The organism is Streptantibioticus rubrisoli, assembly GCF_024436055.1.
Lineage (GTDB): Bacteria > Actinomycetota > Actinomycetes > Streptomycetales > Streptomycetaceae > Streptantibioticus_A > Streptantibioticus_A rubrisoli.
Genome location: NZ_JANFNH010000007.1, coordinates 1 through 56,507, shown reverse-complemented (window position 1 = coordinate 56,507; position 56,507 = coordinate 1). Strand labels below are relative to the sequence as shown.

General features: G+C 69.9%; 55 protein-coding genes, 2 tRNA genes and 4 pseudogenes (1 of these 61 running past the window's edge). 38 read left to right on the top strand and 23 right to left on the bottom strand.

Annotation, left to right across the window (positions count from 1 at the left end):
- On the bottom strand, positions 1-354 hold the 5' end (the start) of the coding sequence (locus tag NON19_RS10500) for a helix-turn-helix domain-containing protein (protein ID WP_255926623.1). The gene continues 471 nt to the left of window position 1, outside the view; the window shows 354 of its 825 coding nt (coding positions 1-354); its start codon is at positions 352-354; the stop codon falls past the left edge of the window.
- A gap of 322 nt (positions 355-676) precedes the next feature.
- Between NON19_RS10500 and NON19_RS10495 the strand changes: the two genes are divergently transcribed.
- The 3 genes from NON19_RS10495 to NON19_RS10485 all read left to right on the top strand — a co-directional run bounded on the left by NON19_RS10495 (position 677) and on the right by NON19_RS10485 (position 3,806).
- A complete protein-coding gene (locus tag NON19_RS10495; protein ID WP_255926621.1) occupies positions 677-838 on the top strand; it encodes a hypothetical protein in 162 nt (53 codons plus the stop codon).
- Positions 839-1,691: 853 nt separating this feature from the next.
- On the top strand, positions 1,692-2,660 hold the full coding sequence (locus NON19_RS10490) for a radical SAM/SPASM domain-containing protein (RefSeq protein ID WP_255926619.1): 969 nt from the start codon (positions 1,692-1,694) through the stop codon (positions 2,658-2,660).
- A 9-nt stretch (positions 2,661-2,669) separates the two neighbouring features.
- Positions 2,670-3,806 (top strand): methyltransferase domain-containing protein, encoded by a 1,137-nt coding sequence (locus NON19_RS10485; RefSeq protein WP_255926617.1) that lies wholly within the window; start codon positions 2,670-2,672, stop codon positions 3,804-3,806.
- A gap of 99 nt (positions 3,807-3,905) precedes the next feature.
- Here NON19_RS10485 and NON19_RS10480 read toward each other — a convergent pair whose 3' ends face one another.
- Both NON19_RS10480 and NON19_RS10475 read right to left on the bottom strand, forming a co-directional pair.
- The gene (locus tag NON19_RS10480; protein ID WP_255926615.1) at positions 3,906-4,676 is read right to left on the bottom strand and encodes a transposase; all 771 of its coding nucleotides are present in this window, start codon (positions 4,674-4,676) and stop codon (positions 3,906-3,908) included.
- A 32-nt stretch (positions 4,677-4,708) separates the two neighbouring features.
- The gene (locus NON19_RS10475; protein WP_255926614.1) at positions 4,709-5,428 is read right to left on the bottom strand and encodes a DUF6082 family protein; all 720 of its coding nucleotides are present in this window, start codon (positions 5,426-5,428) and stop codon (positions 4,709-4,711) included.
- Positions 5,429-5,683: 255 nt separating this feature from the next.
- Here NON19_RS10475 and NON19_RS33625 point away from each other — a divergent pair, with 255 nt between their 5' ends.
- On the top strand, positions 5,684-5,911 hold the full coding sequence (locus NON19_RS33625; protein WP_372514072.1) for a transposase: 228 nt from the start codon (positions 5,684-5,686) through the stop codon (positions 5,909-5,911).
- A 145-nt stretch (positions 5,912-6,056) separates the two neighbouring features.
- Here NON19_RS33625 and NON19_RS10470 read toward each other — a convergent pair whose 3' ends face one another.
- Positions 6,057-7,355: a right-handed parallel beta-helix repeat-containing protein gene (locus NON19_RS10470; RefSeq protein ID WP_255926613.1), complete on the bottom strand. Its 1,299-nt coding sequence runs from the start codon at positions 7,353-7,355 to the stop codon at positions 6,057-6,059.
- A 496-nt stretch (positions 7,356-7,851) separates the two neighbouring features.
- Here NON19_RS10470 and NON19_RS10465 point away from each other — a divergent pair, with 496 nt between their 5' ends.
- The 4 genes and pseudogenes from NON19_RS10465 to NON19_RS10450 all read left to right on the top strand — a co-directional run bounded on the left by NON19_RS10465 (position 7,852) and on the right by NON19_RS10450 (position 11,345).
- Positions 7,852-9,165 (top strand): hypothetical protein, encoded by a 1,314-nt coding sequence (locus NON19_RS10465; RefSeq protein ID WP_255926612.1) that lies wholly within the window; start codon positions 7,852-7,854, stop codon positions 9,163-9,165.
- A 386-nt stretch (positions 9,166-9,551) separates the two neighbouring features.
- A pseudogene (locus NON19_RS10460) lies at positions 9,552-9,763 on the top strand (helix-turn-helix domain-containing protein); the annotation flags it as partial.
- 361 nt (positions 9,764-10,124) lie between these two features.
- A pseudogene (locus NON19_RS10455) lies at positions 10,125-10,376 on the top strand (ABC-2 family transporter protein); the annotation flags it as partial.
- Positions 10,377-10,379: 3 nt separating this feature from the next.
- Positions 10,380-11,345 carry an ABC transporter ATP-binding protein gene (locus tag NON19_RS10450; RefSeq protein WP_255926611.1) on the top strand — a complete coding sequence of 322 codons (966 nt, stop codon included), beginning with the start codon at positions 10,380-10,382 and terminating at the stop codon, positions 11,343-11,345.
- A 105-nt stretch (positions 11,346-11,450) separates the two neighbouring features.
- On the opposite strand, the gene NON19_RS10445 is transcribed toward NON19_RS10450, so the two are convergent.
- Entirely contained in the window at positions 11,451-12,764 is a 1,314-nt protein-coding gene (locus tag NON19_RS10445; RefSeq protein WP_255926803.1) for an SGNH/GDSL hydrolase family protein, read from the bottom strand.
- Between the two features lie 172 nt (positions 12,765-12,936).
- Between NON19_RS10445 and NON19_RS10440 the strand changes: the two genes are divergently transcribed.
- From NON19_RS10440 to NON19_RS10425, 4 genes are all read left to right on the top strand, one after another.
- Positions 12,937-14,241, top strand: a complete 1,305-nt coding sequence (locus tag NON19_RS10440) for a DUF445 domain-containing protein (protein ID WP_255926801.1) — start codon at positions 12,937-12,939, stop codon at positions 14,239-14,241.
- A 189-nt stretch (positions 14,242-14,430) separates the two neighbouring features.
- On the top strand, positions 14,431-14,736 hold the full coding sequence (locus tag NON19_RS10435; RefSeq protein WP_255926609.1) for a DUF6412 domain-containing protein: 306 nt from the start codon (positions 14,431-14,433) through the stop codon (positions 14,734-14,736).
- 183 nt (positions 14,737-14,919) lie between these two features.
- Entirely contained in the window at positions 14,920-15,666 is a 747-nt protein-coding gene (locus tag NON19_RS10430) for a YidC/Oxa1 family membrane protein insertase (RefSeq protein WP_255926607.1), read from the top strand.
- A 136-nt stretch (positions 15,667-15,802) separates the two neighbouring features.
- Positions 15,803-16,660 carry a fumarylacetoacetate hydrolase family protein gene (locus NON19_RS10425; protein ID WP_255926605.1) on the top strand — a complete coding sequence of 286 codons (858 nt, stop codon included), beginning with the start codon at positions 15,803-15,805 and terminating at the stop codon, positions 16,658-16,660.
- Positions 16,661-16,942: 282 nt separating this feature from the next.
- Here the strand turns inward: NON19_RS10425 and NON19_RS10420 are convergent, their stop codons facing one another.
- Together NON19_RS10420 and NON19_RS10415 are read right to left on the bottom strand one after the other, a co-directional pair.
- Complete coding sequence (locus NON19_RS10420) at positions 16,943-17,416, bottom strand: heme-degrading domain-containing protein (protein ID WP_255926603.1); 474 nt, start codon at positions 17,414-17,416, stop codon at positions 16,943-16,945.
- A complete protein-coding gene (locus NON19_RS10415) occupies positions 17,416-18,498 on the bottom strand; it encodes a Gfo/Idh/MocA family oxidoreductase (RefSeq protein WP_255926601.1) in 1,083 nt (360 codons plus the stop codon). Before NON19_RS10415 ends, NON19_RS10420 begins: the two co-directional genes overlap by 1 nt.
- Positions 18,499-18,553: 55 nt before the next feature.
- On the opposite strand from NON19_RS10415, the gene NON19_RS10410 reads away from it, so the two are divergent.
- The 10 genes and pseudogenes from NON19_RS10410 to NON19_RS10365 all read left to right on the top strand — a co-directional run bounded on the left by NON19_RS10410 (position 18,554) and on the right by NON19_RS10365 (position 25,507).
- Entirely contained in the window at positions 18,554-19,993 is a 1,440-nt protein-coding gene (locus NON19_RS10410; protein WP_255926599.1) for an ROK family transcriptional regulator, read from the top strand.
- A 284-nt stretch (positions 19,994-20,277) separates the two neighbouring features.
- Positions 20,278-20,580 carry a hypothetical protein gene (locus NON19_RS10405; protein ID WP_255926597.1) on the top strand — a complete coding sequence of 101 codons (303 nt, stop codon included), beginning with the start codon at positions 20,278-20,280 and terminating at the stop codon, positions 20,578-20,580.
- 23 nt (positions 20,581-20,603) lie between these two features.
- On the top strand, positions 20,604-21,380 hold the full coding sequence (locus NON19_RS10400; RefSeq protein WP_255926595.1) for a GntR family transcriptional regulator: 777 nt from the start codon (positions 20,604-20,606) through the stop codon (positions 21,378-21,380).
- Positions 21,381-21,518: 138 nt separating this feature from the next.
- Entirely contained in the window at positions 21,519-22,637 is a 1,119-nt protein-coding gene (locus NON19_RS10395; RefSeq protein ID WP_255926593.1) for a TIGR03364 family FAD-dependent oxidoreductase, read from the top strand.
- Positions 22,638-22,654: 17 nt separating this feature from the next.
- Positions 22,655-23,326 carry a phosphonatase-like hydrolase gene (locus tag NON19_RS10390; protein WP_255926591.1) on the top strand — a complete coding sequence of 224 codons (672 nt, stop codon included), beginning with the start codon at positions 22,655-22,657 and terminating at the stop codon, positions 23,324-23,326.
- Position 23,327: 1 nt separating this feature from the next.
- Positions 23,328-23,570: pseudogene (locus tag NON19_RS10385) on the top strand (ATP-binding cassette domain-containing protein); the annotation flags it as partial.
- Between the two features lie 167 nt (positions 23,571-23,737).
- A complete protein-coding gene (locus tag NON19_RS10380) occupies positions 23,738-24,517 on the top strand; it encodes an HAD-IIA family hydrolase (protein WP_255926589.1) in 780 nt (259 codons plus the stop codon).
- Positions 24,518-24,629: 112 nt separating this feature from the next.
- Positions 24,630-24,932 (top strand): hypothetical protein, encoded by a 303-nt coding sequence (locus NON19_RS10375; RefSeq protein WP_372514069.1) that lies wholly within the window; start codon positions 24,630-24,632, stop codon positions 24,930-24,932.
- Positions 24,933-24,966: 34 nt separating this feature from the next.
- Positions 24,967-25,176, top strand: coding sequence for a hypothetical protein (locus NON19_RS10370; RefSeq protein WP_255926587.1), 210 nt, complete (start codon positions 24,967-24,969; stop codon positions 25,174-25,176).
- 4 nt (positions 25,177-25,180) lie between these two features.
- Positions 25,181-25,507: a hypothetical protein gene (locus tag NON19_RS10365; protein ID WP_255926585.1), complete on the top strand. Its 327-nt coding sequence runs from the start codon at positions 25,181-25,183 to the stop codon at positions 25,505-25,507.
- 84 nt (positions 25,508-25,591) lie between these two features.
- On the opposite strand, the gene NON19_RS10360 is transcribed toward NON19_RS10365, so the two are convergent.
- Together NON19_RS10360 and NON19_RS10355 are read right to left on the bottom strand one after the other, a co-directional pair.
- Positions 25,592-26,125 carry a hypothetical protein gene (locus NON19_RS10360; RefSeq protein ID WP_255926583.1) on the bottom strand — a complete coding sequence of 178 codons (534 nt, stop codon included), beginning with the start codon at positions 26,123-26,125 and terminating at the stop codon, positions 25,592-25,594.
- A gap of 275 nt (positions 26,126-26,400) precedes the next feature.
- Complete coding sequence (locus NON19_RS10355; RefSeq protein WP_255926581.1) at positions 26,401-27,078, bottom strand: GAF and ANTAR domain-containing protein; 678 nt, start codon at positions 27,076-27,078, stop codon at positions 26,401-26,403.
- Between the two features lie 253 nt (positions 27,079-27,331).
- On the opposite strand from NON19_RS10355, the gene NON19_RS10350 reads away from it, so the two are divergent.
- The 3 genes from NON19_RS10350 to NON19_RS10340 all read left to right on the top strand — a co-directional run bounded on the left by NON19_RS10350 (position 27,332) and on the right by NON19_RS10340 (position 31,737).
- Complete coding sequence (locus NON19_RS10350; RefSeq protein WP_255926579.1) at positions 27,332-28,789, top strand: peptidoglycan D,D-transpeptidase FtsI family protein; 1,458 nt, start codon at positions 27,332-27,334, stop codon at positions 28,787-28,789.
- A 128-nt stretch (positions 28,790-28,917) separates the two neighbouring features.
- On the top strand, positions 28,918-30,426 hold the full coding sequence (locus tag NON19_RS10345) for a M1 family metallopeptidase (protein ID WP_255926577.1): 1,509 nt from the start codon (positions 28,918-28,920) through the stop codon (positions 30,424-30,426).
- Positions 30,427-30,615: 189 nt separating this feature from the next.
- A complete protein-coding gene (locus NON19_RS10340; RefSeq protein WP_255926575.1) occupies positions 30,616-31,737 on the top strand; it encodes a PLP-dependent cysteine synthase family protein in 1,122 nt (373 codons plus the stop codon).
- A gap of 27 nt (positions 31,738-31,764) precedes the next feature.
- Here the strand turns inward: NON19_RS10340 and NON19_RS10335 are convergent, their stop codons facing one another.
- The 3 genes from NON19_RS10335 to NON19_RS10325 are packed head-to-tail and all read right to left on the bottom strand — an operon-like array spanning position 31,765 to position 33,643.
- Positions 31,765-32,505 (bottom strand): sulfite exporter TauE/SafE family protein, encoded by a 741-nt coding sequence (locus NON19_RS10335; RefSeq protein ID WP_255926573.1) that lies wholly within the window; start codon positions 32,503-32,505, stop codon positions 31,765-31,767.
- The gene (locus NON19_RS10330) at positions 32,502-32,858 is read right to left on the bottom strand and encodes a rhodanese-like domain-containing protein (RefSeq protein ID WP_255926571.1); all 357 of its coding nucleotides are present in this window, start codon (positions 32,856-32,858) and stop codon (positions 32,502-32,504) included. Before NON19_RS10330 ends, NON19_RS10335 begins: the two co-directional genes overlap by 4 nt.
- Positions 32,855-33,643, bottom strand: a complete 789-nt coding sequence (locus NON19_RS10325; RefSeq protein ID WP_255926570.1) for a GntR family transcriptional regulator — start codon at positions 33,641-33,643, stop codon at positions 32,855-32,857. The genes NON19_RS10330 and NON19_RS10325 overlap by 4 nt, the downstream gene beginning before the upstream one ends.
- Before the next feature lie 46 nt (positions 33,644-33,689).
- On the opposite strand from NON19_RS10325, the gene NON19_RS10320 reads away from it, so the two are divergent.
- The 6 genes and pseudogenes from NON19_RS10320 to NON19_RS10295 all read left to right on the top strand — a co-directional run bounded on the left by NON19_RS10320 (position 33,690) and on the right by NON19_RS10295 (position 38,957).
- Positions 33,690-35,012 carry a rhodanese-like domain-containing protein gene (locus tag NON19_RS10320; protein WP_255926568.1) on the top strand — a complete coding sequence of 441 codons (1,323 nt, stop codon included), beginning with the start codon at positions 33,690-33,692 and terminating at the stop codon, positions 35,010-35,012.
- Positions 35,013-35,025: 13 nt separating this feature from the next.
- Entirely contained in the window at positions 35,026-36,222 is a 1,197-nt protein-coding gene (locus NON19_RS10315; RefSeq protein ID WP_255926566.1) for an NAD(P)/FAD-dependent oxidoreductase, read from the top strand.
- A 194-nt stretch (positions 36,223-36,416) separates the two neighbouring features.
- Positions 36,417-36,794: pseudogene (locus NON19_RS10310) on the top strand (low temperature requirement protein A); the annotation flags it as partial.
- Positions 36,795-36,854: 60 nt separating this feature from the next.
- Positions 36,855-37,304 (top strand): MarR family winged helix-turn-helix transcriptional regulator, encoded by a 450-nt coding sequence (locus tag NON19_RS10305; RefSeq protein WP_255926564.1) that lies wholly within the window; start codon positions 36,855-36,857, stop codon positions 37,302-37,304.
- Entirely contained in the window at positions 37,304-38,140 is an 837-nt protein-coding gene (locus NON19_RS10300) for an ABC transporter ATP-binding protein (RefSeq protein WP_372514068.1), read from the top strand. The genes NON19_RS10305 and NON19_RS10300 overlap by 1 nt, the downstream gene beginning before the upstream one ends.
- On the top strand, positions 38,100-38,957 hold the full coding sequence (locus NON19_RS10295) for an ABC transporter permease (RefSeq protein ID WP_255926562.1): 858 nt from the start codon (positions 38,100-38,102) through the stop codon (positions 38,955-38,957). The genes NON19_RS10300 and NON19_RS10295 overlap by 41 nt, the downstream gene beginning before the upstream one ends.
- 51 nt (positions 38,958-39,008) lie before the next feature.
- On the opposite strand, the gene NON19_RS10290 is transcribed toward NON19_RS10295, so the two are convergent.
- Positions 39,009-39,084, bottom strand: a tRNA-Lys gene (locus tag NON19_RS10290).
- Between the two features lie 145 nt (positions 39,085-39,229).
- Positions 39,230-39,302, bottom strand: a tRNA-Lys gene (locus NON19_RS10285).
- 192 nt (positions 39,303-39,494) lie between these two features.
- Here NON19_RS10285 and NON19_RS10280 point away from each other — a divergent pair.
- Positions 39,495-40,643, top strand: coding sequence for a chitinase (locus NON19_RS10280; protein ID WP_372514081.1), 1,149 nt, complete (start codon positions 39,495-39,497; stop codon positions 40,641-40,643).
- 146 nt (positions 40,644-40,789) lie between these two features.
- Here the strand turns inward: NON19_RS10280 and NON19_RS10275 are convergent, their stop codons facing one another.
- The 6 genes from NON19_RS10275 to NON19_RS10250 form a co-directional block, all read right to left on the bottom strand.
- Positions 40,790-41,548, bottom strand: coding sequence for an IclR family transcriptional regulator (locus tag NON19_RS10275; protein ID WP_255926560.1), 759 nt, complete (start codon positions 41,546-41,548; stop codon positions 40,790-40,792).
- A 284-nt stretch (positions 41,549-41,832) separates the two neighbouring features.
- On the bottom strand, positions 41,833-42,582 hold the full coding sequence (locus NON19_RS10270) for an amino acid ABC transporter ATP-binding protein (protein WP_303653559.1): 750 nt from the start codon (positions 42,580-42,582) through the stop codon (positions 41,833-41,835).
- Positions 42,572-43,225, bottom strand: a complete 654-nt coding sequence (gene ehuD / locus NON19_RS10265) for an ectoine/hydroxyectoine ABC transporter permease subunit EhuD (protein ID WP_255926558.1) — start codon at positions 43,223-43,225, stop codon at positions 42,572-42,574. Before ehuD ends, NON19_RS10270 begins: the two co-directional genes overlap by 11 nt.
- Positions 43,222-43,953 (bottom strand): ectoine/hydroxyectoine ABC transporter permease subunit EhuC, encoded by a 732-nt coding sequence (gene ehuC, locus NON19_RS10260; RefSeq protein ID WP_255926556.1) that lies wholly within the window; start codon positions 43,951-43,953, stop codon positions 43,222-43,224. The genes ehuD and ehuC overlap by 4 nt, the downstream gene beginning before the upstream one ends.
- Entirely contained in the window at positions 43,953-44,858 is a 906-nt protein-coding gene (ehuB, locus tag NON19_RS10255) for an ectoine/hydroxyectoine ABC transporter substrate-binding protein EhuB (RefSeq protein WP_255926554.1), read from the bottom strand. Before ehuB ends, ehuC begins: the two co-directional genes overlap by 1 nt.
- Before the next feature lie 144 nt (positions 44,859-45,002).
- Positions 45,003-45,836 (bottom strand): DsbA family protein, encoded by an 834-nt coding sequence (locus tag NON19_RS10250; protein WP_255926552.1) that lies wholly within the window; start codon positions 45,834-45,836, stop codon positions 45,003-45,005.
- Positions 45,837-45,983: 147 nt separating this feature from the next.
- On the opposite strand from NON19_RS10250, the gene NON19_RS10245 reads away from it, so the two are divergent.
- Positions 45,984-46,517 (top strand): DUF3830 family protein, encoded by a 534-nt coding sequence (locus NON19_RS10245; protein WP_372514066.1) that lies wholly within the window; start codon positions 45,984-45,986, stop codon positions 46,515-46,517.
- On the opposite strand, the gene NON19_RS10240 is transcribed toward NON19_RS10245, so the two are convergent.
- Both NON19_RS10240 and NON19_RS10235 read right to left on the bottom strand, forming a co-directional pair.
- Complete coding sequence (locus NON19_RS10240) at positions 46,498-47,877, bottom strand: amidase (protein ID WP_255926550.1); 1,380 nt, start codon at positions 47,875-47,877, stop codon at positions 46,498-46,500. The genes NON19_RS10245 and NON19_RS10240 overlap by 20 nt on opposite strands.
- 17 nt (positions 47,878-47,894) lie before the next feature.
- Positions 47,895-48,860: a D-2-hydroxyacid dehydrogenase gene (locus NON19_RS10235; RefSeq protein WP_255926548.1), complete on the bottom strand. Its 966-nt coding sequence runs from the start codon at positions 48,858-48,860 to the stop codon at positions 47,895-47,897.
- A gap of 150 nt (positions 48,861-49,010) precedes the next feature.
- Between NON19_RS10235 and NON19_RS10230 the strand changes: the two genes are divergently transcribed.
- From NON19_RS10230 to NON19_RS10215, 4 genes are all read left to right on the top strand, one after another.
- Complete coding sequence (locus NON19_RS10230) at positions 49,011-49,907, top strand: maleate cis-trans isomerase family protein (RefSeq protein ID WP_255926546.1); 897 nt, start codon at positions 49,011-49,013, stop codon at positions 49,905-49,907.
- A 33-nt stretch (positions 49,908-49,940) separates the two neighbouring features.
- Positions 49,941-50,690: a maleate cis-trans isomerase family protein gene (locus NON19_RS10225; RefSeq protein WP_255926544.1), complete on the top strand. Its 750-nt coding sequence runs from the start codon at positions 49,941-49,943 to the stop codon at positions 50,688-50,690.
- Between the two features lie 136 nt (positions 50,691-50,826).
- A complete protein-coding gene (locus tag NON19_RS10220; RefSeq protein WP_255926542.1) occupies positions 50,827-51,936 on the top strand; it encodes an LLM class flavin-dependent oxidoreductase in 1,110 nt (369 codons plus the stop codon).
- A gap of 204 nt (positions 51,937-52,140) precedes the next feature.
- On the top strand, positions 52,141-53,895 hold the full coding sequence (locus NON19_RS10215) for a glycosyl hydrolase family 18 protein (protein WP_255926540.1): 1,755 nt from the start codon (positions 52,141-52,143) through the stop codon (positions 53,893-53,895).
- Between the two features lie 154 nt (positions 53,896-54,049).
- Here NON19_RS10215 and NON19_RS10210 read toward each other — a convergent pair whose 3' ends face one another.
- Complete coding sequence (locus NON19_RS10210) at positions 54,050-55,843, bottom strand: putative bifunctional diguanylate cyclase/phosphodiesterase (protein ID WP_255926538.1); 1,794 nt, start codon at positions 55,841-55,843, stop codon at positions 54,050-54,052.
- Positions 55,844-56,151: 308 nt separating this feature from the next.
- Between NON19_RS10210 and NON19_RS10205 the strand changes: the two genes are divergently transcribed.
- Positions 56,152-56,507: hypothetical protein (locus NON19_RS10205; protein ID WP_255926536.1), on the top strand; the 356-nt coding region annotated here is incomplete at its 3' end.

Sequence of the window (56,507 nt, the reverse complement as noted above, 5' to 3'; positions counted from 1 at the left end):
ATCTTCCGTTTGCAGCATGCCCATAATCTGCGTCGCTGAAAAGTCCAGGACGCGCAAGGCTTTTCGTTCCAGCTCTAGATACGAAACAAACCATGTGGGACTGTCTCCCTCCTGGATATGGTTCCGTAAGCGCCTAAATAGACCGTTCGTTCCAAACGCCAAGTCGCAGGCATCGGCGAACTTTTGAGAAGGCATGATCGTGCCGGACTCAACCTTGCTCACGTACCCCTCGGAGTACCCGGCAATAGTGGCTAAGTGCTTCTGCGTGATCTTCCGCCCCCGGCGGACCTCCCTGACCTCAACTCCGAACCGCTCCAGCGGAGTCAAGTTTTCGGGCCGACCCTCCCCAGCCATCCCCTGACCTCCCCTTACGGCGCCCTAGACAGGCACGAATCCCTGCCAGGACTTGAACGATGGGATTCAAGTCTTCCTAGGCTACTGCGCCTGTGGTGAGTTGGTGACCCTCAGCTACAAGAAGGACCCCGGCGACCGTGCGACCGGTCCCGGGGCGTGGCCAACGCTAGCTAGGAGCGTCAACATGCGTGAGTTTATCGCTTGTTGGTTTGGGCGGGTCAGGGCTTGGTCCGCTCCCCGCCCGCCAGGCCGTCACGCCCGTGCGCACCAGCGTTCCGCCGAACCCGTGAAGCCGTCTCAGGTAACACGGGTACCACGTCGAATGGCAACGCTGCTGGACGGGGAAGCGCTGCCCATCGTCCGCCCGTACGTGCTCGCTCACGAGCAACGGCAGCAGCGGCAACGGCGACGTGCCCTGATGCTGGCAACGATGGGCGTAGACGTAGGCCCGCACACCATTCTCGGCGTGGAGGTGGCGCGGTGAGCACTCCGGCGCGGACGGAACCACCCCTTGAACCCGTGCCGGTAGAGGGGTGCGACGTGTGCGGCGCACTGGCCCGGCAACGAGAAGCAGCTCGGACTGCGGGGAGCCCGATCACCGTCCGGCAGTGCAGCCAGGAGCTTGCCAATCACCCGCACAAAACCGCGAACCGCTGATGAGTATGGATGACCGCATGCCCACGCATGACGTCTTCGCAGACGCCGTGTACGAAGGGTCTCCCCAGGGGTGGTGGACGGAATACGGAGGAGCCCTGGACGTGCGTTCCGGTGTCGTCTCCCTACCCGGTCCCTACCACCCGCCGTGCCTGCGCGGCTGTGAGAGGTGCAGACCACACAGCGATAACCAAGGCCATACCGCCCACCGTTGACCCCCCGTCTCTGCCGGATGGACCCGAAACCCCCGGTGCCCCCCGGGGGATCCGGCAGAGATGGGGCACCAGGAAGGAACGACATGTCAGTTCAGGAACTTCTGAACTTGACTGCTCCCCGTGCCGGGCAGGTAGACCCCGGCGCTTGTGTCCAGTGCGCGAAGCTTTGCAAACAGATTCGGAAGCTAACCAAAGCCCGTGACGCGGATGGAGTCGCAGCGACCACCGAGGCCATGCGCTTGCACAAGCAATACGGGCACCCCGAGGACCTCCGCCGGATTGCCAGCGATCTTCCCGGACCGGACCCCAAGATCACACGGAGCTGATCGGGAGCAAGACGCCCGTCCGGCCATTCCTCGGTCGAGTGAGGACGGGCGCAGTACCCGCCCCGGTCGTCGGTCTGGATTCACGGGCCGGGGCGGGTCAGTAAGTGCAGTGCACCACTCCAACAGGGAGGGATCACGCACCATGACAGGAACGACAGCGATCGACCTGCGGACCGGCAAGTCCCTGGTCAGTGACGAACTGTTCGACAGCACCGCCAGGCCCGTGACGTTCCTCGAACTGGAGATCACCGGGAACTGCCAACTCACTTGCCCCTCGCACTGCTATGCCCAGGCAGGCCCGACGCAGGGGCACGGCACCATGACTGACGAGGACTGGAAGAAGGTGATCCACGATGCCGCTACCTTCGGCGTGAACCATGTCCAGTTCATCGGTGGTGAGCCCACCCGGCGCCCCGGCTGGGAACACCTGCTGCGCTTCGCCCTCGACTTGGGGTTGACCGTGCAGCTCTACAGCAACCTGTACCGGATCAAAGAGGAGTGGTGGGAGCTGCTGACGCATCCCAAGGTCACGCTGGCTACCTCGTATTACTCCGACCAGGCCGAGGAGCACGACCGCGTGACCGGTCGGACGGGCAGCCACGCGAAAACCCGTGCGAACATCACCGAAGCCGTCCGGCGCCACATCCCGATCAAAGTGGGGATCGTTGACATCCTCGACGGGCAGCGTATCGACGCCGCACGGGCCGACTTGGAATCCCTCGGCGTCACCGAGATCCAAACCGACCGCGTACGCGGCGTGGGAAACGCGACGAAGGTTCTCCCGTCCGTCAGCGAGTTATGTGGGAACTGCGCGAACGGCCGCGCCGCCGTCATGCCCGACGGTACGGTGACGCCGTGCGTACTCGGACGCTTCCTCCCGGCTGGATCGGTGAAAACCGAGAGCCTGGCCGGGGTGCTGTCTGGCTCACAATGGGCGAAGGTCGCCGCGTCCATCCCTCGCCGCACCCCAGCGTGTGCACCGGATTCGTGCACGCCCAAGGAAGACTCCTGCCAGCCGTCACCGGGGATGACCGGCGCCTGCACTCCTGCGGACTCTAACGACTGTGATCCGTCCCGTACTCCCGCGTGCAACCCCAAGTACGACAGCTAGGAACTGCTAATGGACTGGGAACCACGAGCGCGGCAACTCGCCTCCGAGACCGTTCACTCCTGCTCGCGCTGGTCCGGGCCGATCGTCACTACCCCGCGTCATGTGTTCGTGCCCCGGTGGTGGGAACGCCACGGCGACGATATGGCCTTGCGCATCGGTGAGGATGATCCCGAAGCGTGGATGGCGAGGGTCTACGCCAACGAGACGATCGTGACCAGGATCGGCCCGCACCACGCCGACCACGCAAACCCCGAAGATCACCCCGTAGGGCTGCCCACCTCGTCATCCACCCTGCCAGGTCTGCTGGTGCAGATGTACCGGCACGCCATGCTCACCGAGGGAGTGAAGGTTCTCGACGTGGGCACCGGCACCGGATACGGAACGGCCCTACTGGCGCGCCGGTTCGGTGCGGAGCACGTTACGGCCGTGGATGTCGACCCCTACCTGACCGAGGCCGCGTCGAAGCGCCTCGACTCGATCGGCCTCTATCCGACTGTGCGCACGGTGGACGCTACTGGCGACCTCCCCGGTACGTATGACCGAATCATCGCGACCGTCTCTGTACGCCGCATTCCCGCCTCCTGGCTTGCCGCGCTACGGCCCGGCGGTCGGTTAGTGACGACGATCGCCGGTACTGGCGTAATCGTCGTGGCCGATAAGACGGAAGACGGCGGCGCGTTCGGCCACACCGCCCCAGAGGGCGCCGGGTTCATGGCCACTCGCCACGGCGACGACTACGACGACCACCTCAGCAAGGTATGGGACAAGGCCAAGGACACCGACACGGCCGGAGAGGAGATCACCACTAGCCGGTACCCGCTACTGTTCCCGCCGGACGATTGGGCCGTGTTCTCCATGCTCCAACTCACCGTTCCCGGGATCGACTTCTGCAAGGCTGAGGAAGACGACACGCGCACGGTGTGGCTGCTGCACGAGGACGGCTCATGGGCACGCGCCACGGCCACCGGGTTCCTCGACTCCCCCAAGGTGCACCAGACGGGACCACGACGCCTGTGGGATGAGTTCGAGCGCATCCGCCACCGCCTCAACCGGGAAGGCACCCTGCCCGTCTACGGGGCCACAGTGCGGATCACCCCGGACGGACAGACCACACTTGCCCGAGGCGGCTGGAGCGTGACCCTGTAACCGGCGACGGGACACGTATCGCGGTTCGCCTAAGGGTTGCCCCGCAAACGATCTTCTACGGGTTGAGGGGTGCGGTGGGCCGACCGGTGGGATCTGTTCCTACCCCGTGAGGACGAGGTTGTGCAGGCGGGCGATGCCGCGCATGGCGTGGTGGACTCCGTCGCCTTTCAGGCGGCAGTCGCGGAGGATTTTCCAGCCCTTCATGCGGGCAAAGGCATGCTCGACACGGGCGCGGACCTTGCGGTGGGAGGCGTTGTGTTCCTCTTTCCACGCCGGCAGTTCGGTCTGACCGCGCTCGCGGCGATGCGGAATCACCAGTCCGGTGCCCCGGTAGCCGCCGTCTGCGATCACCGTGGTCTTGCCGACGGCGTCCTTGACTCCGGACAGCTGCCACGCCTTGCAGTCGTTGCGGTTGCCGGGTAGCGGTCGACCGACCACGACGACGAGTCGGCTGTCGGCGTCGATCACGACCTGGTGGTTGGTGGAGTACCGATAGTTCTTGGACTGCTCGGCTACCTCGTGGTCACGCGTGGGCACGAGGTAGCCGTCCACTATCAGCACGGTGTCTTTGGAGAACCGGCGCCGCGGCTGCAGGGACATCAGCGGGCCGAGGTGGTCGATGATCCGGTCTGCCGCCGACTTCGAGATGCCGAACAGCAGGGCCAGCTGGCGCATTGTCAGGTTCGTGCGCCAGTAGGCCGCGACCAGCAGCACTCGGTCCTCAAGGGACAGGCTCCAGGGCCGTCCCCTGCCAACCGCGTAGGCCCCCTCGCTCCGTAGCGCGGTCACCAACTTCCCGAAGCAGCGCGGGCTCAGACCCGAGAACGGGGCTATCCAAGACGGCTCCGACGCTGTAATCACACCAGTCACACCGTGATCATCCAACCCGTGGATGACAGCCTTTAGCGTCGGCTGCGCAGGAGGGATCCGAGCGCCAGGCCAGCGCCCAGGCCGATCAGGGCGCCGACTGACGTCCGCCATGCGGGCGCTGCTCCGGCGACGGGCACGTCAGGTGGACGAGGTGCGACGGCCGACGGCGTTGGTGGTCCGGCAGCGACAGCGCGAGCGTGCTCCTCGTCCACGATGGCCAGGAATCGACGACCGATACGGCTTCCGGACGAGCTGGCGGTCCATGAGATCTGGGCCCTGCTCCAGTAGTGCCGCCCAGCCTCTCCGGTGAACATCCCGGCCAGCATGTCCCGCAGGAGAGGCTCGCGAATGGTCCCTATTTCGAAGCCCATCCACGCGTAGTTCATCATCAGATCGGCATAGACATGCCGCTTGCGGTCATGGGGATCGGCAATGTCCGTGGCGCCCCAAACAGGCTGGTAGAGCGCCATGTCATCAAGTTCCAGGCGGACCAGCTCAAGGTAGTAACTGCGGATTCCCTGGACCTGCTCCGCCCTGGCCTGGCGGTTCTGAACAACCAGCGAAGCAGCGACGCCGGCCAACGCGAGGGCCGAGACGATCGCCGACGTGAAGCCGTACGCCGCGCCGACCTGACTCAACCTGTTCCAGTCCACCCCCTTGGAGCCGGAGATGTCCTCCAGTACGAATGGCGACAACAGCAGCGCCGCCAGCACGGCCGCCGCAGCGGCGACCAGCCCCAGAGCTCTGCCCACCCGGCGAGCCACTGCTACTGCAGCTACAGACCGATGACGAGCTATCAGGTAAATCACCCCCAGGCGAGCCTGTCCCAGTGACTAGGCCGAGCCAGGGGGCAGCCTACGTGCAGCCCGTCTACTCGGCATCGTTCGCCTGCACAAGGTCACCGTCGCCCGCCGGAAGAACGCCGCCACACTGACCGAAGATCGTTTACGGGACAGCTCTTAGGCAGTTTCGTTTGGATCAGCCGGTCGTCTGTGTGCCATTAGCTGATGGGCAGTGGGCGGCGGATCGAGCCGTTGCTCCCGGACCGTACGCCGAAGCGGGGTGGCCGGTGGCGTGATCACCGTGAGGTAATCGACGCGATCGCCTTCAAGTTCCAGACCAGAACGCAGTGGGTCCACCTGCCGGAGAGCGCTACGGCAACTGGCGGGGCGTCCACAACCGACTACGGATGTGGGCTGTCGATGGCGCCGGGGAGGGTGTGTTCACCGCACTGATGGCCCAGGCCGACGCGAACGAGGACCTGAACTGGGCAGTCTCCGTGGAGTGTCCACGCTCATGTGCGCGCACCAGTACGCGGCCGGGGCCCGCAAAAGGGGCTCCGGCTGGCGAGCTGGTAGTGGGCAGGGGACGTTGCGATCACTAATCATCGCAGCCCGGGACGGGATTTGGACTTGGGGTGCAGTTAGTTGGGGAGTTGGCGACGATGGTGGAGAAGGTGTTCGTGACGGTTCCCGCGTTGTACACACCACCCGGCGCCGTGTCGGAGGAGTTTTCCCTAATGGCGCTGGAACTGAGGTGGGCGGTACTGCCGACACCGTTGAAGAGACCCCCGGCTCGGCCTCCGGCAGTATTGCCGCTGATGGTGCTGCCGTTCAGGGCCAGAGTCCCGTTGAATTCGTTTCGGATGCCTCCGCCGTCGCCGCTTGTGGCGGAGTTTCCGGAGATGGTGGTGCGGTTGATGATCAGCGTCTCACTGGTGTTGAAAGGGCCGCTCCAGATCCCGCCACCGCCAGGGTGGTTTGTTCCTGTTGGCACTCCATTTGCGCGGTTTTTTGTGATGGAGCTGGCCACGATCGTAAGCGGCCCGCCATCGTGGTCGATCCCTCCGCCAGCGAAAGCGGACGTATTTCCACTGATGACCGTCTCTGTGATGAAGCCGACGCCGTCGTCTTGGTCGTAGCCACCTCCTCCGCCGCCGACCTGGGGCGTACCCGCGGTGTTGTTGGTGAGCCTGGACCTGGACAAGTTGGCGTTTCCGCCGGGGTTGTCAACGCCTCCGCCGCGCTGGCCAGCAGTGTTGCCGTCGACCGTCGTGCTCTGAAGGACAGCGGTGCCAGCGCTGATTTCCACTCCTCCTCCGCCGTAGCCAGCAGCGTTAGTGAGCACCTTTGAGTGAGTCAGCGTCAAAGTCCCAAGGCTATCGATGCCGCCTCCTGTACTGAGGGGCGAAAGGCTGGAGTTGTGGCTTACTGTTGAGTGCTTCAGCGTGATCACGCTATCCGAAGCGTTGTAGATACCACCACCGTTGGAACTAGCGGAATTGTCGCTTACTGTGACGTGGGCCAGCGTGATCGTGCCGCCATTGTTGTAGATTCCGCCGCCATTACCGGAGTTCACGCTGCCATTGTTGATTCCACGGGTGACAGTTAGGTTCTTCAGTCCCAACCGCACGCCTGCGGTGTTGACGGACACGACGGTGCCGGAACCTCCGCCATCGAGGACGGCATCTTCAATGCCGATCAAGGTCAGATCCCTGTTAACGGAAAAGTTGCCGACGCAGGTTCCCTTCACCAGCAGTTTCGCCCCAGGAGGAGCGGAGGAGATCGCGGACTGCAGGGCACTCGGATTGTCGTGGCAGTTCACCACGGTGCCTTGGTGGGCCGCAGCCGGTCCCGCCCCTGTCAGACCGCACGCCATCGCCATCGCCGTCGCGGCCATTCCCCGCCAGCACGCGACCCGCTTCGCCGCTTGCACAAACATTCCACATTCTCCTCTGTTCAGCACACGGCGGTACGCTCGACGGACTTGCCTTGCTTTCGCCCTCCCGCTAGGAGTCCCGCTTGTACCCCTGTCCGGGAAAAGTGTTCTCGCTCTGCGCATGGTGGCACCGGAAGCGACCGCAATATCCTTCCAATGGCCGCACCACCTGATAACCGATACGGCACAGAGGGCATTTGTGAAGCACGGCCTCGCACCAGGTGAAACCGCCGCCGCCTTGCAATCGTTGCGGTTGCCTGTGACCGGCCGATGCGATCAGGTCGGCAGCGCCATGGACGGAGCCAGGCTGTCTCACGGCTCGGGACTTGGCACGTATCGGTGGTTCAGCGAGCGTGCCATTAGTCCGAAAGGGTGGAAGTTCGTCGACCGCCTGCCTAACGAGAAGCGGTAGTGGCCTACTTGTGGTGTACGCAGGAATGGGGCGCCCATCCCCTTCATGGATTCACCGACTGGTTCAGCCACTCAATCCGATCCCGGGCGGCCCCTACACCGACCACGCGTACTTGGTGGTCACCGGCCCGCCCTAAGCCCCTCGGGAGCCCTCGTGCGCCATCTCCGCATCCGTGCGTCACGCCGCGCCCTAGCGACCCGCACAGTCCTCAGCATCGCCATCACCGTCGGGGTCACCACGGTGGTCGCAACACCAGCACACGCCCAGACATTCGTGGGCTGCAGCACAGCCGAGCTCAACACGGCCATCACCAACGCCAACGCCAACGGCGGCGACACTCTCTTCCTGTCCCCCGGCTGCGACTACGACTACACCGCGGCCTTCAGCGGTGAGGACGCCACGCCGACCGTCACCTCACCCATCACCATCATCGGCAACGGGGCGACCATCCAGCGCGACCCCGCCGCCACGAATGCCTTCAGGCTGTTCGACATCGGCAATGGTGGCAAGCTCGCGGCGGGGGGCCTCACCATCAAAGGCGGCAACCCCACCGGCGACGGCGGAGGAATCCTCGTCGAGAGCGGCGGAACCCTCAACGCCAACGGCCTCAGCATCAGCGGCAACACCGCCAACCGCGGTGGAGGTGTGGAGCTCAACTCCGGCAGCACCGCCACCATCCGGGCCACCTCCATCGACGGCAACACCGCCGGGCTCGCCGGTGGAGGCATCGACAACCCGGGAGGAAGCCTCACCCTGAACCTGTCCAAGCTCACCAACAACACCGCAGGCACTCCAGCGGTTGGCGGAGGAGGCGGCGGTTACGACCAAGACGACGGTACCGGCGTCATCACAGCCACCATCATCAGCGGAAATACCTCCGCTTTCGCCGGTGGAGGAATCGACCACGATGGCGGTCCGCTCACTGTCTCAGCCAGCACGATCGCGAACAACCGCGCCCTCGGTGTGCCCACGGGATCCAACCACCCTGGAGGTGGGGGAATCTGGACTGGCGCCTTCAACGCCAGCGAAACGACAACCATCAACGGCACCCTCATCACTGGCAACTCCGCGACAAGCGGCGACGGAGGAGGCATCCGGAACGAGTTCAGTGGGGGCCTTTCCCTGAACGCCAGCACCTTGATCAACAACACGGCCGGAGACCAGGCCGGTGGCCTCTATAACGGCGTCAGCAGCACCGCCCACCTGAACATGAGCACCATCACGAAGAACTCCTCCGGAACCGCACCGGGCGGGGTGTACAACGCGGGGACCGTCACGAACACCCTCTCCGCCATCATCGCCAACCCCCCAACGAACTGCACTCCAAGCCCCAACCCAGTTCCCGGCTGCATCAACTAAAGCCGACGGACGCGTTGGCCATCCGGCAGCCCGCGCTGGGATGCGGCCACAGCCTCACCCGGGCCTCGGTGCCGTAGGCTCGGGTGAGGCCTCCATGTGCCCGCACTCATTCCTGGAGCATGCTCGGACGTGAGGATGTCGGCGGCGGAGCGAGCAGGTCATTCGACCAGCTAGTGCCGCATCAGGCTGCGGATGATCCGCAGCAGCCGGTTCCCCTCGTCATCATCGAGCTCCCACACGCGTACTCGCTCTGCCACCCGATCCCAATGGCGGTTACGTCCCGCTCGACACGGCACCGCGGATGGCACGTCACATCACAACAGGCCAAAGGTTGCTTGATGCGGCACTAGCTCATGAGCGAGTGTCAAATAGCTTGCGAAGGAGGCTTGACCTGCGCCTGGCTGTGGGACGGCAGCCGAGGCAAGGCCCTGTCCGAGCTATCCGAGGCTGAACGCTTGGCCCCCAGCTCGTACGTAACCATCCCCTCGCACGGGCGACGCTCCGTCAGGTCGTTTACGCCGAACGGGCGTCCACGCGGGAACGCCTACGGGCGATGTCCAACCGTTTTCACTTGGATGACCAGGAGCTATTCCCCTGATTCATATTCAGGTGTAGTCGCGTCCTTACCGTCCGTTGCACGACACGACGACGCACCCCTCAGGACGCCGAGCGGCGGCGTGATCTCGCCGACGCCAGGCCCTAAGCGCACGCCTATAGTGCGCTACTCCGGTCCCATGTCGCGTCCGTGCGCCCGCGAGGGTGCGCGGACGCGGCGGGTCTTGTCGGGCGGCAACGGTGAGTAGCTTACGTGGCCCCCGCCGTACCGATGCCGCCCCACCTGGCGCCACGTAACAGCGGATGACTACATGACTTGGCCAGGTGCACCGCCGTTGACCAGCAGCGTTCGGCAGTCCGCCGTCTGTCGATCATGAAAACCGTAGAACCTACATCCACGGATGTATTGCGGCAACGCGCTCACCCAGTACCCGCCGACGGTGTTCGCCAAGGACCTGGTGCGCGGCGCCACCTTCGTCGTGCCGCTGGCCTTCGTCAACTGGATGCCCGCGCTGCACATCCTGGGCCGGGACAACCCGCTGGGGCTGCCGGGCTGGGTGGACTTCTGCTCGCCGCTGGTGGCGCTGGCGGCGTGCGCGCTGGCCGGGTGGGCCTGGCGCAACGGGCTGCGGTCGTACCGATCCACGGGGAGCTGAACGATGGACGCGCTGATCCAACTCGACGGGGTGCGCAAGGAGTTCGAGGTGCGCCGCAGGGCCGGGCTGCTGCGCCGCGAACGCCATACCGTGCGCGCTGTGGACGGGCTGAGCTTTCAGGTGGCGCGCGGCGAGATGGTCGGCTACATCGGGCCGAACGGCGCGGGCAAGTCCACCACGATCAAGATGCTCACCGGCATCCTGGTGCCCAGCGGCGGCCGGCTGCGGGTCGCGGGCGTCGACCCGTCCCGTGAACGCACCCGGCTGGCCCGCCGCATCGGCGTGGTCTTCGGCCAGCGCACCACGCTGTGGTGGGACCTGCCGCTGCGCGACTCCTATGAACTCGTCCGGCGCATCTACCGGATCGCGCGGTCCCGTTACACCGCGAACCTGGCGACCTGCGTCGAACTGCTGGACCTCGGCGAGCTGTTGGACGTCCCCGTGCGCCAGCTCTCGCTCGGCCAGCGGATGCGCGCCGACATCGCGGCGGCCCTGCTGCACGACCCCGAGGTGCTCTACCTGGACGAGCCCACCATCGGCCTCGACGTGGTCAGCAAGGCCAAGGTCCGCGACTTCCTGCGCCGGGTCAACACCGAACGCGCCACCACCGTGCTGCTGACCACTCATGACCTCACCGACATCGAGCAGTTGTGCCGCCGGGTCATGGTCATCGACCACGGACGGCTGGTCTACGACGGCGGGCTCGACGGCCTGCACGCGGCGGGGGAGAGCGAACGCACCCTGGTGGTGGACTTCGAGCGCGAACTGCCGCCGCTGAGCATCGACGGCGCCCGCACCGTCCGCACCGAGGGCCCCCGCCAGTGGCTGGCCTTCCCGGCCGCCGCCAGCGCGGCCCCCCTGGTGGCCGAACTGGCCGCCCGCTACCCGCTGGTGGACCTCTCGGTGCGCGAGCCCGCCATCGAGGACGTCATCGCGAGGATGTACGGGGAACGCGGCGGGGCGCCCTGAAGGGGCGCGGGGCTGTGTTCATGTGCGGCTCCGCCGCGTGGGCGCGACCAGCCACGATGCCGCCGCGGACGATCGACGGCACACCGCCGCACTCCCAGCGCATCGTCAGACGCTTGCCGGTGCGTCGCCCAGCAGCGTGGCCGGGTCGACCGCGTCGGCCATCGCCAGGTAGCCCGCGTCGTTGGGGTGCAGGTGGTCGCCGGAGTCGTACGCCGGGAACAGCCGGGTCGGACGCACCGGGTCGCGCAGCGCGCGGTCGAAGTCGACCACCGCGTCGAAGACCCGGCCGCTGCGGATGGCCGAGTTGACCTGTTGCCGGACGATCTCGAACTGCGGCTGGTAGCCGCGTTCGCCCTCGAACGGGGTCAGCGTGCCGCCGACCACCCGGATGCCGTGCGCGTGTGCCTCCCGGGTGATCTCCTGCAGGCCCGCGACGATGGCGTCCGCGTCCGTCTGATGCGGAGACATGATGATGTCGTTGATGCCCAGTTCGACGATGAGCGTCCTGGCCCCGGGCCTGGACAGCGCGTCCCGGTTGGCCCGGTGCAGCGCGCTGGGACCGTCGCCCGCCAGGCTCGGCGTGGGGTCCAGCAGCACCCGGTTGCCGCTGATCCCCTCGTTCAGCACGCCCATGTGCGGCCCCTGCGGGCTGCCGTCGAGCCGCTGGGCGAGGTAGTCGGGCCAGCGGTGGTTGGCACCGACGGTGGAGGTGAAGCCGTCCGTGATGGAGTCACCGAGCGCGACCACCGCGCCCTTGGCCTGGTCGGTCCACACGTCGACCGCGGTCACATAGCGCCAGTACGGGCTCTGCTCGGTGAAGGCGGCCCCGTCGGGATCCGCCGTGTGGTCGCCCTGCGCCAGGTAGGAGGTCTGCCGGGCGTGCGGGTGGTACGTGACCGCGCCGGAGGCGTACGGGCTGAACGTGGTGATCAGCAGGTCGGCGGCGGCCGGTACGCGCAGCCGCACCGGATCGCTGAGCACGCTCTCGCCCACCGGCACGGTCACCGTGGTGCGCCCGCCGAAGGACAGCGCGGCCAGCGTGCCGGGCAGCGCGTCCGGCCCGCCGGTGGCGTCCGCGACCGCCAGCGTGGTGTGCGTCAGGACCAGCGGCGCGGTGCCGAACAGGTTGGACAACTGCACCCGGGCGGCGGTACCGCCCACGCTGGTGTGCACCACGTTGCGGATCGACACGTCGGGGTAGCCGTGCGGGGTGTTCGGCTCGGCGGCGGCGGGCGCGGTGGCCCAGGTGCCCACCCAGGCTCCGGCGTCGGCCTGGGCGGCCGCCGTCGACCGGGGCTGGGGTGCCGTCGAGGCGTCATCGATGTGTGTACCGCCGACACTTACGAGTATCGCGGCGCACACCACGGCCACCACCGACGCCAACGCGGCCAGCAGGGCATAACCGGACTTCCTGGTCACGCGGTGCTTCTCCTCGGTCCTTTGGGCGGCGGTACCGCGCGCCACGCCCCATGATCATATGGGGCGCTCCGGAACTCCCCGCCGAACCGCGGGTGCCGCCGGTAGAGACGACGGGAACTCGCCGATCGTTCCTCAGAAAGCTGTGACAACCGACAATCACGGGGTGGAACGGATGGATGTGGCGGCTAAGACCACCGCCGGGCGCGCCGGTGGCGGGTTCTCGTACGGTCCCGCGGACGAGGAGCGGCGGCGCGGCGTCCGCAAGATGAAGCTGGTCGCCACCGGCTTCCTGGCGGTCGCGACGCTGGTGTACGGATTGGCCAAATGGGCGCAGGCCGCCGGGGCCGGGGCCTGGGCGGGGTATGTGGCGGCGGCCGCCGAGGCCGGGATGGTCGGCGCGCTGGCCGACTGGTTCGCGGTGACGGCGCTGTTCAAACGGCCGCTGGGGCTGCCCGTGCCGCACACCGCGATCATCCCGACGAAGAAGGATGTGCTCGGCCGCTCACTGGGCGACTTCGTCGGCGAGAACTTCCTGTCCGAGCAAGTGGTGCGCACCCGGCTGCGGGCGGTCGGCATCGGCTCCCGGCTCGGCGGCTGGCTGGCCGACCCGGAGCACGCCGACCGGGTCACCGAGCAGGCGGCGGCCGCGCTGCGCGGCGCCCTGCGGGTGCTGCGGGACTCCGATGTCCAGGTGGTGGTCGGTGAGGCGATCACCCGCAGGGCGGACACCATGGACGTGGCGCCGGGCCTGGGCCGGATGCTGGAGCGGGTGGTCGGCGAGGGGGGCCACCGGCGGGCGGTGGACCTGGTGTGCGTACGGGCCCACGACTGGCTGGTGCTGCACGGCGATTCGGTGATGGACGCGGTGCAGAACGGGGCGCCCGGTTGGACGCCGCGCTTCGTGGACCGGCGGATCGGCGAGCGGGTCTACAAAGAACTGCTGCGCTTCGTCGGCGAGATGCGGGACATGCCGGACCATCCGGCGCGCGGCGCGCTGGACCGCTTCCTGGCGGACTTCGCACTCGAGTTGCAGACCGACCCGGACACCCGGGAGCGGGTGGAGCGACTCAAGCGCGACCTGTTGGCGCGCGGCGAGGTACAGGACCTGATCAAGTCGACGTGGAACGCGGTGCGGTCGATGGTGGTCGCGGCCGCCGCCGACGAGCGCAGCGAACTGCGGCTGCGCACCAGGGCGTCACTGCTGTCGCTGGGCGTCCGGATGGCGTCCGACCGGCGCGTGCAGCAGAAGGTCGACGGCTGGCTGGAGGACGCGGCGACGTATGTGGTGACCACCTACCGGGACGAGATCACCGCGCTGATCAGCGAGACCGTCGCCGGTTGGGACGCGGAGCAGACCTCCCGCAAGATCGAGGCGCACGTCGGCCGCGACCTGCAGTTCATCCGCATCAACGGCACGGTGGTGGGCGCCTTGGCGGGCGTGCTGATCTACACGGTGTCGAGGGCGGTGGGCGGTTGAGCCCGAGGGGGTGGGGGGCTAAGCCAGCGACCTGAAGGGGCGCGGGGCTGTGTTCATGTGCGGCTCCGCCGCGTGGGCGCGACCAGCCACGACGGTGCAGCAGCCGATCGACGGCACATCGCGGCACTACCAGCGAAGCGATAGGTAAACGAAGCGATTAGTATCTGAAGCCAGGGAGGGGGTGCCGAGATGTTCCGTGGTCTTGACGCGCTGCGTGTGTGTCTTGGCACGCTGATCCTCCTGCTGGCCGGACTGCCGCTGATCCACGCCCAGTTGACGACCGTGGTCGCGGCGGCCGCCGCCACGGCTGCCGCGGTGCTGGTGTGCCGCGCGTTCGTCAGCGCGGTGGCGGCGCGGCCGGTGCCGCCGGGCCGGATCCGTACCGCGATCCGCGATCGCGAACGCCGCACTGCGTTCCTCCCCCAGCGCGACCCCGACGCCTCGGGCCGCCCCCGCCCCCGAGCCCCAGGCCGTCCCTGCGGGACGGCCGCGTAACGCCTTTCCGGCGGATCTCGCCTAAGGCGAATGCCGCGCGACGGCGCGCAGCCATGACGGCGGAGACCCGCGGTGTTGGAAACCCACCGCTACCCACCGCCCAAGGATCCGCGCGGTAAGCGCACGCGGACCGTCCCTACCGGATCGCAGATCCCGCAAGGACGACTCCGTGGAGGCTCAACCATGTCCGTTTTCACGCCACTTGCCGCACTCCTCGCCCAACTGGCCAACGCCCTGCAGCCGCTGTTCGGCGGCGCGGCGATGGCCGCCGCCGTCATCGCGTTCACCCTGAGCGTGCGCCTCGCACTCCACCCGCTGGCCCGGGCCGCCGCACGCGGTGAGCGGATCCGCGCCCGACTGGCCCCGCGCATCGCGGAGTTGAACACCAGGTACAAGGGCGACCCCCAGCGCATGCAGCGGGCGACGACCGAGCTGTACGCGAAGGAGGGCGTCTCGCCCATCGCCGGTTGTCTGCCGACGCTGCTCCAACTCCCGGTCTTCGCCGTGATGTACCACCTGTTCTCCGGCAGTGGTGGAGCGCTCCGCCAGCACGCCCTGGCGGGCGCGCCGCTCGGCGGCCACTGGCTGGGCGCGGTCCGCGCGGGCGGAGTGTTCGGGCCGCAGGCGGTGGTCTACCTCGCGGTGTTCGCGGTGATCGCCACGGTCGCGTCCTGGACGTACGTGCGGGCCCGCAAGGCCGCCGCGCAGGCCGCACCGCTCCCGGCCGCCGCACCGGGCGCGGTGGCCGGGCTGGCGAAGTTCCTGCCGCTGCTGTCCTTCGGAACGCTCATCACCGCGGCTCTCGTCCCGCTCGCCACCGGTCTGTACCTGGCGACCACCACGGCCTGGACCGCCGTGGAGCGGGCGGTGCTGCACCGGACGCCGAGCGAACCCGTCCCCGCACCTGGCGGAGTGCCGTCCACGAAGTGAGCCGGTCTTGCGGAGCGGCCGGTTGTGCTTGGAGGATCAGACAAGTCATCCGATGACCGTCCTCGTCGGTTGCGTGGTGCCGCAGGGCAGCCAGCCCTGCGGCACGGCGTGTCCACCCTCGACCCGGGAGTCTGGAATGAAGTTGCTGCGTGTCGGACCGGCGGGAGCGGAGCGTCCGGCGTTGCTGGACCACGACGGGACCCTGCGCGATCTGTCGGGACTGGTGCCCGACATCGACGGTGCGCTGCTCGCCGACGAGACCGCGCTGGCGGGGGTACGCCGTGCCGCGCGGGGCGGTGCGCTGCCCGTGCTCGACCGGTCGCGGCTGCGGATCGGTCCGCCGGTCGGCCGGATCGGCAAGATCGTCTGCATCGGCCTCAACTACCACGACCACGTTGCCGAGACGGGAGCGCGGATCCCGGACGAGCCGGTGGTGTTCATGAAGGCACCGGACACGGTGGTGGGCCCGGAGGACCCCGTGCTCATCCCCAGGGGCAGTGTGAAGACCGACTGGGAGGTCGAGTTGGCGGTCGTCGTCGGCCGCACCGCGCGCAGTCTGGAGACCGACGCGGAGGCGCTGGCGGCCGTCGCGGGATACACGATCGCGCACGACGTGTCCGAGCGCGAGTTCCAGATCGAGCGCGGCGGCCAGTGGGACAAGGGCAAGAACTGCGAGACGTTCAATCCCCTCGGCCCCTGGCTGGTCACCGCCGACGAGATCACGGACCCGCAGGCGCTGACGCTGCGGCTGTGGGTCAACGGCGAGCTGAAGCAGGACGGTTCGACGGCGAACCAGATCTTCCCGGTCGCCCACATCGTGCGGTACCTCAGCCGCTTCATGACGCTGTACCCCGGCGACGTCATCAACACCGGCACCCCCGCCGGGGTGGCCTTGGGCCACCCGGATCCCAAGCCGTACCTGCGCGCGGGCGACGTGGTGGAACTGGAGATCACCGGCCTGGGCCGCCAGCGCCAGTTCCTTAAGAACGCGTAGTGCCCTTCCGGCGGATCCGTCGGTGTCGGGGGTTGCGGCCGGTTCGGTGCCGCCGGTCTCCGCCGCCGTGGTCGCTCGCCGTCGCGGCGGTTCGTTCCTGGGGGCAAGCCCCCAGACCCCCGGATGACGTGGGCTGGTCGCCGACTCCTCGGATGACGTGGCCGGGGTGTCGGGGGCTTGCCCCCCGACGCATTGGACCGCCGCGACGGTGAGCAACCACGGCGGCGGAGACCGGCGGTGCCGAACGAACCGCACCCCCAGAGCGCGTCCCAGAACCCGCCGTCACCCAGCGAAGCGCTCCAGCGCGGCCACCACCAGCGCGTGGTCGTCGGCCTGCCGCAGGCCGGAGGCCGCTACCGCGCCGATCACGCCGACGCCCCGTACGCGCAGCGGAAACGCGCCACCGTGGGCCGCGTAGCGTGCGGGGTCCAGGCGCGCGGACTCCTCGAACGTGGTGCCCTTGGCCCGGAACCGCGTCCCGACGAGGTAGGAGCTTTCCGCGTACCGCTCCACCACCCGGCACTTGCGCGCCAGCCACTCGTCGTTGTCCGCGGACGAGCCGGGCAGCGCGCAGTGGAAGAGCCGCTGCGGTCCGCGCAGCACGGTGACGGCCACCGGCGCCCGGCGCCGCACCGCCAGTTCCCGCAGCAGCCCGCCCAGCCGCCACGCGTCATCGTGCGTGAACTGCCCGAGCGTGAGCCGCAGTTCCTGCTCCTCCAGCACCGGAACCAGCGCCGACGCCTCCTGACGCTCCATCACTCCCGCCCCGCCAGCTCGACGGTGCGCCGCTCCGCCGCCGACACCCGCGCCGCCTCCAGCACCTCCAGCGCGGCCACCGCCTCCCGTGCGGTCACCGGAGGCGCGGTGCCCTCGCGCAACGCCGCCGCGATCCCCGCGTAGTACGCGGGGTAGTCCCCGGGCAGCGTCGGCACCGTGGTGCCGCCACCCGTCAGCGGCGACTCACCCGCACCGAGCCGACCCCACGCCTCCTGCGCCTCCGTACCCCAGCCCGAGCCCGGCCGCAGGCCCTCGCGCAACGCCGCCTCCTGCGGGTCGAGCCCGTACTTCACGTACCCCGCCGCCGACCCCAACACCCTGAAGCGCGGACCGAGTTGCGGGCAGACCGCGCTCATCCACAGATGGGATCGCACGCCGCTCGTGTGCTCAACGGCGATGAACGTGTCGTCGTCCGCCTCGGCGTCCGGGCGCCGTGCGTCGGACTCGGCGAACACGGTGCGCACCGGCCCGAAAAGGGTGAGCGCCTGGTCCACCAGATGGCTGCCCAGGTCGTACAGCAACCCGCCGAACTCCGCCGGATCGCCGGACTCGCGCCAGCCGCCCTTGGGGTGCGGGCGCCACCGCTCGAAGCGCGACTCGAACCGTCGCACCTCGCCGAGCGCGCCGGTGTCCAGGAGGTGGCGCAGGGTGAGGAAGTCGCCGTCCCAGCGGCGGTTCTGGAACACCGAGAGCAGCAGGCCGCGTTCGTCGGCGAGGTCGGCGAGCGCGGCGGCCTCTGCGGCGGTACCGGCCAGCGGCTTGTCCACCACGACCGGCAGTCCGGCCCGCAGGGCGGTGGTTGCCAGCGGGACGTGGGTGCGGTTCGGCGAGGCGATGACGATCAGGTCGAGCCGGTCCGCGCGGTCCCACAACTCGTCCGCCGAGGCCAGGGTGGCGACCTGTGGATGTTCGGCCCTCGCCTGTGCCTGTCGCTCGGGGTTCGAGGTGACGACGGCGTCCAGCCGCAGGCCCTCGGTGGCGGCGATCAACGGTGCGTGGAAGACGGAACCGGCCAGGCCATAGCCGATGAGGCCGACACGGAGCGGAGAGTTCACAGGCATGCGGCCACTAAAGCAACGCTGTTGCGAAAGTGCAAGCGTCGGTGACAATGGGGGCGTGAACAGGGGTAACTCCGGAGCCAACCTGCCCGTACTGCGTGGCCACAACGCCGCACTCGTGCTGGACCTGCTGCGTTCCGCCACCGTGGGCGGCGGCGCGGGCATCAGCCGCCTGGAGCTGGCCGAGCGCACCGGCCTCACCCCGCAGGCGGTCAGCAAGATCGTGGCGCGGCTGCGCGCCGAGGGCATGGCGACGGAGGCGGGCCGCCGCGCCTCCACCGGCGGCAAGCCGCGCACGCTGCTACGGCTGGTGCCGGGCGCGCGGTACGCGGTCGGGCTGCACCTGGACCGAGACGAGATGACGGCGGTGCTCGCCGACCTCACCGGCGAGCGGGTCGCGGTACGCACCGCGCCGTTCGACCTCGGCGCGGATCCGGCGTCGGTGCTGGACGCCGTCGCCGCACGGGTGCGGCGGCTGCTCGCCGGTGTCGGCGGCCGGGCGGTGCTGGGCGCGGGGGTCGCGGTGCCCGGTCCGCTCGACCACCGGTCCGGGGTGCTGCACCGGGTCACCGGCTTCCCGCAGTGGGACGGCTTCCCGCTACGGGCCGCGCTCGCCGACCGGCTCGGTGTGCCGGTCACCCTGGACAAGGACACCAACGCGGCGGCACTTGCCGTGCTGGAGCTTCCCGACGCCCCGCCGACGGGCACGCCGCCCCGCGCCCAGGCACAAACCCCGCCGCGGCCGACACGCACGCCAACCGCTTCCGCGTCCCCACCGCGACCGCCCACCCCCACGGCCCCGGCACGAGCGGGAGACGCGGCAACCCCGTGCCAGCCGCCCGGCCCTGCGGACACCCCACCCCCCGACACCACGGCCACCGCCCCACCACCCGGCACGGTGGGCACCGAACCCCCCGGCACCACGGCCACCGCCCCACCACCCGGCACCGCGAACAGCGCCCCGCCCAACGCCACGGCCCCACCGCGACCAGCAGGGCACCCGACCGGTACACACCCGCCAGCGGCCGGAGGCGGATGCCAACTCGCCGCGCCCGTAGCCTCGTTCGCGTACCTGCACCTGGGCACCGGCCTCGGTGCCGGACTCGTGCTCGACGGTGCCGTCTACCGTGGTCCCCGTACCGGGGCCGGGGAGTTCGGGCACCAGGTGGTGCAGTTGGACGGGCCGCCGTGTGGCTGTGGCAAGCGCGGCTGCCTGGAGGCGCTCTGCCTGGCGGCGCTGGCCCGCGCCGACATCGCGCGGGCGGCCCGCCTGCTGGGCGTGGGCGCCGCCAACCTCGTCGCGCTGCTCGACATCGACCGGGTCGTACTGGGCGGTCGCGCCGTGCTCGCCGCCCGGGAGAGCTTCGCCGAGGGCGTCGCCGCCGTGCTGGCCGAGCAGTCCGTCCACCCGGTCCCGGTCACCGTCGCCCCCGCCGACCGGTCGACCGTCGCGGACGGCGCCGCCTGGATGGTGCTGGCACCGGTCTTCGGCCGCTAGGCGGATCGGGTCAAGTCCGCCGCGGTTCGGCAGCGACCCGAAGGGGCACGGGGCTGTGTTCATGTGCGGCTCCGCCGCGTGGGCACGACCGTCCACGACGGTGCCGCAGCCGATCGACGGCACCTCGCGGCACATCCAGCGAAGCGCTTGGGCACTCGGCTGACCCGCTGCGCCGTCCGGGCGCATACCGGGCCGTGCCCCGGCGGGCCGCCGCGGCACGGCAGGGCGGCGCCGGGTCTGATGGGAAGCACCCCCCCGAAGCGATACCGCGAAGGTCCGACCCCATGCACCTGCGCAGTGCGCCCCTCCGCGGCGCCCTTGTCATCGGCGCCGTCACGATCGTTCCGCTGCTGGGACCCACCCCCGCGGCCGCGGACACCGAACCAGCGCCACCCGCCTGCGACAGTCCCGGCTGCCACAGAACCCGCCCAATGGTCCAACTGGCGCACCGGCAACGGAGGTTGACCGAACTGCACCGCGCCTCCCGGATCCACGACAGCGGTTCCTCGGTCTTCCCGATGCTGCTGGTCGGCGCCGCCCTGATGGCCGGAGCCCGCCGTACCGTCCCCTGGCGCGGCAGGTTCTGAGCCCGCTCTGCGAGGATCGCGGCGTGAAGGACCCGCGCGACACCCACAAAGCCCAGGGCACCCCCGGCGCCCCCGTACGCTCCGGGATCCCCGAGCACGGCCGCGTCCCCAAGTACTACGCCGTCAAGACCCAGTTGGAGGCGTTGCTGGACGAACTCGGCGAGGGCGGCGGCCTGCCCACCGAGCGCGATCTGGCCGCCCGCTTCGGGGTGGCCAGGGAAACGGTCCGGCAGGCCGTACGGGAGCTGCTGATTCAGGGGCGGGTGCGGCGCAAGGGGCGCGGCACGGTGGTCGCGGGACCCAAGCTGGAGCAGCCGCTGTCCCTGGTCTCCTACACCGAGGGGGTGCGCCGCCAGGGCAAGGTACCGGGACGCAGCCTGATCGGCCTGGACCGGATGCCCGCCGGTCCGGAACTGGCCGCGCAGCTCGGGATCGGCGAAGCCGATCCGGTATGGCATCTGGAGCGGGTGCTGCTCGCCGACGACGAGCGGGTGGGGCTGGAGAGCACCTATGTCTCGGTGGAGCGCTTCCCGCATCTGGAACGGGACTTCGACCCCGACTCGTCGTTCTACGCGTTCCTGCGCGACCGGCTCGGGGTGCGGTTCGCCACCGCGGAGGAGCGGATCGAGACGGTGCTGGCCACCCCGCGCGAGGCGCTGCTGATCGGCACCCCTCCGGCGTTGCCGATGCTGCTGCTCAACCGGGTCTCCCGGGATGCCGACGGCCGCCCGGTGGAACGCGTGCGGTCGCTCTACCGCGGTGACCGTTTCAGTTTCACTACACATCTGACCGGGGTCTGACGTCCGCCGCCGTGCGCTTGGTACCGTACGGCCATGTCACGAATAGATAACGGGTCTAGCCCAAACATGGTGGGCTGTTCCTCGTCGCTTCACCACTCGGACGCGACCGCTCAAGCCCCGGCGCACAGGCTCCGGGGCATGAGAGTCGTCATCGTCGGCGCCGGGGTACTCGGCACCATGCACGCCTGGCACGCGGTCGCCCGCGGGCACGAGGTCGTCCACATCGAGCGGGAGCGCGACGCGCGCGGTGCCTCGGTGCGCAACTTCGGGCTCGTCTGGGTCGGCGGCCGGGCGTCCGGCGCGGAACTGGACACCGCGCTGCGGGCGCGCGAGCTGTGGCAGGAGATCGGCGCCCGGGTACCCGGCGTCGGCTTCCGGTCCAACGGTTCGCTGACCGCCGTGCGCACCGAGGCCGAACGCGCCGTCGCCGACGAGGTGTTGAGCCGCCCGGACGCCGATGCCCGCGGCCTGAAGTGGCTGGACACCGACGAGGTCGGCACCGTCAATCCGGCGCTGCGCGGCGAGCTGCTCGGCGCCCTGTGGTGCGAGCGGGACGCCGCGGTGGAGCCCCGGGTCGCCCAGCGCGCGCTGCGCGAATACCTCACCGCCTCCGGCCGTTACACCTTCCTCGGCGGCCGGGAGGTCCGCCAGGCCGGCCCGCGCAGGGTCGTGGACGACCACGGTCAGACCCACCACGCCGACGCCGTCGTGCTGTGCACCGGAGCCTGGCTGTCCGGTCTGGTGCGGGAGCTGGCCCCGCAACTGCCGGTCCGCAGGGTGCGGTTGCAGATGATGCAGACCGACCCGCTGGGCGAACGGCTCACCACCTCGGTCGCCGACGCGGACAGCTTCCGCTACTACCCGGCGTACGCGGGCGGCGCGCTGGACGCGCTGAATGACGGACAGCCGCAAGCCGCCACCGCCGCCGACCACCGGATGCAACTGCTGATGGTGCAGCGCCTGGACGGCTCACTGACCATCGGGGACACCCATGAGTACGCCGAGCCCTTCGCCTTCGACGTGGTCGAGGAGCCGTACGAGCACCTGCGGGAGGTCGCCGAGACGCTGCTCGGCCGCCCACTGCCGCGCATCCGGCACCGGTGGGCCGGGGTGTACGCGCAGTGCGTGGACACCGCGCGGGTGGTGCACCGCGAGCAGGTGGCCGACGGGGTCTGGCTGGTCACCGGACCCGGCGGGCGCGGCATGACCTGCTCGCCCGCCATCGCCGAGACGACCGCTGACGAGCTGGGCTGGTAAGGAAGTTGGTAACGAAAATGACGCAGCTGCCAGAACGCGCCATCAATCTGATCGTCCTCGACATGGCGGGCACCACCGTCGCCGACGGCGGCCTGGTCGAGCAGGCCTTCACCCGGGCCGCGGAACGACTGGGTGTCGAGCCGGACCTGGAGTACGTCCGGGCCACCATGGGCGAGTCGAAGATCTCGGTCTTCCGCGCCCTGTTCGGCGACGAGGACTTCGCCCAACGCGCCAACACCGAGTTCGAGCGGGCCTACGCGGAACTGGTGGACGGCGGGCGGATCACCGCGCTGCCCGGCGCCGCCGAGGCCATCGCCGAACTGCGCGCCGAGGGCCGCAAGGTCGTGCTCACCACCGGCTTCGCCCGGGTCACCCAGGACGCCATCCTGGACGCCCTCGGCTGGCGGGACATCGCCGACCTCACCCTCTGCCCGGCCGACGCGGGCCGCGGCCGACCGTACCCGGACCTGGTGCTCACCGCTCTGCTGCGCACCGGCACCGACGACGTACGGCGGATCGCGGTCGCCGGGGACACCTCGTACGACATGCTCACCGGCGCCCGCTCCGGCGCCGGGATCGTGGCGGGCGTGCTCACCGGTGCGCACGACGAGCCGCGGCTGACCGCCGCCGGTGCCACGCACGTCCTGGGATCGGTCGCCGAACTGCCCGCGCTGGTACGGGGGTTCTGAGATGGGCATCCGGTTCGACTCGGTCACCGTCCGGTACGGGGACAACACCGTCCTTGACCGCCTCGACCTGACCGTGGAACCCGGCGAAGCCATGGCACTGCTCGGCCCCTCGGGGTCGGGCAAGACCACCGCGCTGCGGGCCGTCGCCGGGTTCGTCACCCCGGCGTCCGGACGGGTGCTGATCGGCGGCCGCGATGTCACCGCGCTGCCCCCGTACCGGCGCGGCATCGGCATGGTGGTCCGGGCGTGCAGGTCTACCAGCCGGACTGGAACCAGGTCAACGGCCAGCTGAACAGATACGTGAGTGCCTGGCAGGCTGCCACCGGCAGCTAGGCTCGGAGGGGACCGGGGCAATAGTGTTCGAGCCACCGCCCCGGTCCTGGCTGTTCCATCCGTGAAGGAGTCGTCCCTGTGGCAGAGCGAAAGCCGATCGAATCCTGGCTCACCGACATGGACGGCGTGCTGATCCACGAGGGCATCCCGATCCCCGGGGCGGACGAGTTCGTCAAGCGGCTACGGGAGTCCGGCAAGCCGTTCCTGGTGCTGACCAACAACTCCATCTACACCCCGCGCGACCTGCACGCCCGGCTGTCCCGGATGGGCCTGCACGTGCCGGTGGAGAACATCTGGACCTCCGCGCTGGCCACCGCCAAGTTCCTCGACGACCAACGGCCCGGCGGCACCGCCTACGTGATCGGCGAGGCCGGGCTGACCACGGCGCTGCACGACATCGGCTACATCCTGTCCGACGCCGAGCCGGACTACGTGGTGCTGGGGGAGACCCGCACCTACAGCTTCGAGGCGCTCACCAAGGCCATCCGGCTGATCGACGCGGGCGCCCGCTTCATCGCCACCAACCCCGACGAGGTCGGCCCCTCCGCCGAGGGCTCGCTGCCCGCCACCGGCTCGGTCGCCGCGTTGATCACCAAGGCCACCGGCAAGGAACCGTACTTCGTCGGCAAGCCCAACCCGTTGATGATGCGCGCCGGTCTGAACGCCATCGGCGCCCACTCCGAGACCTCCGCGATGATCGGCGACCGCATGGACACGGATGTCCTGGCGGGCCTCGAAGCAGGCATGGAGACCTTCCTGGTCCTCACCGGCCTCACCCAGCCCGCCGACGTGGAACGCTATCCTTTCCGCCCGTCCCGGGTGGTGGACTCGATCGCGGACGTGGTGGATCTGATCTGACCCGCACAAGGGCGGCGGCCCCGTAGGCTGGGGCCGATCACTTCGGGAGGACCCCATCAGCGCGACTGTGCGACACGGCACGCCTGACGGGCCGATCATTCCTATGCCTCCATTGACCAGAGAGGCGCTGCGCGAAGCCGTCGCGACGCTGGTTCCCTCACGGTTGCCGGAGATGTTCAAGGAGATGCAGCAGGCCTTCGACTGGGCTGCCGATCAAGGCAGTACGGAACCCATCCGGCGGTTCCTGATCCACTGGGGTTCGATCGTGGCGATCGAGCGCGACCCCGCCAAGGCTCGCAGGCTCCACGACGCCGAGCGGCGCATCAACGACCCGGACCCGGCCGTCAGGCAGGCGGCCGTCAGGGAAGCCGGAGAGATCGTCCGCGACGCACGCCAAGAGGTTGCAGGTGGCTGACTGGCGGTGGGACTGGGACCCCAGCAGGGAATAGGTGACGAAGGGCATCTCGGCTGAGGTGATCGCTGAGGTCGAAAAGGTCGCTGCTGAACTGGCCGTGGTCAACTCCATGATCTACCTCAACGGCGTTGACTACACCGGCCCCTCCCCGGGCGTGCGCATCGAGTGGCGGCCGAACTTCGCGGTCCGCTATCTGACCGTCGTACGCGACGAATGCATCTATGCGCTCGACATCCTCGCGTGACCGCATGCCGCCCCAGACCGAAGCCGCCCTCAGAGCAGCGGTAACCCGGCTCAGCTCCGCCAATGCCGCCCAGTTCGAGACCGAACTCCGCCAGGCAGTGGAGGCAGCGACTCGGGCGGGCAACAACGCCTCTGTGCGCACCTTCCCGCACCGCTGGTCCGTCTTCGTCGCGATCAAGCAACATCCTGAGCGCGCCGCGCGATTGCGGGAGTTCGAGCGGATCGTGGGGGAGTCAGAGGACCGAGCGGAACGACGGGCCGCAGCCGCTGGGATCGGGGCCTTGCTGGCTGAGGCCGAAGAAGACCTCAGCCAGGCTGACGGTCCCGCCTAATTCCACCGCCCATCCAGCGCGGACCGCATGGCGCGGCGCGCGGTCGGCGGCCCGCTCCCCGTCAGGGCCGCCGACCGGCGGCCCTCACCCTTGGGCGCTTGGACTGCGGGAGGTGTCCGGTGCGGCCGGGTGAGGTTCAGGGGAGTCCGCCGACCTGGGCAGCGGAGTCCGGAAGCGGACCAGCACCGCACCGTCCAGTGCGTGGTGCACCTGCACGCCGTCCAGCCCCGCGTGCCCGGACAACTCGTGGCACAGCTCCGCCGTGACATGCGAGGGAGGCGCGTGCAACGCGGCGCTGGCGGACGCGTCGGGCGGCTGGTCGTAGCCGTAGTCGGTGACCGAGACGGTGCAGCGGGCGCCGTCCAAGCCGAGCGTGACGCGATACCGCCGGGCGTACCCGTAGTCCAGGACGTAGCGGCAGGCCAGGGCGGTCGCCTCGGCGATCTGCGCGCACGGCGCGTCGTGCGTGCCGATGGTGGTGAGCGCGGCGTGCGTCATGCGCTCGGCGAGCGCGTCGCTGCCGCTGGCCCGTGCCAGCGAGAAGGTGCAGCAGACGTCCAGCGTCGAGCGTCTGGGGTCGGACAGCGGAAGGCGTGCGGAAGCAGTGCCCTTCACCATGGCTGGACCACGTCCTGCGTCGTCGGGGGTATGCGACTGTGCTCGGGTGCGGTGGCGACACGGTGGCCGGGGTCCTGGGCCACACACATACCCTAGAACAGGCCAACGCCCAGCGGGTAGGGCGAGTTGACGCCAAGTCAAAGGATGGGCACGTACCGCGACGGATGCCTGGTGCGGACGCGCGGCACCGAACCCCGCCCGCCCGTACCGGTCGAACGACCGGTTTTCCGAGTCGTCGCAAATCGTACTGTGGTGGGGGCGTCGCGCGGTCTGCCTCAGTTGTCCCGCAGAGCGTCAGAATCAAGGGAGTTGTCCACTATCTGGCGAGCCAGTTCGGACAACCGCAGCCGATGGGTGCGCGCATACCGGCGCAGCGCGCCGAACGCGGTGTCCATGCCCACCCCCCACCGTTCCGCGAGCACTCCCTTGGCCTGCTCCACCACCACCCTGCTGTCCAGCGCCGACTGCAACTGGCTGGCGAGCAACCCGCTTCGGGCGATGGCGCGTTGCCGCAGTATCCCGATCGTCGCGGCGTCCGCGAGCGCCTGCGCCAGCGCCACATCACCACTTCGCGGAGCGCCCGGCTCGGTACGGAACAACTGCAGCGCGCCGAGCGCCGTCTCCCGCCGCCGCAGCGGCACCGCATAGGTGGCCAGCACCCCGTTGCCGACCGCCCGTTCGGCGAACCGCGGCCACCGTGCCCCGTCCGCGGTCAGGTCCACCGGACCGACCACCCGCGCCGCGCGGAAGCACTCCAGCGCGGGGCCGCCGTCCCGCTGCACGTCGAGCAGCGCGCCCTGGGTGCGCACGGACACGGTGCGCAACTTGCCGTAGGCGTCGGCCAGCAGCAGCCCGGCGCCCGACGCGTCGAGGAACTCCAGGCACCGGCTGGCCAGCAGGCGCAGGAACTCGGTCTCCTGGAAGTCGTCCACCAGGGTGTCGGCCAGCTCCACAAACGTTTCCGCTAACCGCTGTTCCCTCGGGCATTCCGCTGGGTCCCTGGGGATCGCGCTCATGGCACCACTCACATCCGCTTCCCGCGCGGCCCTGGAGGGCGCCGGATTTCTGCCGGAATAGTAGCCGCGCCAGCGCGTCGCCAGCCTTCCGGAATCCTCAGGTCCAAACATTGCGGACATATCGGGTCCGAAGCTGTGAGATCGCCCCGAGCTGGAACCAATCCATGCTCGGGGGACGTTCTTGACTGGGATGAACAAGACGATCAGACGCACGGCGGCCTTCTCCCTCCTGCTGGTCCTCGCCCTCTTGCTGCGGGTGTCATGGGTGCAGGAGGTCGACGGCAAGGCACTCGCGGACGACCAGTACAACCGACGGAACCTGATCGCGCAGTACGCGAACCCGTTCGGCGACATCATCGTGGGCGGCCGACCGGTGACCGGCTCGGCCAGGACCAGCAGCCCTGACTTCACGTACAAGCGCACCTACACCGACGGCCCGTTGTACGCGGCGGTCACCGGACGACTGTCCCAGGTCTACGGCGCCAACCAGCTCGAAGGCATCTACCAGGGCGTGCTCAACGGCACTGACTCGCGCACCAGGAGCCTGCTCGACGTGCTCACCGGCCGCACCGGCAAACCCGGCGACGTGCTCACCACGATCGACCCGGCGGTGCAGAAGGCCGCGTACAACGGTCTGGGCAACAAGAACGGTGCCGCCGTCGCCATCGACCCGCAGACCGGCAACGTCCTCGCGATGGTCAGCACCCCCAGCTACGACCCCTCGAAGATCGCCGGTGGCTCCAAGGCCGACGCGCGGGCATGGCAGCGGTACAGCGACGACAAGAGCCAGCCGATGAGCAACCGGGCGCTGCGCCAGACCTATCCGCCCGGCTCCACCTTCAAGCTGGTGGTCGCCGCAGCCGCGCTGCAGGACGGGCTGTACTCCTCGATCGACCAGCCGACCAACAGCCCCAACCCGTACACCCTGCCAGGCACGGTCAGCCAGCTCACCAACGAGAACCCCGCGGCGCCGTGCGAGAACGCCTCGATCAGCACCGCGCTGGAGTACTCCTGCAACACGGTGTTCGCCAAGATGGCGGTGGACCTCGGCCAGGACAAGGTCAAGGCGATGGCCGACGCGTTCGGCTTCGACAGCAGCGAACTGGACATACCGGTGCGCGCCGCGCAGAGCGTCTACCCGACGAAGATGCCCAAGTCCTCGCTGGCGCAGACCGGCATCGGCCAGTTCGACGTACGGGCCACCCCGCTGCAGATGGCCATGGTGGTCTCCGCCATCGCGGACGGCGGCAAGCTGATGGCCCCGCACATGGTCTCCGAGGTCACCGACGGCGACGGCAAGGCGCTGCGGACCTTCGACCCCAAGCAGACGTCCCAGCCCATCAGCGAGCACACCGCCCAGCAGCTGCGGCAGGCGATGGTCTCCGTCATCCAGAAGGGCACCGGCACCAACGCGCAGATCCCCGGCGTGGAGGTCGGCGGCAAGACCGGCACCGCGCAGCACGGCGTGGACAACGGCGAGAAGCCCTACGCGTGGTTCGTCTCCTACGCCAAGGACAGCTCCGGCAAGCAGGTGGCGGTCGCCGTCATGGTCGACGACCCGGACGCGGTGCGCTCCGAGATCAGCGGCAACGGGCTGGCCGCTCCGATCGCCAAGGCGATGATGCAGGCGGCGCTGAAGTCCTCGTGAGCCGATTGGCGTGATTGTGTTGCGCCACATGAACCTTCTGTGTCGTCAGCGGCCGGTTCGCTGGCCGCCGCTCACAGCTTCTGCATAGCCTGCCAACTGTTCCTTCTCCCCGACCAGTTGGAGGACCAGTGCTGCGTGACAACACGCGCAGAAGAACCATCGCCTCGACCGCGACAGCCGCCGCATCCGCCCTCGCGCTGCTGCTGGCCGTCCCGGCGGCGGCCGCCACCCCGACCCCGGGCGCGCCCACCGCGGGCGACCCGTACTACCCCACGTACGGCAACAGCGGATACCACGTCTCCCACTACGACCTGCGGTTGAGGTACCAGCCCAAGACCGACCAGCTCCAGGGCACCGCCACCATCCTGGCGTCCGCCACCCAGGACCTGTCCCGCTTCGACCTGGACTTCTCACTCGACGTCAGCGGCGTGTGGGTCAACGGGCAGCAGGCCGCGTTCACCGAGAACCCCGGCGCCCACAAGCTCCAGATCACCCCCGCCGCGCCACTGGCCAAGGGCAGTGACGCCACCGTCGTGGTGCGCTACTCCGGCGTGCCGTCCAAGGTCACGGTGAACGGCATCAACGCCTGGCTGCGCACGCCGGACGGCGCGGTCGCGGCGGACGAGCCGGAAGCCGCGTGGTGGTGGTTCCCCAGCAACGACCATCCGTCGGACAAGGCCACCTACGACGTGTCGGTCGAGGTCCCCAAGGGCCTGCAGGTGATCAGCAACGGCGTGCTCACCGGCCAGCGCGACACCGCCACCGGCACCCGCTACAGCTGGCGGGAGGACAAGCCGCAGGCCACCTACCTCGCCACCATGGCCATCGGCAAGTTCGACATCACCACCGGCAAGACCAAGGACGGCATCCCGGTCGTCAACGCCTACAGCAAGGACCTCGGCGCCAACGCGGCGGCGGCGCGGGCCAGCGTGGAGCGGTCGGCGGAGATCATCGACTGGGAGAGCAGGTACTTCGGCACGTACCCGTTCGACGCGCTGGGCGGCTATGTGCCCAACGTCAAGACCCACTACGCGCTGGAGACCCAGACCCGGCCGTTCTACAGCCCGGCGCAGTTCGCCAGCGGCTCCAACGCCTCGGTCATCGTCCACGAACTCGCCCACCAGTGGTTCGGCGACGACGTCTCGCTGGAGCGCTGGCAGGACATCTGGCTGAACGAGGGCTTCGCCAGCTACGCCCAGTGGCTGTGGTCGGAGTACCAGGGCGAGGGCACCACCCAGCAGCTCGCCGACTACGTCTACGCCCAGCACCCGGCGAACGACCCGTTCTGGACGGTCAAGCCTGGCGACCCCGGCGCTGACCACCAGTTCGACGACGCGGTCTACGACCGGGGCGCCGCCGCCATCCAGGCGCTCCGCAACACCGTCGGCGACCAGGCGTTCTTCCAGATCCTCAAGGCGTGGCCCCGTGAACACGCGTACGGCAACGGTGACTTCGCGCAGTTCCAGAGCCTGGCGGAGCGGATCTCCGGCAAGCCGCTGGCCCAGCTGTTCCAGACCTGGCTGTTCACCCCGCAGCGCCCGGCGGCGGCCACGGCAGCCAGGGCCTGGGTACGGGCGCTGATGGTGACCGGGCAACCGAGGTCGTGGGCGCGCATCCACGCCGCGTACGCGCGGTGAAAGCCGGACCGGCTGAGCAGGTCGGGCGATGTCCGCTGCGGTTCAGTAGCGCCCTGAAGGGGCGCGGGGAACTGCGCGACCAGCCACAACGGCGCCACGGACGATCGGCGGCACGTCGCCCCACTCACAGCGGAGCGCATAGTCACCCCAAGTGACGGTTTGAGAGGGCGGTGCGGTTATACAGGGCACATGACCGACGCCATGACCGCACCGTCCGAGTCCATCGAGCTGGACGTGAACCGACACGACCCGGCCTACCGGGCCTGGCTGAGGGAGGCCGTCGGCAAGGTCCAGGCCGACGCCAACCGCTCCGCCGACACCCATCTGCTCTCCGTTCCGCTGCCGGTGGAGTGGGGCGTCGACCTGTATCTGAAGGACGAGTCCACTCATCCCACCGGCAGCCTCAAGCACCGGCTGGCCCGTTCGCTGTTCCTGTACGGGCTCTGCAACGGCTGGATCCGCCCGGGGCGCCCGGTGATCGAGGCGTCCAGCGGTTCCACCGCGGTCTCCGAGGCGTACTTCGCCAAGCTGATCGGGGTGCCGTTCATAGCGGTGATGGCCGCGAGCACCAGTCGGGCCAAGATCGAGCTGATCGAGTTCCAGGGCGGTACCTGCCATCTGGTGGACAACCCGTGCGAGGTCTACGAGGCCGCCGCCCGGCTCGCCGCTCAGACCGGCGGCCACTACATGGACCAATTCACCTACGCGGAACGGGCCACCGACTGGCGGGGCAACAACAACATCGCCGAGTCGATCTTCCGGCAGCTGGCGGCTGAGCGGCATCCGGAGCCGTCCTGGATCGTCGCCACCGCGGGCACCGGCGGCACCTCCGCGACCATCGCCCGCTATGTCCACTACACCCAGCGGGACACCGGCGTGTGCGTGGCCGACCCGGAGAACTCCGCGTTCTTCGACGGCTGGCGCACCGGTGACCCGTCGGTCACCACCGACCACGGCTCCCGCATCGAGGGCATCGGCCGCCAGCGCGTCGAGCCCAGCTTCATCCCCGGCGCGGTGGACCGCATGATGCGGGTGCCGGACGCGGCGGCGATCGCCACCATCCACCTGCTGGAGCGGCTGCTGGGCCGCAAGACCGGCGCCTCCACCGGCACCGGTACCTGGGCGGCGTTCCGCATCATCGCGGAGATGCGGGCGCGCGGCGAGCGGGGCAGCGTGGTGACGCTGCTGTGTGATCCGGGGGAGCGGTACCTCGACAAGTACTACTCGCCGGAGTGGCTTGCCGCCCAAGGCATCGACGTCACGCCGTACACGGCACGGCTGGAACGGTTCCTGGCGGAGGGGCGGTTGTAAGCCGAAAGCACCGCGACCGGCAAGTCCTCAGCCCGCCGCGACCCGCACGACGAGGTACCCCGCCACCGCCACCGTCAAGGTGGCGAACGCGCGGCGCAGCGTGGTGGACGGGACCCGGGCCGACACCCGGCGGCCGAGCAGTGAGCCGACGACGGCGGCAGCCGTCAAGGGCGCGACAACCTCCCAGTGGAACGTCTCCCCGCCCGCCCGAGCGGCCAGCGAGACCGCCGAGTTGACCGCGATGACCAGCAGTGAGGTCCCCACCGCCACCGGCATCTCGTACCCCAGCGCCCCCACCAGCGCCGGAACGATCACAAAGCCGCCGCCCACGCCCAGGAACCCGGTGAGGAACCCAACTCCCAGGCCGGAGGCGACGATGCGCAGCACCCGCCCGCGCCCCGGCGCAGCTCGTACGGCAGAGCACCGGAACATGGCTGTCGCCGAGACCGCCATCAGCGCGGCGAAACACAGCATCAACACCGTTGGATCCACCGACCGGTTCAGCGCCGTACCCGCGTACGAGGCCGCGACGCCCGCCGCGCCGAACGAAAGCCCCGCCCCCCAACGCACGTTGCCCGCGCGGGCATGGCTCCACGCCCCGCACAGCGCGGTCACCCCGACCACCACCAGGCCCCCCGTGGTGGCCGACCGAGGGCTCTGCCCCAGCGCGTAGACCAGTACCGGAACCGTCAGTATCGAGCCGCCACCGCCAAGTGCCCCCAGACACAGGCCGATCAGGCCACCGAGGACCAGTCCCAGCAGGGTCATATGACGGTTCCGGGCCGCCCGCCGGTACACGTCACCGGCAGCCCCGCCCGCGCCCACGCCTGCATCCCGCCCCGCAGGTTGCACGCCGTCCGGCCCGCCGCCCGCAGCCGTTCGACCGCCGACGCGGACCTGCGGCCCGACCGGCATACCACCACCAGTAGCTGATCACCCGTCAGCCACGTGAAGTCCGCCGCGGACAGTGCGAGATGCACCGCCTCAGGAGCGTGCCCGGCCGCCCACTCGTCGTCCTCCCGTACATCCAGCAGCACCGCCGCGCCGGAGCCGACCAGCCCCCGCGCCTCCAGCGGATCCACCTCGCGCAGTGCGTCCAACACCGCGACCCCCCAGGTCACTTGGTCAGGGCGAAGGCTTCCGCCCCCGCCAGATCCAGCCGGTACCCCTTCGCCGAGAACTCGGCGCGGGCCGTGAAGCGGTCACCGCGCACCAGCGTGTAGCGCCACTCCACGGGGCGGTCGCCCGCGCAGCCGAGCCGGTCCACGGCGAACGCGGCGACGCCCTCGTCGATGCCGAGCAGTCGGCGCTCGGCGGCAGTGGGCACCACCGCGCGCAGCACCTCGCGGCCACCGGTCAGCCGTACGCCGGTGCGGGCCGCCAACTCGTCGTAGAGCGAGGTGTGCGTGAAGTCCGCCTCCAGCAGCGGCGCGGCCAGCTCGGCTGGCAGCCACACCCGGTCGACGGCCAGCGGCTCGTCGTCGGCCAGTCGCAGCCGCTCAAGGTGGAGCAGCGGCGCGGACTCCTCCAGACCCAGCCGGGCGGCGAAGACCCCGTCGGCACGGATGTCCAGCACCCGCACCACACTGCGCTGCACCTGGCCCGCCGCCTCCACCGAGCGGAACAGGCTGTAGAGCGCGCCCAGCGGCTGCTCTATCTCCGCCGGTACGGCCAGTCGCGGCGGACGGCCGCGCTCGGCGATCACCAGTCCCTCGGCGCGCAGTTGGCGCAGCGCCTCGCGCACCGTGTGGCGGCTGACCCCGTACTCCTCGACTAGCGCCAGCTCGCCGGGGAAGGCGGAGCCGAAAGCGCCGGACTCCAGCCGCGCCCGCAGATCGTCGCGGACCTGGGCCCACAGGGGGAGCGGACTGGATCGGTCCGGCTTGGTTGCTCCAATTGATCGCACGGACCTAATGTACGTACATTCGTGCATTAGCGAAAGGGGTGGGCTGATGGTCGAGGTCCAGGTCATCGACACCACGGAACTGGGCAACCGCAGCTACATCGCGCATGACGGCCGGGTGGCGGTGGTCGTCGATCCGCAGCGCGACCTGGACCGGGTCGAGGCGGCGCTGAACAGCGCCGGGCTGAGCTGCGGACTGGTGGTGGAGACGCACATCCACAACGACTACGTCACCGGTGGGTACGAGCTCGCCCGGCGCAGCGGCGTGCCGTACGTGGTGTCCGCCGCCGAGCAGGTCTCCTTCGACCGGTATCCGGTGGAGGACGGGGACCGTCTCGCGGTGGGTTGCCTGTCCGTCGAGGTGGTGGCGACCCCGGGGCACACCGACGGCCATCTTTCGTACGTGATCTCCGACGGCGACGGGCCGCCCGCGGTCTTCACCGGTGGTTCGCTGCTCTACGGCACGGTGGGCCGCACCGACCTGGTGGACCCCGACCGCACCGAGGAGCTGACCCGGACCCAGTACCGCTCGGCCCGGCGGCTGGCAGCCGAACTCCCGGACGAGGCCGCGGTGTTCCCCACCCATGGCTTCGGCAGCTTCTGTTCCTCAGGACCCGCCACGGTCACCGCGACGGCCACGATCGGTGAGGAGCGCACCCGCAACGACGCGCTCACCGAGCCGGACGAGGACGCCTTCACCGCCCGGTTGATCGCCCGCCTCACCGCCTACCCGGCCTACTACGCGCACATGGCACCGCTCAACCGCCAGGGCCCGGCGGCCGCGGACCTCACGCCGCCGCGGCCGGTGGACGCGGCCGAGCTGAAGTCCCGGATCGCCGCCGGGGCATGGGTCGTCGACCTGCGCGACCGCACCGCCTACGCGGCCGGGCACCTGGCCGGGACGGTCGGCATCGAACTCGGCCGCCAGTTCGCCACGTACCTGGGCTGGCTGCTGCCGTGGGGCGAGCCGGTCACCCTGGTCGGCGAGACCGCCGAGCAGGTGGCCGACGCCCAGCGGCAGTTGGCCCGCATCGGCATCGACCGCCCGGCCGGGGCGGCGGTCGGCCCGGTGCCCGGCGAGTGCCACTACCCGCGGGTGGGCTTCGCCGACCTCGCCGGAATCGGGGACGGGCTGCTGCTCGACGTACGCCGTGACGACGAGCGGGCCAGCGGCGCGCTGCCCGGCTCGCGACACATTCCGCTGCACCAACTGCTGGACCGGCTCGACGAACTGCCGTCCCGGCGGACGCTGTGGGTGCACTGCGCCAGCGGCTTCCGGGCCAGCGTCGCGGCCTCGCTGCTGGCCCGGGCCGGACACCAAGTGGTGCTCATCGACGACGACTTCGGCACCGCGATGACCACGCGGGGCTGAGGGAGGGACGCACATGACGCAGCACTCCAAGATCCTCGTCATCGGCGGTGGCACCGCCGGAATCACCGTCGCCGCCCGGCTGCGCCGCGCCAACGCCCCCGGTGTCACGGTGCTCGAACCGAGTCAGACGCACTACTACCAGCCGCTGTGGACACTGGTCGGCGGCGGCCGGGCGACACTGGGCGAGAGCGCCCGCCGCGAGGCGTCCGTGATGCCGCGCGGCACCCGCTGGATCAAGGACCGCGCCACGACCGTCGACCCGGCCGCCCACCTGGTCACCACGGCCGACGGCGCCCGCCTCGAGTACGACCGGCTCGTCGTCTGCCCCGGCATCCAACTCGACTGGCACCGGGTTCCGGGCATGGCCGAGGCCGTACGCACCCCGTACGCGTCCTCCAACTACCTGCCGGAACTGGCGTCGAAGACCTGGGAGTTGATACGGGGCCTGCGCAGGGGCACCGCGGTGTTCACCATGCCGTCCGGACCGATCAAGTGCGGCGGCGCACCGCAGAAGATCGCGTACCTGGCCGCCGACCACTGGCGGCGCCAGGGTGTGCTGAAGGACATCCGGGTGGTGCTGGTGCTGCCCACCCCGGCGATGTTCGCACTGCCCGCGTTCTCCGAGGAACTGGCCAGGGTGGCCGCCCGCTACGGCATCGAGGTCCGGCTCAACAGCGAGCTGACCGAGGTGGACGGCGACTCCCGCAAGGCCGTGATCGTCGACAACGCCGACGGATCGCGCGAGTCGATCGGCTACGACCTGCTGCACACCGTGCCCCCGCAGTCCGCCCCCGACTGGATCAAGGACGGTCCGCTCGCCGACCCCGACAACCCGGCGGGGTACGTCCAGGTCGACAAGTACACCCTGCGCCACGAACGCCACCCGGACGTCTTCGCGCTGGGCGACGCGGGCTCCACCCCCAACTCCAAGACCGGCGCGGCGGTCCGCAAGCAGGCGCCGGTCGTGGTGCGCAACCTTCTGGCGACGATGGCCGGACGCGAGCCCACGGCACGCTACGACGGCTACGCCTCCTGCCCGATCACCACCGCCCAGGACCGGATGCTGCTCGCCGAGTTCGACTACACGATGCGGCACACACCGTCCATCCCGCTGATCGACACCACCCGTGAACGGCGCGACATGTGGTACCTCAAGCGGTACGGACTGCCCTTCCTGTACTGGCGGTTGATGCTGCGCGGCCTCGCCTGAGGCGCGTGCCGTCGGCGTGCCGTTGTGGTGCGCCCACGGCGCGTTGGCCGAGAGTGTCAGCCATGACGACTGATGACCGGACGGCCGAACGGGAACCACGGCGTTGAGCGGGGAGACGGCCGGTATGCCGGTCCGCCGGATGACCGCCCGGGACCGGGGCGAGGCACACCGCGCGTCCACACAGCTGGAGTTGGCAGGCGTTCGTGTGGGGTTACGGCCACTACATCGTCTTCGCCTCGGCCGCCGCGATCGGCGCGGGCATTGAGGTGGCGGTGGAACAGGCGGTGGGGGTCGCGCACATCGCGACGGCGGCCGCCTCCGCGGCGGTCACCGTGCCGTCGGCGGTGTACCTGTTCACCGTCTGGCTGCTGCACACCCGGTTCGACAAGCGCGGTCTGTGGCACCAGTCGGTGCTGCCCGCCGCGTCGGTGGCGGTGCTGGTGTGCACCCTGGCCGGGCATGCCGCGGTGCTGCTGGCCGGGGTGGTGGGGGTGATCGCGGTGGCAGTCTCAGTGGCGTTCCGGGCGCGGATCGTGCGCGCGGGGCTGGCGGGGGCGCGGGAGAACGCGTAGTGGCTGGGAGCGGACGCCGCGCTCTGGTTGATAGCTCGTATTGCGAGCTAAAATCATGATATGGCGGTAGCGGAGCTTCCTGACGCGCTGAGCGAGGTCCTCACCGGCATCCAACGGCTGGTCCGGCGCAGGCTGCGGGCCGACATGCCCATCCCCCGGCTGCGCGGCGCGCAGGTCGAACTGCTCCGGCTGGTGGTCGCCGACCCCGGGATACGGGTCTCGGCGGCGGCCAACGAGCTCTATCTGGCGGGCAATTCGGTCTCCACCCTGGTCAACCAGCTGGTGAAGGCAGGGCTGTTGCGCCGGGAGACCGATCCGGCCGACCGCCGCTCCACCCGGCTGCTGCCCACCCCGGACGCCGAGGCGCGGCTACGGGACTGGGCGGCACGCCGTACCGCGCTGGTGCGGCGGCAGGTGGAGCGGCTCTCCGAGGAGGAACGGGCGGCGCTGACCGCGGCGATTCCGGCGCTACGTAGGCTCGCCGAGGGCCTGCGCGAGGAGGTTGGCTGATGAGCGACGTCGAGCCGATGGCCGAAGCCCTCGTGTGCCGCGGGCTGGCGTACTCGTTCGGCGAGACCAAAGCGGTGGACGGCCTCGACCTGACAGTGGCCGCCGGTGAGGTCTTCGGGCTGCTCGGTCCCAACGGCGCGGGCAAGACCACCGCGATCCGCTGCATCACCACGCTGCTGCCGGTGCCCGCGGGAATGGTGCGGGTCTTCGGCCATGACCCGGCGCGGGAGCGGATGGCGGTGCGCAGGCTGCTCGGCTACGTACCGCAGCAGCTCTCCGCGGACGCCTCGCTGACCGGGCGGGAGAACGTGGCGCTGTTCGCCCGGGTCTTCGACGTCTCCCGGCGCGAGCGGGCGGAGAGGGTGGCCCAGGCGCTGGAGGCGGTGGACCTCACCGAGGCCGCCGACCGGATGGCGGGCACTTACTCCGGCGGCATGATCCGCCGCCTGGAACTCGCCCAGGCTCTGGTCAGCGCGCCGCGGCTGCTGATGCTGGACGAGCCGACCATCGGCCTGGACCCGATCGCCCGCACCAGCGTGTGGGACCACATCAACGCCGTCCGCGCCGCGACCGGGATGACGGTGCTGGTGACCACGCACTACATGGACGAGGCCGACCAGTACTGCGACCACGTCGGCCTGATGCACCGCGGCCGGATCCGCGCCCTCGGCACCCCGCAGGAGCTGAAGTCCGATCTACGTGAGCGCCGCGGCGGCACGGCGGCGCCCACCTTGGAGGACGTCTTCCGCGATGTCGCCGGAAGCGGTCTTGACGCCCAGGGAGGAGAGTTCCGCGATGTCCGCCGCACCCGCCGCACCGCGTCCCGCGTCAGCTGACCCCGCCGACCGGAACCTCGACCTGCTGCTCGTGGCGCCGCGGGCGCGCACCGGCTGGCGGGTGGTGCCCGCGCGCATCCTGGCCATGTGCGTGGTCGAGCTGCAGAAGCTGCGGCACGACCGCACCGAGCTGTACACCCGTGCCGTGCAGCCCGCGCTCTGGCTGCTGATCTACGGTGAGACCTTCACCCGGATCCGGGCGATCCCCACCGGTGGCATTCCGTATCTGGACTATCTGGCGCCGGGGATCATCGCCCAGTCCGCGATGTTCATCGCGATCTTCTACGGCATCATGATCATCTGGGAGCGGGACTCCGGGATCCTCATCAAACTGCTGGTCACACCCACCCCACGGGCCGCGCTGGTGACCGGGAAGGCCTTCGCGGCCGGGGTGAAGTCCCTGATCCAGGCGGTCGTCGTGGTGGTGATCGCCGCACTGCTCGGCGTGGCGCTGACCTGGAACCCGCTGCGGCTGCTCGGGGTGGCCGCGGTGGTCCTGCTCGGCTCGGCGTTCTTCTCCTGCCTGTCGATGACGATCGCGGGCATCGTGCTCACCCGCGACCGATTGATGGGCATTGGCCAGGCGATCACGATGCCGCTGTTCTTCGGCTCCAACGCGCTGTACCCGGTGTCCGTGATGCCCGGGTGGTTGCGGGCGGTCAGCGGGATCAACCCGCTGAGCTACGAGGTCGACGCGTTGCGCGGGCTGCTCATCGGGACGCCCGCGCATCTGGGGATGGACTTCGGTGTGCTGGCGATCGCGGCGGCGCTGGGGATCACGGCGGCATCGTCCCTGCTCAGCCGGTTGGCGCGGTAGACACTTGAGCCCCTCGCGTTGGACGCGAGGGGCCTGTGTGACCTGAGTGAATGGTGCGCCGCCAGGGACTCGAACCCCGAACCCGCTGATTAAGAGTCAGCTGCTCTGCCAGTTGAGCTAGCGGCGCTCACCGACGGGGAAATATTACCTGATGGCGGAGGGGGGCGGTGACCAGCCGCGGGTGCGGGGTGAAGCCCCCGCGAAGGGCTCGCGCCCCCGTGCGCGCACCGCCAAACGTGATGGGCCCCACATGCAAGCATGTGGGGCCGTTGTGCGCCGCCAGGGACTTGAACCCCGAACCCGCTGATTAAGAGTCAGCTGCTCTGCCAGTTGAGCTAGCGGCGCTCGCTCGACAGAAACTCTACCGGATCCAGAAGGATGCTCATGACCAGTCTATTGACGTGATCGCGTCACGGGGTCCACGCTGTGGGGCATTGGTCTGTACCAACCTCCACCCCCACAGGAGGGCGCACTGTGCCCAACAGACTCAAGACCCTGGCCGCCGCCGTCTCGGCGGCCGCCCTCGCCATCGGTGCCCTGACCACCCTGGCGGCCACCAGCCACGCCGCCCCGGCCGACACCGGTGGGGTCGGCGCCAACTGGTACGCGGCGGCGCCGTACCTGATGCCGCTGGACAACAACCCTCCGGACCCGGGCGCCGTGATGGACGCCACCGGGCTCAAGGCCTTCCAACTGGCGTTCGTCCTCGCGCCGAACGGCGGGGGCTGCTCGGCCACCTGGGGCGGCACCACCGCGGTCTCCTCGGACACCGCGGTGGCGAACGTGATCTCGCAGATCCGCGGCAAGGGCGGCGATGTCTCCGTCTCCGTCGGCGGCTACGGCGGCACCAAGCTCGGTCAGACCTGCGGCACACCGCAGGCCACCGCGGCCGCCTACCAGCAGGTGATCGACAAGTACGGGCTGAAGGCGATCGACTTCGACCTGGAGGAGCCGGAGTACGAGAACTCCGCCGCCATCCACAACGAGATCGGCGCCGCCAAGATCCTCCAGCAGCAGAACCCCGGTATCTACATCTCGGTGACCACCGCGGGCACCGCGGACGGCACCGGCTGGTTCGGCAAGCAGATGCTCAACGAGGCCAAGTCCCAGGGATTCACCCCGAACAACTTCTCCATCATGCCGTTCGACGGAGGTTTCAACGGCGCGGCGGCGCAGACCAGCGCGCTGACCAACTTCAACTCCGTACTGCAGTCGACGTTCGGCTGGGACGCGGCCACCGCGTACGCGCACGAGGGCGTCTCGCAGATGAACGGACGCAGTGACAGCGGCGAGTTCTTCTCCCAGTCCGACTTCCAGACGGTGCTGGACTACGCGACCAGCCACCACATGGCGCGCTACACCTTCTGGTCGGTCAACCGGGACCGGCAGTGCTCTCCACCAGACAACAACGGCACGACGTCGGGAACGTGCAGCAGCGTTCCGCAGGGCGCGTACGACTTCACCAAGTACTCGGTGAGGTTCGCCGGTTCCACTCCGCCCACCTCCACCCCCACTCCGCCGACCACCGGCCCGTGCAGCGCGCCCGCGTACAGCGGCAGCGCGGTCTACGTCGGCGGTGACGAGGTGACGTACAACGGCCACACCTGGAAGGCCAAGTGGTGGACGCAGGGCGAGGCGCCCTCCACCGGCGGCTCGGGCGTCTGGCAGGACGAAGGCCCCTGCTAGCCGCTCCGCTGGGGGCGCGGGGATCTGCCGTCGGTCGTCTGCGGCGCCGTAGTGGCTGGTCGCGCCCAGGTGGCGGAGCCGCACATGAACACAGCCCCGCGCCCCTTCAGGTGACGGACCAGGCGCCGCCTGGTCCGTCACACGCGTTAGAGCGTCAGCGACAACAGCACCGGCGCGGCACGCTTGTTGAGCGTGTCGGCCGCCTTGCGCAGATGGTGGGCCCGCTCCAGCGGCATCGAGACGGCGAGGCAACCGACCGCCGCGCCGACGCTGATCGGCACCGCGGCGCACACCGTGCCGACCGCGTACTCCTGCAGGTCCAGCGTGGGCACGGTGGAGGGATGGCTGTCCAACGTGGTGAACAGCACCCGCTCGTTGGTGATCGTCTTCGAGGTGAAGCGGGCCACCTTGTGCCGCGAGACATGGTCCCGGCGGCCGTCCACGTCGAGTTGGGTGAGCAGGCACTTGCCGACGGCGCTGGCGTGCGCGGCGTCGCGGAAGTCCACCCACTCGTTGACCTTGGGCGCACTCGGGCCGTCCGCGTAGTCGACGATCCGCACCTCGCCGTCGTCGTAGCGGCTGAAGTACACCGCCGCGCCGACCTCGTCGCGCAACCTGCTCAGGATCGCCTTGAGCTTGTCGCCCAGGGCGCGCTGCCGGGTGCTGCTACCGAGCAGGACAGCCGACTCGCCGACCACGTAGGCGCCATCCGGTTGAAGATCGAGGTAGCCCTCGTTCTTCAGCATGGAAAGCAGCGGGGCCAGATAGTCGACGGGCACGCTTATGTCACGGGACAGCTGGTCGGCCGTCACGCCGCGGCCATGGCGGTCCACGGTCGCCAGTACGCGCATCGCGTACTGGACCGCGGCGTAGGCCGGCGCGGTTTGTCGGTGCTCCAGCGACACGGTGTCCCCCTCGCAGGTATGACCGCTTGCGTCATGGTCGCGGCCGCCGGGCACCGGCCGAGGAGATCGGCGGACCGGGTCCCGGCACCGGACCGGCTTCCACGATAGCCCCAACCGGAGTGCCAAGAGCCCTGGTTGCGCACTTCGATGAGGGTTCTCGCGGGTATATGCAGGCACGTATCACGTTGGCATATGCCTGAGTCAGGAACGATCCTGGTACGGTCCGTTGGATTATCCCGGGCACCTGATGGGCACCCATCGGATAACCGTGGTATTCGGCCAGTTCAGCGGACCGCGCTGAGGAATTCCCGGGTGCGTTCGTGTTCCGGCGCGCCGAAAATCCGCTCCGGTGGACCGGACTCAATCACCCGTCCCGCGTCAAACATCAGAACCCGGTCGGAGATGTCCCGTGCGAAGTTCATCTCGTGCGTCACACACAGCATGGTGATGTCCGTGCTGCGCGCGATGTCCCGCAGCACGTCCAGCACCCCGGCCACCAGCTCCGGGTCGAGCGCGGACGTGACCTCGTCCAACAGCAGCACCCGCGGCCGCATCGCCAGCGCACGCGCGATCGCCACCCGCTGCTGCTGCCCGCCGGACAACTGCGTCGGATAGGCGTCCAGCTTGTCACCGAGGCCCACCATCTCCAGCAGGCCCTTCGCGCGCTCCACGGCCTCATCCTTGCTCAGTCCGAGGACGTGCACCGGCGCTTCGGTGACATTCCGCAGCACCCGCATGTTGGGGAACAGGTTGAACTGCTGGAAGACCATGCCGATGCCCTTGCGCACCTCCTTGTCGAGCGGTCGCCCGCCGACCAGGATGCGCCCCTCGTCCGGGGTGAGCAGCGTCATCAGCAGCCGCAGGATGGTGGTCTTGCCGGAGCCGGACGGGCCGATCAGGGTGACGTGCTTGCCCTGCTCGACGCTGAAGTCCAGCCGGTCCAGGACGGTGGTGTCGCCGAAGCGCTTGGTGACCTGCTCGAAGCGGACCAACTCGGCGTCGGACGTGGTCTGGTGGGGGATCTCAGTTGCCAAGACGGCGCTCCAGGGCTCGCATCAGTAGGGACGTGGGGTACGCGATCAGCACGAACAGCAGGCCGACCACGGTGATCGGCTCGGTGTAGCGGAAGGACTCCGCGCCCGCCTCCTCGGCCTGCTTGAGCATGTCCAGCACGGTGATGGCGGCGAGCATCGGGGTGTCCTTGAACATCGCGATGACGTAGTTGCCGAGCGCCGGAACCACCCGGCGGATCGCCTGCGGCAGGATCACCGCGGTCCAGGTGCGGCGGCGCGGCAGGCTGAGCGCGGTCGCCGCCTCCCACTGCCCGGGCGGCACCCCGTCGATCCCGGCCCGGTACACCTCGGCGGTGTAGGTCGAGTAGTGCAGCCCGAGCCCGATCACCCCGGTGGTCAGCGGCGAGAAGGTGAGTCCGGTGGTGGGCAGCACGTAGAAGAGGAAGAACAACTGCACCAGCAGCGGGGTGTTGCGGACGAACTCCACCACCGCGCCCACCGGCCAGCGCACCCAGCGGGTCGGCGCGCGGAACGCCAGCGCCCACACCAGTCCCAGCGCGAAGGCCAGGACAGAACCCAGCGCGGTGGCCTCCAGGGTGACCAGCAGTCCGCGCAGCAGGTCGGGCAGTACGTGTCCGGTGTACGACCAGTCCCAGGTCCTCATCGCGAACCACCCCCGACCGTGCCCACTCCGGTGTCGACCGCTCCTGGCGGTACCCGTTTGGCGCTGGTCAGATCGGGTCGCGGCACCCGGCCGACCGAGGCCTTGGCGCGCCGTTCCAGCAGCCGCATGCCGCGGGTGATCACGAACGCGACCACGAAGTACATCGCCAGGATGATCCCGTACACCTCGGCGCTCTGCCCGGTCGCCAGCCGCACCAACTGGGCGCCGAAGGCGAGTTCACCGATGCCCAGGATCGAGGCGAGCGCGGTGCCCTTGAGCAGTTCGATCAGCAGGTTGCAGAACGGCGGCACCATCTCCGGAACCGCCTGCGGCAGGATCACCAGCCGCATCCGCTGCCACGGTGTGAAGCTCAACGCGATCGCCGCCTCCCGCTGCGCCACCGGAACCGCGCGGATCGCCCCGCGCACCACCTCTGAGCCGTACGCGCCGTAGGACAGCCCGAGCGCCAGCGTGCCCGCCCACAGCGCGGCCAACTGCCAGCCCAGCAGCGGCAGCGCGAAGAACAGCCAGAACATCAGCACCAGCGCGGAGGTGCCGCGGAAGAACTCGACGTAGGCACCGGCGACGAAGCGCACGATCCAGAACCGGGACAGCCGGGCGAGCCCCGCCGCGAAGGCGATGACACCCGCCAACGCGGCGCTGAACACGGTGAGTTGGACGGTGACCCACAGGCCCTTGAAGAGCAGTTCCCACAGTCCGGTGGTCATCAGCCGCACAACTCCCTCGCGGTGAGCGTGGTCGACTCGGTCTCGGTGAAGCCGAACGGCCGGATCAGCCGGAGGAGTTCACCGCTGTCACGCAGCCGGTGCAGCTGGGAATTGAACGCGTCGCGCAACCGGGTCTCGCCGGGCCTGAATCCATAACCGCCCGCGCCGTACTGCTTCTTGCCGCCGACCACCGGAATGAACGGCTCGGTCATCTCCACTTTCGGATGACTTCCGGTAGCCAGCAGATTGCGCAGCGTCAGACTGGTTCCGGCGAAGCAGTCCATACGACCGGCCTCGATTCCCTCCAGGCCGCTGAGCTGGTCGTTGTAGATGGCAATCTTGCCGCTGGGAACGCCGTAGCTTTTCGCGTACTGAATCTCGATGCCGCCGGTGGCCACTCCCATGGAGGCGCCTGTCCTGGCGATGTCCGCATAGGTGCGCAGCTTCTTCGGATTGCCCCTGGGGACGATCAGTGCTTCTTGCACCTGGTAGTCCGGGTCGGAGAAGAGCACCTGCGCGCAGCGGGTGGGGTTGATGAACATCCCGGCCGCGATGACGTCGAACTGGTTCGAGCGCAGCCCGGGGATGAGCGAACCGAAGTCGATGGGCACCGGCTGGGTGTGCGGCACCCCGAGTCTGGTGAAGATGGCCTTGGCGACGGTCGGTGCCTCGCCGGTCAGCCGGCCGTCGCGGTCGATGTACGCGAACGGGATCTCGCCCGCTATCCCCAGCCGCACGGTGCCCTGTTCGCGCAGCCGCTCCAGCAGGTTGCCGCCGTCGGTGGCGTCGGCGGTGGACACCCGGCTGCATCCGGTGGCCAGCGCGGTCAGGCCCAGGGCGCCGAGCAGGCCGCGTCTGGTGAGCCCGGGGGTGGTGGCGCGATGGGTGTGCTGTTGGTAACTCATGCTCCTCCAGGCGCGGTTGTGCCATCGCGCCCTGACGAGGTGGCGCGCGTCATGGCCGCGCGGCTACCCGGGCTCGCGGAGGGTATGAGCGCCGAAACCAACCCGTGACCGTGCGCCGGTCACGGGTTGGCCGGACGGCGGCGGTCAGCGCGCGCGTTCGACCTCGGCCGCGAAGTCCTTGGGGGACACCGGTCCGGTCTGGGTCAGCACGTTCAGCCGTGCGCCGCCCAGCAGTACCGACGGGGTGCCGCCGATCGGCTTGCCGTCGCGGCCCTTGGCGTTGTTGAAGGCCTTGCCGGTCTTCACCGCCCACGGGATGAACGTTCCCTCACGGACCTCGCGCTCGAACGCCGGGGTCTTCAGGCCCGGCACCTTCGCGGCCAGGTCCAGCAGGTAGTTGGTGTCGGCGAAGCGGTCGGTCGCCTCTTCGGGCTGGTTCTCGAAGAGCACCTTCTTGTACGCCAGGTACTTCGGCACTCCGCCCTGGTCGAGCGCGGCGCCGAGGGCGGCGAGCGCGGTCTTGGAGCCGTGCTCGTCCTCGGTGCGGTCCAGGAACGTGGCGGTGTGGTACTCGATGCGGTACTTGCCCTGGTCGGCGAGCGCGCGCACCTCGTCGCCGTCGGCCTGCTCGAACATCTTGCAGATCGGGCAGCGCGGGTCCTCGTAGACCGCCAGCACCCTGCCGTTGCGCGGATCGCCATACGGGACGGTGATGCCGTCGGCGGCCACGTTGCGCGGCGTCTTCAGCGGCTTCGCCGCGGCGTCGGCGGGGATTCGGGCCCAGTCGTCGTGCTCGTCGGAGCCGGAGGCCGAGCTGGCGAACACCACGCCCGCGGCGGCCGCGACCATCGCCGCGACGGCGACCGCGCCGATGCCGAGGCGGCGGCGCAGCTTGGACCGGCGCGCCTGACGCGCCCGCTCGGTCTTCAGCCGCTCACGTGCCGACTGCTTGTTCTGCCAACTGTTCCTGCTGCTCATGAAGGGGCGCTGCTCCTGCTGGTCGCTGTTGGTGAAGTGGTCTCCTTCGAACCTACCTGATAGCCATATAGGTCATAGTTCAACTACAACCATCACTTATCGGTCACCGAAGCGAGCTTTGGGGTCGCTCGTGCGGGGGAAGGCGGTGTGGAGGACACAGCGCTGGAGGTGGAGTTGGTGGAACCGGAACGGTTCGTCGAGGTCGGGCTCGCCAAGCGGGCGGTGGCCTGCCGGGTGCGGCTGTTGGACGACCGCGCGCCGCTGACCTGTGCCGCGGTCTGGGACGCGCTGCCGTTGGCGGGCGACGTGTACCACGCCAAGTACGCGCGCAACGAGATCTACACCCTGCTGCCCGCGTTCGCGGGCGGCGAACCACCGCTGGAGAACCCGACGATCACCCCGATCCCGGGTGACCTGATGTACTTCTCGTTCAGCGACACCCAACTGGGCACGGCGAGTCACGGCTACGGCAGTGCGACCGGGCACGCCGGGCTTTCCCAGGTCGTGGACCTGGCGCTGTTCTACGAGCGCAACAACCTACTGCTGAACGCCGACACCGGGTTCGTGCCCGGCACTGTGTGGGGCACGGTGGTGGACGGGCTGGACCGGATGGCCGCGGCGGCGCACGACCTGTGGCGGGGCGGGGCGCTGGGGGAGACGCTCACCTTCCGGCGGGCGTGAGCGCGTGCGCGGCGCGTAGCACCAGGGCGTCGGCGTGCCGGGCGGCCACCAACTGGGCGCCGATGGGCAGGCCTTGGGGATCGGTGCCGCAGGGCAGCGTGGCGGCCGGCTGCTGGGTCATGTTGAACGGGTAGGTGAACGGGGTCCAGCTCGTCCACCGGCGGCCGGGCGCGTCCGGCGGCGCCTCCAGACCCGCCTCGAAGGCGGTGCACGGCACGGTGGGGGTCAGCAGCAGGTCGTACGTGCGGTGGAAGCCCCCCATGGCGTGGCCGAGCGCCATCCGCACCTCGGTGGCGCGCACGTAGTCCAACGCGCTGTAGCGCGCGCCCTGTTCGGCGATCTGAGCCAGGCCCGGATCGAGCAACTCCCGCTGCGCCGGGTCGAGTCGCTCCACCAGCCGCGCCGCACCACTGAACCACAGCACATGGAACGCCTCCACCGGGTCGGTGAACGGCGGATGCGCCTCCTCCACCCGCGCCCCCAGCTCCGACAACCGGTCCGCCACCCGGCGCACCGCCGCCGCCACCGCGGGCGCCACCGACACCGCACCGCCCAGATCAGCGCTGTACGCGATGCGCAGCCCGGCCACCCCACCGTCCAACTCGTCTCGGAAACCGTCCGTTCGAGGAGGCAGCCCGGACCAGTCCCGCCAGTCAGGCGCGCTGATGACGTCCATCATCAACGCGGCGTCGGCCGCGTCGCGGGTCATCGGTCCCACATGCGCCAGCGTGCCGAACACGCTGGCCGGATACAGCGGCACCCGACCGTAGGTGGGTTTCAACCCGAACACGCCGCAGAAGGCGGCGGGAATCCGCACCGACCCGCCGCCGTCCGTGCCCAGGCTCAACGGCCCCGCGCCCAGGGCCACCGCCGCCGCGCTGCCGCCGCTGGAGCCGCCACAAGTGCGCCCGGAGTCATACGGGTTGCGGGACACGCCGTACAACGGGCCATCGGTGACGCCCTTCCAGCCGAACTCCGGGGTGGTCGTCTTGCCGATGAACACCGCGCCGTGCTCGCGCAGCCGGGCCACCGACGGCGCGTCCTGGTCCCACGGGCCACCCGCCGGGTCGACGGTGCGCGAACCGCGCAGCGTCGGCGCGCCGCGCAGCGGCAGCAGGTCCTTGACCGACGTCGGCACCCCGTCCACCAGCCCCAGGGGCTCCCCGCGCCCCCAGCGCTCCCTGGAGGCCCTGGCAGCCTCCAGCGCGCCCTCGGCGTCCACCCGGCAGAACGCGTTCACCGTGCCGTTGACCGCCTCGACGCGCTCCAGCACCGAGCGCACCGCCTCCACCGGAGAGAACGCGCCGGAGCGGTAGCCCGCGATGAGTTGACAGGCGGTCAGCTCGTACAGGTCGGTCATCGAAAGGGGCCTCCTGTTCAGGGCACGGGCACATAACCCAGCCGCTTGTCCACCACGTTGAGCAGTGGCTGCCCGCACGTCCAGCGGGCGAAGTTCTCCAGGAACTGCTCGGCGAGCTCATCGCGCCAGCCGAAGGTGTCCCCGCTCATATGCGGCGAGACCAGCAGACCCGGCACGTCCCACAACCGGTGGTCGTGGCCGAGCGGCTCGTCCTCGAAGACGTCCAGCACCGCACCGGCGATCCGCCGCCCCAGCAGCGCCTTGACCAGGTCGTCGGTGACCACCAGCGGGCCGCGGGCGACGTTGACGAAGTAGGCCGAACCCTTCATCCGCGCGAACGCCGCCGCGTCGAACATCCCCCGGGTCTCCTCGGTGAGCGGCGCCGCGCACACCACCCAGTCCGCCTCCGCCAGCGACGCGGCGAGTTCCGCGCGCCCCCGGATCCGGCCGAACTCCTGATCGTCCCGCCCGGTGCGGCCCACCAGCTCCCCCCGCACGCCCAGCGCCGCCAGGGTGCGGGCCACCGCCCGCCCGATGGGACCGGCGCCCACCACCACCGCACGGGATCCGGCCACCCGCATCGTCTCCCGGTGCCGCCACCGGCGCTGCCGTTGCAGCTCCCAGGTGCCGTGGAAGTCCTTGGCCAGGGCCAGCACCAGTCCGGTGACGTACTCGGCGATCGGCTGCTCGAAGACGCCACGGGCGTTGGTCAGCACGGTCGGCGCGGCGACCAGCGCGGGGAAGACCAGCCGGTCCACGCCCGCGCTCGCGGTGTGCACCCAGGCCGGCACCCGGCCTCGTTCCGGCCACGCCGTGCGCAGCGCGTCGAAGGTGAAGTCCCATACCAGCACCACGTCCGCGGTGGCCAGCTGCTCTCGCAGCCGTCGCGGATCGGCCCGCACCACACGGGTTCCGCCCGGCAGCCGGTCCAGCCGCCGGGGTGGTTCGTCACCGAGCACGAGTAGCGTGGAAATCCCGTCCACCCGCCCTTTCCGGTCCGCTGGCGTTCGTTGTCCGGTGGATGGATTGACCACGCTAAGAATCCGTATCTACCGTGTCAACAATCCACCTGTCCATACCACTTGTCGTCCTTGGCCCCTCATTCCGCCATGCGTCCGCAAAGGGGACCCTCGTTGGACATCGCCTTCCTCGGCGGGCCGTTGCCGCAGCGCGGTGTCGGTGTCGTAGCGCCGTTCGACTTCGCCCTCGACCGCGAGCTGTGGCGCTGGGTGCCGGACGAGGTGTCGCTGCACCTGACGCGCACGCCGTTCGTACCGGTCGAGGTCAGCCTCGACATGGCCCGGATCGTCAGCGAGCACGAGACGCTGCGGGAGGTGGTACGGGCGCTGCACGCGGTGCAGCCCGAGTCGCTGGCGTACGCGTGCACCTCCGGCAGCTTCGTCGGCGGGCTGGCGGGGGAGCGGGCGATGACCGCGGCGATGAGCCAGGCGTCGGGGGTGGCGCTGCCCGCGGTCACCACCTCGGGCGCGCTGCTGGCCGCGCTGGCCGAGATCGGTGCCCGGCGGGTCGCCGTGGTCACCCCGTACACCAGGTCGGTGACCGACTCCCTGGAGGCCTTTCTCCGCGAGGCCGGGATCGCGGTCACCGGGCGCGCCTACCTCGGGCTGACCCGGCGGATCTGGCAGGTGCCGTACCGCGATGTGGTGGACATGGCCCGCAGCGCGGTGGTGGGCGCCGCCGACGCGCTGTTCATCAGCTGCACCAACCTGCCGACGTACGACGTGATTCCGCAGTTGGAGGCGGAGCTGCGGCTGCCGGTGCTCTCCGCGAACCAGGTGACGATGTGGGAGGCGCTGCGCCGCATCGGCGCGGCGGCCGTCGGCCCGTACCAGGCGCTGCTGGACGCCTCGGCACGGGCCGGGACCGGACTGGTGGTGGGGCTGCCGGTGGAGCCGTTTCCGGCGGCCCCGGTGCTGCCCGAAGTCGCCCTGGCCGGACAGCCGTTCGTCGAGACGGAGGCGTACGACGCGCTTGAACCGCCGCCACCGGAGGATCCGCTCATCACCTGACGGGTACCGGCGACACCTCGGGAAAGGGGCCGTATGGCCGTTGGCTTTCTCTACCCAGGCCACTCCGCGGAGGACGACTATCCACGGCTGGAACGGCTGCTCGCCGCGTCCGGGCCACCGGTTCCGCTGCCGCTGGTGCACACCGACATCGGCGAGGACGCACACCGCGTCGACGCGCTCCTTGAGATGGGCTCGGCGCCCCGACTCGCCGACGGCGCACGGCAGTTGGCGGGCACCGGGGTGCGGGCCGTGGTCTGGGCGTGCACCTCGGCCAGCTTCGTCTTCGGCTGGGCGGGCGCGGGCGAACAGGTGCGGGAGCTGTCCCGGGTCGCGGGACTGCCCGCGTCCTCGACCTCCTTCGCCTTCGCCCACGCGGTACGGGCGCTGGGGGTGCGGCGGGTCGCGGTGGCGGCGACGTATCCACGGGAGGTGGCCGGGCGCTTCGCGGCGTTCCTCGCCGAGGCGGGGGCCGAGGTGGTGCGGGCCCGGTGCAGCGGCATCGTGACCGCCGCGGAGGTCGGCACCTGGGGGCGCGAGGAGGTGTTGCGGTTGGCCCGCGGTGGTGACCATCCGGACGCGGAGGCCGTGCTGCTGCCGGACACCGCGTTGCACACGGCCGCCTGGCTGGACGACCTTGAGGCCGCCGTCGGCAAGCCGGTACTCACCGCGAACCAGGTCACGGTGTGGGAGGGGTTGCGGCTGATCGGCGCGGATCGCCGCCGCTCGGGGTTGGGTGCGCTGTTCGCCGCCGCGGGAGGTGGGGACGCCACTGGGGCGCGGTGAGTGCGTTGGCCGCCGGTCCGCTCGGGGTGCTGGGCGCTCCCCGTCGCGGCGGGAGGGTGGACGCGGGAATAAACCGGAGCCACCATCCGGTTAGCAGCCCCCAGTGGACCGAAAGACGACTGGGAGGCGCGGCGTCGTGGCTGATGAGCGGCGGAACCGGGACGAGATTCGCGGGACGGTGCGGGGGACCGCGCCCGTGCCGTTGTCCGTGTTGGACCTGGCGACCGTCGGCAGCGGTCTGACCGCCACGGATGCGCTGCGCACCAGCGCGGCGCTCGCGCGGCTGGCCGAGGCCCGCGGGTTCCAGCGGTTCTGGGTCGCCGAGCACCACTCCATGCCCGGGGTCGCCAGCTCCTCCCCGGCCGTGATCCTGGCCAACATCGCCGCGCACACCGACAGCATCCGGCTGGGTTCCGGCGGCGTCATGCTGCCGAACCACGCGCCGCTGGTCATCGCCGAGCAGTTCGGCACCCTGGAGGCGCTGGCGCCCGGCCGGATCGACCTCGGGCTCGGCCGTGCGCCGGGCACCGACGGCGCCACGGCGGCGGCGCTGCGCCGTACCGACGCGCTGAACGAGGGCGCCGACGACTTCCCGCGCCAGCTCGCCGAGTTGATCCGCTTCCTGGACGACGACTTCCCCGACGGCCACCCGTACCGGCGGATCCACGCCGTACCGGGACCGGTGCAGGGCAGCGCGGCTGGCGGGGTGCAGTCGCCGCACCGGCCGCCGGTGTGGCTGCTCGGGTCCAGTGGCTTCAGCGCCCGGCTGGCGGGCGAGTTGGGGCTGCCGTTCGCCTTCGCGCACCACTTCTCGGCGCGGAACACGGTTCCGGCGCTGGAGCTGTACCGGGAGGCCTTCCGCCCGTCGGCGGTGCTCGACCGCCCGTACGCGCTGATCGGCGTGCAGGCCTTCGCCGCCGCGCAGGAGACGGAGGCCCGCCGCCAGGTGCTGACCGCCGGGCTGGCGATGTTGCGGCTGCGCACCGGCCGCCCTGGACTTGTGCCCAGTGCGGACGAGACGGAGGCGTATCCGTTCAGCCCGATGGAGCGGGACTTCATGGACTCCTGGCTGGCGAACGTCGAGTACGGCACGCCGGAGACGGTGCGCGAGCGGCTGAACGCCCTGCAGAAGCGCACCGGCGCCGACGAGTTGATGATCACGTCCAGCGTGCACAGCCCGGACGCCCGGCTGCGTTCGTTCGAACTGATCGCGGACGCCTACGAGTTGCCCGACGTGCGCGGCTGACGCATCCAGGCCCAACTGGTGGTCCAGGTCGGTGGGCGGTGTCCCACCGGCCTGGACCGCTTGCCGCTCGGAGATTGGTCTAGTCCAAGATTAGTCCAGACCATTGACGCGGACCTGACCGGTCGGTATCTCCATGAACAGCCGGTGAAATGCCGGGGGCGCTGCCCCCCACCCGGCCTCCACCCTGCTCAGGAGGTCCCCCACGTGCGCTTCTCCCGTAGCCCCAGCAGACCACTGACGGCCGCGCTGTCCGTGCTGGCCCTGGCCGCGGCCGGTCTCGGCGTCGCCGCGCAGGCCGACGCCTCATCGGCCCCCCGGCCCGCGGTTCACGCCGCACCCGCGTCCAACACCACCGGCGCGGCGGCCACCAGCGGTGGCCTGAAGGTCGCGTACTACGACCAGTGGTCGATCTACCAGAACGCCTTCTACCTCAAGAACGTCGACAGTGAGGGGATGGCGGGCAAACTCGACTACCTCCTCTACGACTTCGAGAACATCGACCCGACCAACCTCACCTGCTTCGAGACCACCAAGGCAACCGACCCCGATCCGGGCGGTGAGAACGACCCCAACGCCGGTGACGGCGCCGAGGACTCGTTCGCCGACTACCAGAAGTCCTTCGGCTCGGACATCAGCGTGGACGGCACCGCCGACACCTGGAACCAGCCGATCGCGGGCAACTTCCACCAGCTCCAGGAGCTCAAGGCGAAGAACCCGCACCTGAAGGTGCTGCTCTCACTGGGTGGTTGGACGTACTCCAAGTTCTTCTCCGACGCGGCGGCCACCGACGCATCCCGCAAGAAGCTCGTCTCGTCCTGCATCGACATGTTCATCAAGGGCAACCTGCCCTCGCAGGGCGGCTACGGCGGTCCCGGCACCGCCAAGGGCATCTTCGACGGCTTCGACATCGACTGGGAGTACCCGGGCGGCGGCGGTCACCTCGGCAACCACTCCAGCAGCGCCGACAAGCAGGACTACACCGCGCTGCTCGCCGAGTTCCGCTCGGAGCTGGACGCCCAGGGCCAGGCCGACGGCAGGAGCTACGCGCTGTCCGCCGCGCTCCCCGCGGGCCAGGACAAGATCTCCAACGTGGAGACCGACAAGATCGGCCAGTACCTGACCTTCGGCGACGTCATGACGTACGACATGCACGGCGCCTGGGACGCCACCGGACCGACGAACCACGCCGCGCCGCTCTACGACAACCCCAACGACCCCAGCAAGCCCGTCGCCCCCGGCACCGGGAAGTACTCCGACGACGCCGCGATCAAGGCCTACACCGCGGGCGACACGCAGTACGGCATCCCCGGCGGCTTCCCGGCGGCCAAGCTCAACCTCGGGGTGCCGTTCTACTACCGGGGCTGGACCGGCGTGCCGGCGGGCAGTGACCACGGTCTCTTCCAGAGCGCGACCGGACCGGCCGACGGCTCCGCGGACTCCGGGAACGTACCCGGCATCAGGATGTACAAGGAGCTGACCGGGGTCGTCGACAACCCCGGCGACACCTTCTGGGACCCGGCGGCGCAGGCGGCCTACTTCTACGACGGCAACAACTTCTGGTCCGGCGAGGACGCCCAGTCCCTCCAGGCCAAGGCCGACTACCTGCACTGCAACGGGCTCGGCGGCACCATGATGTTCTCGCTCTACGACCTGGACCAGAGCGCCTCGCTGTTCAACGACACCGTCAACGACACCAACGGCTCGGCGGCGTCTTGCAGTTCGAGCCCCAGCCCCACCCCGACGCCCACTCCGACCCCGACACCCACCCCGACGCCGACCCCCACCCCGACCTCGCCGGGCACCTGCACCGCCGCGCCCTGGGACAAGTCCGCGATCTACACCGCGGGCAACACCGTCTCGTACGGCGGGCACACCTGGAAGGCCAAGTGGTGGACACAGGGCGAACAGCCCGGCACCACCGGCCAGTGGGGCGTCTGGCAGGACCTCGGCGCCTGCTGAGGAGACACCTCCGGTGCGGTCCGCCGCCCTTGGCCCGAGGGGGCTGACGCGCGTAACAAGATTCCCCCGCGATGGCGAGCAACCACGACGTGCCGGACCGGCGGTGCCAAACCCACCGCGACCCCCCAAGACGTCTTGGCGGGCGTTGAGCAGCTCAACGCCCGCCCAGCATCGCGGTGATGCGCTCCGCCGCGACCGGGCGGGAGTAGAACCACCCCTGCCCGGTGTCGCATCCGATCCGCCGCAGCCGCTCGGCCTGTTCCGCGTTCTCCACGCACTCCGCGGTGACGGTCAGGCCGAGCCGGTGCGCCAGGTCGACCAGCGCCACCACGATCGTCTCGTCCGCCGGATTCGGGTGCTCGGGCGAACGGAAGCCCCGCACGAACGAACCGTCCAACTTCAGTGCGGCGACCGGGAGTCGGCTCAGATACGCCAGGTTCGAATAGCCGGTGCCGAAGTCGTCGATGGCGATCCGCACGCCCATCTCGCTCAGCGCGTGCAACGTCTGCAACGGCTGTCCCGCCGAGCCCATCACCGCCGACTCGGTCAGCTCCAACTGCAGCAGTTCCGGGGGCAGTCCGGTCTCGTGCAGGATCTCCGCCACATCGGTCACCAGGTCGGAGTCCCACACCTGACGCACCGCCACGTTGACACTGACGAACAGCGGTTCGTCCGGGTGGTCCTTCTGCCAGGCCCGGGCCCGTCGGCAGGACTCGACGAGCACCCAGTGGCCGAGTTGGACGATCGAGCCGTTCTCCTCCGCAAGGCCGATGAAGCGATTCGGCGCCAACCTGCCGAACTGCGGGTGCTCCCAGCGCACCAGCGCCTCCACCCCGCGCAGCGTCCCGCCGGACAGCGCGACCAGCGGCTGGTACTCCAGCACGAACTCCCCGCGCTCCACCGCCTGTCGCAGCGTGCTCGACAGTGACTGGCGGGTCATCCGGTGGGCGTTGCGCTCGGGGTCGAACAGCGTCCAGCGCGCCTTGCCGTCCGCCTTGGCCCAGTACAGCGTGGTGTCGGCGGCCTGCATCAGACAGGTCGGCGAGGTGCCCGCGGCGGGCCGCTCGACCACGCCGATGCTCGCGGAGACCGCCAGCCGGTGCCCCTCAAGGTCGAACGGCCTTTGCAGCGCGGCCAATACGCTGTCGGCGAGCGCCACCAACTGCTCGGTGTCCTGTGAGTCCTCCACCAGCAGGGCGAACTCGTCACCGCCGAGCCGGGCGGCGAGATGGCCGCCCTCGGCGACACAGGCGAGCAGCCGGGTGGCGACCGCGGCCAGCAGCCGGTCGCCGATGGCGTGCCCCAGCGTGTCGTTGACCGCCTTGAAGCCGTCCAGGTCGAGGTAGCAGATGCCCACCCGGCCGCTGTTCGGAGAGCGCAGCGCGGCCGACAGCCGCTCGAAGAACAGCGCGCGGTTGGGCAGCCGGGTCACCGGGTCGTGCATCTGCAAGTGCCGCAGCCTGGCCGCCAGTTCACGCTGCTCGGTCACGTCCTCCACGGACACCAGCGCGCCCGCGGACCGCGCGTCCTGGTCGCGTTGGCTCAGCGACTCGACGGTGACCTCAGCCCACATCCCTTGGCCGTCACGGCTTTTGAGGCGACAGGTCCTGCGCAGTCGGCCCCGGGCGCCGCGCAGCACGTCCTGGTAGGCGTCCTGGGCTCGTTCGTCGCCGCCCAGTCCGACGAGTTCGGCGGCCCGGCGGTCGGCCAGCCGGGCCGGGTCGGCGCCGAGCAGCGAGCCCAGCGCCGGGTTGGCCGCCAGCAGTCGGCCGTCGCGGTCGACCAACGCCATGGCGGTCCGCGCGGCGTTGAAAGCGGCGTGATAGTCGCGGAGCTCCGCGGCGGCGCTTCCAGGGATCGGATTGTCACACTCCGTGACGTCTCTGGAGCACTCCGCGGGCTCGCTTTCCGGGCTGACCAAAGGTCCGCCTTCAGCTTGCTCCCGCATCGCAGTCGTCTCGCACAGGTAGTCGGGGAGGTGTGGAGGGAACCACCGGAAGCGGTTCCTATGCTGGAAATGTGGCGATCATAGAGGTTCGTAGCGGGCCTGAGCCACTGTCACGGTGGTGATTCTTGGCACGTGAAATGGGGGCGGGAAGCGGAGTGACCGTTCCTTCGATATCGATGTACCCCTCCGTGCCGGATGCTGCACCCAATTGATCGAACGGGATCATCGATTACAGAGCGTAGTTATCTGAGCCTGCCTCAATTGGCTCAGTAGAACAGGGCGTACCCCCGCAAACCATCCCAGGCTGGATGGGTAAGCGAGGGTGGCCCGACTCCTTCCGGGCCGGATCCGTCCGGGAGGCGGTGTGCGAGATCGCCTACGGCGCGTTCGGAACCGCCTCCAGCCCCGTACGCACGCCGGGACGAGCCGTCGCGCGCCCGGCGTATCGGCTTTGCCGGATACGCCGGTTGTGCGAGGGGCGCGCCGCTCCGCGGGTGTGGGGCGTGCGGTGCGCGCGGGTGCGGGGGGCGCCGGTGCGGGGCGGGGTGGCGCGGGGCGCGCGGGTGTGGGGCGCACCGGTGTGGGGCGAGGTGTGGCGGGTGCGGCGGGCGCGGGTGCGGCGGGCGCGGTGCGCGTGGGTGCGGCGCGGGGGTCCGTGTGGGGC

Coding starts and splice junctions, on each gene's coding strand:
- NON19_RS10360 (WP_255926583.1), bottom strand. CDS start 26,125: ATGGTGAAGGGCACTGCTTCCGCACGCCTTCCGCTGTCCGACCCCAGA.
- NON19_RS10490 (WP_255926619.1), top strand. CDS start 1,692: ATGACAGGAACGACAGCGATCGACCTGCGGACCGGCAAGTCCCTGGTC.
- ehuD (WP_255926558.1), bottom strand. CDS start 43,225: ATGAGGACCTGGGACTGGTCGTACACCGGACACGTACTGCCCGACCTG.
- NON19_RS10340 (WP_255926575.1), top strand. CDS start 30,616: ATGACCGACGCCATGACCGCACCGTCCGAGTCCATCGAGCTGGACGTG.
- NON19_RS10225 (WP_255926544.1), top strand. CDS start 49,941: ATGGCCGTTGGCTTTCTCTACCCAGGCCACTCCGCGGAGGACGACTAT.
- NON19_RS10465 (WP_255926612.1), top strand. CDS start 7,852: ATGGATTCACCGACTGGTTCAGCCACTCAATCCGATCCCGGGCGGCCC.
- NON19_RS10405 (WP_255926597.1), top strand. CDS start 20,278: ATGCACCTGCGCAGTGCGCCCCTCCGCGGCGCCCTTGTCATCGGCGCC.
- NON19_RS10350 (WP_255926579.1), top strand. CDS start 27,332: ATGAACAAGACGATCAGACGCACGGCGGCCTTCTCCCTCCTGCTGGTC.
- NON19_RS10415 (WP_255926601.1), bottom strand. CDS start 18,498: ATGCCTGTGAACTCTCCGCTCCGTGTCGGCCTCATCGGCTATGGCCTG.
- NON19_RS10435 (WP_255926609.1), top strand. CDS start 14,431: ATGTTCCGTGGTCTTGACGCGCTGCGTGTGTGTCTTGGCACGCTGATC.
- NON19_RS10485 (WP_255926617.1), top strand. CDS start 2,670: ATGGACTGGGAACCACGAGCGCGGCAACTCGCCTCCGAGACCGTTCAC.
- NON19_RS10425 (WP_255926605.1), top strand. CDS start 15,803: ATGAAGTTGCTGCGTGTCGGACCGGCGGGAGCGGAGCGTCCGGCGTTG.
- NON19_RS10450 (WP_255926611.1), top strand. CDS start 10,380: ATGGACGCGCTGATCCAACTCGACGGGGTGCGCAAGGAGTTCGAGGTG.
- ehuC (WP_255926556.1), bottom strand. CDS start 43,953: ATGACCACCGGACTGTGGGAACTGCTCTTCAAGGGCCTGTGGGTCACC.
- NON19_RS10240 (WP_255926550.1), bottom strand. CDS start 47,877: ATGACCGACCTGTACGAGCTGACCGCCTGTCAACTCATCGCGGGCTAC.
- NON19_RS10250 (WP_255926552.1), bottom strand. CDS start 45,836: ATGAGCAGCAGGAACAGTTGGCAGAACAAGCAGTCGGCACGTGAGCGG.
- NON19_RS10295 (WP_255926562.1), top strand. CDS start 38,100: ATGTCCGCCGCACCCGCCGCACCGCGTCCCGCGTCAGCTGACCCCGCC.
- NON19_RS10390 (WP_255926591.1), top strand. CDS start 22,655: ATGACGCAGCTGCCAGAACGCGCCATCAATCTGATCGTCCTCGACATG.
- NON19_RS10495 (WP_255926621.1), top strand. CDS start 677: ATGGCAACGCTGCTGGACGGGGAAGCGCTGCCCATCGTCCGCCCGTAC.
- NON19_RS10300 (WP_372514068.1), top strand. CDS start 37,304: ATGAGCGACGTCGAGCCGATGGCCGAAGCCCTCGTGTGCCGCGGGCTG.
- NON19_RS10335 (WP_255926573.1), bottom strand. CDS start 32,505: ATGACCCTGCTGGGACTGGTCCTCGGTGGCCTGATCGGCCTGTGTCTG.
- NON19_RS10315 (WP_255926566.1), top strand. CDS start 35,026: ATGACGCAGCACTCCAAGATCCTCGTCATCGGCGGTGGCACCGCCGGA.
- ehuB (WP_255926554.1), bottom strand. CDS start 44,858: ATGAGTTACCAACAGCACACCCATCGCGCCACCACCCCCGGGCTCACC.
- NON19_RS10395 (WP_255926593.1), top strand. CDS start 21,519: ATGAGAGTCGTCATCGTCGGCGCCGGGGTACTCGGCACCATGCACGCC.
- NON19_RS10365 (WP_255926585.1), top strand. CDS start 25,181: ATGCCGCCCCAGACCGAAGCCGCCCTCAGAGCAGCGGTAACCCGGCTC.
- NON19_RS10420 (WP_255926603.1), bottom strand. CDS start 17,416: ATGGAGCGTCAGGAGGCGTCGGCGCTGGTTCCGGTGCTGGAGGAGCAG.
- NON19_RS10305 (WP_255926564.1), top strand. CDS start 36,855: ATGGCGGTAGCGGAGCTTCCTGACGCGCTGAGCGAGGTCCTCACCGGC.
- NON19_RS33625 (WP_372514072.1), top strand. CDS start 5,684: ATGGGCAGTGGGCGGCGGATCGAGCCGTTGCTCCCGGACCGTACGCCG.
- NON19_RS10320 (WP_255926568.1), top strand. CDS start 33,690: ATGGTCGAGGTCCAGGTCATCGACACCACGGAACTGGGCAACCGCAGC.
- NON19_RS10470 (WP_255926613.1), bottom strand. CDS start 7,355: ATGGCCGCGACGGCGATGGCGATGGCGTGCGGTCTGACAGGGGCGGGA.
- NON19_RS10210 (WP_255926538.1), bottom strand. CDS start 55,843: ATGCGGGAGCAAGCTGAAGGCGGACCTTTGGTCAGCCCGGAAAGCGAG.
- NON19_RS10440 (WP_255926801.1), top strand. CDS start 12,937: ATGGATGTGGCGGCTAAGACCACCGCCGGGCGCGCCGGTGGCGGGTTC.
- NON19_RS10430 (WP_255926607.1), top strand. CDS start 14,920: ATGTCCGTTTTCACGCCACTTGCCGCACTCCTCGCCCAACTGGCCAAC.